At 43.0% G+C, this 57,671-nt stretch carries 53 protein-coding genes and 3 pseudogenes (1 of these 56 running past the window's edge); 52 read left to right on the top strand and 4 right to left on the bottom strand.

The features are described 5' to 3' along the window. The 3 genes in view from I2G42_RS11115 to I2G42_RS11105 are tightly spaced (at most 31 nt apart) and all read left to right on the top strand, a layout consistent with a single transcriptional unit that may run on beyond the window. Positions 1 to 347 carry the 3' portion of a PrgI family protein gene (locus tag I2G42_RS11115; protein ID WP_117638847.1) on the top strand. The gene continues 88 nt to the left of window position 1, outside the view, so only the last 347 of its 435 coding nucleotides appear in the window; the start codon falls outside the window, past its left edge; it ends in the stop codon at positions 345 to 347. Next, a complete protein-coding gene (locus tag I2G42_RS11110) occupies positions 340 to 2,670 on the top strand; it encodes a VirB4-like conjugal transfer ATPase, CD1110 family (RefSeq protein ID WP_330410726.1) in 2,331 nt (776 codons plus the stop codon). Before I2G42_RS11115 ends, I2G42_RS11110 begins: the two co-directional genes overlap by 8 nt. 31 nt (positions 2,671 to 2,701) lie before the next feature. Further along, positions 2,702 to 4,645, top strand: coding sequence for a lysozyme family protein (locus tag I2G42_RS11105; RefSeq protein WP_117638849.1), 1,944 nt, complete (start codon positions 2,702 to 2,704; stop codon positions 4,643 to 4,645). 163 nt (positions 4,646 to 4,808) lie between these two features. Here I2G42_RS11105 and I2G42_RS11100 read toward each other — a convergent pair whose 3' ends face one another. Next, positions 4,809 to 5,807: a helix-turn-helix transcriptional regulator gene (locus I2G42_RS11100; protein WP_117638850.1), complete on the bottom strand. Its 999-nt coding sequence runs from the start codon at positions 5,805 to 5,807 to the stop codon at positions 4,809 to 4,811. A gap of 294 nt (positions 5,808 to 6,101) precedes the next feature. Here I2G42_RS11100 and I2G42_RS11095 point away from each other — a divergent pair, with 294 nt between their 5' ends. The 11 genes and pseudogenes from I2G42_RS11095 to I2G42_RS11045 form a co-directional block, all read left to right on the top strand. Then, complete coding sequence (locus I2G42_RS11095) at positions 6,102 to 6,707, top strand: MptD family putative ECF transporter S component (RefSeq protein ID WP_015533385.1); 606 nt, start codon at positions 6,102 to 6,104, stop codon at positions 6,705 to 6,707. After that, positions 6,707 to 7,447, top strand: a complete 741-nt coding sequence (locus I2G42_RS11090) for an energy-coupling factor transporter transmembrane component T (protein WP_117638851.1) — start codon at positions 6,707 to 6,709, stop codon at positions 7,445 to 7,447. Before I2G42_RS11095 ends, I2G42_RS11090 begins: the two co-directional genes overlap by 1 nt. Continuing rightward, a complete protein-coding gene (locus I2G42_RS11085; protein WP_117638852.1) occupies positions 7,447 to 8,940 on the top strand; it encodes an ABC transporter ATP-binding protein in 1,494 nt (497 codons plus the stop codon). The genes I2G42_RS11090 and I2G42_RS11085 overlap by 1 nt, the downstream gene beginning before the upstream one ends. Beyond that, a complete protein-coding gene (locus I2G42_RS11080; protein WP_195531062.1) occupies positions 8,921 to 9,583 on the top strand; it encodes a hypothetical protein in 663 nt (220 codons plus the stop codon). The genes I2G42_RS11085 and I2G42_RS11080 overlap by 20 nt, the downstream gene beginning before the upstream one ends. After that, positions 9,576 to 11,315 carry an ABC transporter ATP-binding protein gene (locus I2G42_RS11075; protein WP_117638854.1) on the top strand — a complete coding sequence of 580 codons (1,740 nt, stop codon included), beginning with the start codon at positions 9,576 to 9,578 and terminating at the stop codon, positions 11,313 to 11,315. Before I2G42_RS11080 ends, I2G42_RS11075 begins: the two co-directional genes overlap by 8 nt. Continuing rightward, on the top strand, positions 11,288 to 13,048 hold the full coding sequence (locus I2G42_RS11070; RefSeq protein ID WP_117638855.1) for an ABC transporter ATP-binding protein: 1,761 nt from the start codon (positions 11,288 to 11,290) through the stop codon (positions 13,046 to 13,048). The genes I2G42_RS11075 and I2G42_RS11070 overlap by 28 nt, the downstream gene beginning before the upstream one ends. A gap of 145 nt (positions 13,049 to 13,193) precedes the next feature. Then, the gene (locus I2G42_RS11065; RefSeq protein ID WP_243000663.1) at positions 13,194 to 13,697 is read left to right on the top strand and encodes a response regulator; all 504 of its coding nucleotides are present in this window, start codon (positions 13,194 to 13,196) and stop codon (positions 13,695 to 13,697) included. A gap of 167 nt (positions 13,698 to 13,864) precedes the next feature. Beyond that, positions 13,865 to 14,227 (top strand): hypothetical protein, encoded by a 363-nt coding sequence (locus I2G42_RS11060; RefSeq protein ID WP_002584990.1) that lies wholly within the window; start codon positions 13,865 to 13,867, stop codon positions 14,225 to 14,227. A gap of 210 nt (positions 14,228 to 14,437) precedes the next feature. Further along, positions 14,438 to 15,343 carry a DUF6017 domain-containing protein gene (locus I2G42_RS11055; protein ID WP_055057439.1) on the top strand — a complete coding sequence of 302 codons (906 nt, stop codon included), beginning with the start codon at positions 14,438 to 14,440 and terminating at the stop codon, positions 15,341 to 15,343. 14 nt (positions 15,344 to 15,357) lie between these two features. Next, positions 15,358 to 15,582, top strand: coding sequence for a DUF5348 domain-containing protein (locus I2G42_RS11050; protein ID WP_002584988.1), 225 nt, complete (start codon positions 15,358 to 15,360; stop codon positions 15,580 to 15,582). A gap of 71 nt (positions 15,583 to 15,653) precedes the next feature. Then, a pseudogene (locus I2G42_RS11045) lies at positions 15,654 to 16,067 on the top strand (PcfB family protein); the annotation flags it as partial. Here I2G42_RS11045 and I2G42_RS17100 read toward each other — a convergent pair. Beyond that, positions 16,044 to 16,394: pseudogene (locus I2G42_RS17100) on the bottom strand (plasmid mobilization protein); the annotation flags it as partial. The pseudogenes I2G42_RS11045 and I2G42_RS17100 overlap by 24 nt on opposite strands. A gap of 253 nt (positions 16,395 to 16,647) precedes the next feature. Further along, on the bottom strand, positions 16,648 to 17,001 hold the full coding sequence (locus I2G42_RS11030) for a helix-turn-helix domain-containing protein (protein WP_055057438.1): 354 nt from the start codon (positions 16,999 to 17,001) through the stop codon (positions 16,648 to 16,650). Between the two features lie 160 nt (positions 17,002 to 17,161). Here I2G42_RS11030 and I2G42_RS11025 point away from each other — a divergent pair, with 160 nt between their 5' ends. The 26 genes and pseudogenes from I2G42_RS11025 to I2G42_RS10905 all read left to right on the top strand — a co-directional run bounded on the left by I2G42_RS11025 (position 17,162) and on the right by I2G42_RS10905 (position 40,919). After that, positions 17,162 to 17,341, top strand: a complete 180-nt coding sequence (locus I2G42_RS11025) for a MerR family transcriptional regulator (protein ID WP_015533991.1) — start codon at positions 17,162 to 17,164, stop codon at positions 17,339 to 17,341. Then, positions 17,334 to 17,999 carry a response regulator transcription factor gene (locus tag I2G42_RS11020; protein WP_014081151.1) on the top strand — a complete coding sequence of 222 codons (666 nt, stop codon included), beginning with the start codon at positions 17,334 to 17,336 and terminating at the stop codon, positions 17,997 to 17,999. The genes I2G42_RS11025 and I2G42_RS11020 overlap by 8 nt, the downstream gene beginning before the upstream one ends. A gap of 49 nt (positions 18,000 to 18,048) precedes the next feature. Next, a complete protein-coding gene (locus I2G42_RS11015; protein ID WP_243277173.1) occupies positions 18,049 to 18,744 on the top strand; it encodes an ABC transporter permease in 696 nt (231 codons plus the stop codon). A 14-nt stretch (positions 18,745 to 18,758) separates the two neighbouring features. After that, entirely contained in the window at positions 18,759 to 19,445 is a 687-nt protein-coding gene (locus tag I2G42_RS11010; protein ID WP_243277172.1) for a sensor histidine kinase, read from the top strand. A gap of 213 nt (positions 19,446 to 19,658) precedes the next feature. Beyond that, positions 19,659 to 20,099 (top strand): ECF-type sigma factor, encoded by a 441-nt coding sequence (locus tag I2G42_RS11005; RefSeq protein WP_055057436.1) that lies wholly within the window; start codon positions 19,659 to 19,661, stop codon positions 20,097 to 20,099. A gap of 56 nt (positions 20,100 to 20,155) precedes the next feature. Then, the gene (locus I2G42_RS11000; RefSeq protein ID WP_025577040.1) at positions 20,156 to 20,656 is read left to right on the top strand and encodes a DUF3846 domain-containing protein; all 501 of its coding nucleotides are present in this window, start codon (positions 20,156 to 20,158) and stop codon (positions 20,654 to 20,656) included. Between the two features lie 524 nt (positions 20,657 to 21,180). Continuing rightward, the gene (locus I2G42_RS10995; RefSeq protein ID WP_055057434.1) at positions 21,181 to 21,906 is read left to right on the top strand and encodes a DUF4240 domain-containing protein; all 726 of its coding nucleotides are present in this window, start codon (positions 21,181 to 21,183) and stop codon (positions 21,904 to 21,906) included. Between the two features lie 21 nt (positions 21,907 to 21,927). Then, on the top strand, positions 21,928 to 23,904 hold the full coding sequence (locus I2G42_RS10990) for an ATP-dependent DNA helicase (RefSeq protein WP_117638857.1): 1,977 nt from the start codon (positions 21,928 to 21,930) through the stop codon (positions 23,902 to 23,904). Between the two features lie 169 nt (positions 23,905 to 24,073). Next, positions 24,074 to 25,192: a tyrosine-type recombinase/integrase gene (locus tag I2G42_RS10985; protein ID WP_015533399.1), complete on the top strand. Its 1,119-nt coding sequence runs from the start codon at positions 24,074 to 24,076 to the stop codon at positions 25,190 to 25,192. A gap of 12 nt (positions 25,193 to 25,204) precedes the next feature. Beyond that, positions 25,205 to 26,956, top strand: a complete 1,752-nt coding sequence (locus I2G42_RS10980; protein ID WP_055153009.1) for a tyrosine-type recombinase/integrase — start codon at positions 25,205 to 25,207, stop codon at positions 26,954 to 26,956. Beyond that, positions 26,949 to 28,466: a tyrosine-type recombinase/integrase gene (locus I2G42_RS10975; RefSeq protein WP_117638859.1), complete on the top strand. Its 1,518-nt coding sequence runs from the start codon at positions 26,949 to 26,951 to the stop codon at positions 28,464 to 28,466. The genes I2G42_RS10980 and I2G42_RS10975 overlap by 8 nt, the downstream gene beginning before the upstream one ends. Then, positions 28,432 to 28,815 (top strand): DUF6262 family protein, encoded by a 384-nt coding sequence (locus I2G42_RS10970; protein ID WP_015533403.1) that lies wholly within the window; start codon positions 28,432 to 28,434, stop codon positions 28,813 to 28,815. The genes I2G42_RS10975 and I2G42_RS10970 overlap by 35 nt, the downstream gene beginning before the upstream one ends. 286 nt (positions 28,816 to 29,101) lie before the next feature. Then, positions 29,102 to 29,524 (top strand): cupin domain-containing protein, encoded by a 423-nt coding sequence (locus tag I2G42_RS10965; protein WP_008400007.1) that lies wholly within the window; start codon positions 29,102 to 29,104, stop codon positions 29,522 to 29,524. A 25-nt stretch (positions 29,525 to 29,549) separates the two neighbouring features. Next, on the top strand, positions 29,550 to 29,888 hold the full coding sequence (locus tag I2G42_RS10960; RefSeq protein WP_008400006.1) for a carboxymuconolactone decarboxylase family protein: 339 nt from the start codon (positions 29,550 to 29,552) through the stop codon (positions 29,886 to 29,888). Between the two features lie 128 nt (positions 29,889 to 30,016). Continuing rightward, positions 30,017 to 30,397 (top strand): ATP-binding cassette domain-containing protein, encoded by a 381-nt coding sequence (locus I2G42_RS10955; RefSeq protein WP_207741879.1) that lies wholly within the window; start codon positions 30,017 to 30,019, stop codon positions 30,395 to 30,397. Then, entirely contained in the window at positions 30,394 to 30,816 is a 423-nt protein-coding gene (locus tag I2G42_RS10950; protein ID WP_195531059.1) for an ABC-2 transporter permease, read from the top strand. Before I2G42_RS10955 ends, I2G42_RS10950 begins: the two co-directional genes overlap by 4 nt. A gap of 30 nt (positions 30,817 to 30,846) precedes the next feature. Next, entirely contained in the window at positions 30,847 to 31,056 is a 210-nt protein-coding gene (locus I2G42_RS10945; RefSeq protein ID WP_195531058.1) for a hypothetical protein, read from the top strand. A 151-nt stretch (positions 31,057 to 31,207) separates the two neighbouring features. Then, positions 31,208 to 31,660 (top strand): GtrA family protein, encoded by a 453-nt coding sequence (locus I2G42_RS10940; RefSeq protein ID WP_055221490.1) that lies wholly within the window; start codon positions 31,208 to 31,210, stop codon positions 31,658 to 31,660. Positions 31,661 to 31,749: 89 nt separating this feature from the next. Next, on the top strand, positions 31,750 to 32,052 hold the full coding sequence (locus tag I2G42_RS10935) for a DUF1294 domain-containing protein (RefSeq protein ID WP_055221488.1): 303 nt from the start codon (positions 31,750 to 31,752) through the stop codon (positions 32,050 to 32,052). Between the two features lie 28 nt (positions 32,053 to 32,080). Beyond that, positions 32,081 to 32,185: pseudogene (locus I2G42_RS16855) on the top strand (nucleotidyltransferase); the annotation flags it as partial. A 142-nt stretch (positions 32,186 to 32,327) separates the two neighbouring features. Then, positions 32,328 to 33,347 carry a helix-turn-helix transcriptional regulator gene (locus tag I2G42_RS10930; protein WP_055221486.1) on the top strand — a complete coding sequence of 340 codons (1,020 nt, stop codon included), beginning with the start codon at positions 32,328 to 32,330 and terminating at the stop codon, positions 33,345 to 33,347. 55 nt (positions 33,348 to 33,402) lie between these two features. Next, a complete protein-coding gene (locus I2G42_RS10925) occupies positions 33,403 to 35,637 on the top strand; it encodes a Piwi domain-containing protein (protein WP_195531057.1) in 2,235 nt (744 codons plus the stop codon). A gap of 112 nt (positions 35,638 to 35,749) precedes the next feature. Next, complete coding sequence (locus tag I2G42_RS10920; RefSeq protein ID WP_055221482.1) at positions 35,750 to 36,250, top strand: nitroreductase family protein; 501 nt, start codon at positions 35,750 to 35,752, stop codon at positions 36,248 to 36,250. After that, positions 36,243 to 37,505 carry a DNA polymerase Y family protein gene (locus I2G42_RS10915; RefSeq protein WP_195531056.1) on the top strand — a complete coding sequence of 421 codons (1,263 nt, stop codon included), beginning with the start codon at positions 36,243 to 36,245 and terminating at the stop codon, positions 37,503 to 37,505. Before I2G42_RS10920 ends, I2G42_RS10915 begins: the two co-directional genes overlap by 8 nt. A 160-nt stretch (positions 37,506 to 37,665) precedes the next feature. Further along, entirely contained in the window at positions 37,666 to 39,528 is a 1,863-nt protein-coding gene (locus I2G42_RS10910; RefSeq protein WP_195531055.1) for an AAA family ATPase, read from the top strand. Between the two features lie 32 nt (positions 39,529 to 39,560). Further along, positions 39,561 to 40,919 (top strand): MFS transporter, encoded by a 1,359-nt coding sequence (locus I2G42_RS10905; RefSeq protein WP_195531054.1) that lies wholly within the window; start codon positions 39,561 to 39,563, stop codon positions 40,917 to 40,919. 108 nt (positions 40,920 to 41,027) lie between these two features. On the opposite strand, the gene I2G42_RS10900 is transcribed toward I2G42_RS10905, so the two are convergent. Continuing rightward, positions 41,028 to 42,674, bottom strand: coding sequence for a SulP family inorganic anion transporter (locus I2G42_RS10900; protein WP_055221474.1), 1,647 nt, complete (start codon positions 42,672 to 42,674; stop codon positions 41,028 to 41,030). A 281-nt stretch (positions 42,675 to 42,955) separates the two neighbouring features. Between I2G42_RS10900 and yfcC the strand changes: the two genes are divergently transcribed. From yfcC to I2G42_RS10840, 12 genes are all read left to right on the top strand, one after another. Then, positions 42,956 to 44,476: a putative basic amino acid antiporter YfcC gene (yfcC, locus tag I2G42_RS10895; protein ID WP_055221472.1), complete on the top strand. Its 1,521-nt coding sequence runs from the start codon at positions 42,956 to 42,958 to the stop codon at positions 44,474 to 44,476. Positions 44,477 to 44,491: 15 nt separating this feature from the next. Then, positions 44,492 to 45,640 carry a beta-aspartyl-peptidase gene (iadA, locus tag I2G42_RS10890; RefSeq protein WP_118594929.1) on the top strand — a complete coding sequence of 383 codons (1,149 nt, stop codon included), beginning with the start codon at positions 44,492 to 44,494 and terminating at the stop codon, positions 45,638 to 45,640. A 152-nt stretch (positions 45,641 to 45,792) separates the two neighbouring features. Beyond that, positions 45,793 to 46,692 (top strand): endonuclease NucS domain-containing protein, encoded by a 900-nt coding sequence (locus I2G42_RS10885; protein WP_118700394.1) that lies wholly within the window; start codon positions 45,793 to 45,795, stop codon positions 46,690 to 46,692. A 90-nt stretch (positions 46,693 to 46,782) separates the two neighbouring features. After that, the gene (locus I2G42_RS10880; RefSeq protein WP_195531053.1) at positions 46,783 to 49,773 is read left to right on the top strand and encodes a DEAD/DEAH box helicase; all 2,991 of its coding nucleotides are present in this window, start codon (positions 46,783 to 46,785) and stop codon (positions 49,771 to 49,773) included. Position 49,774: 1 nt separating this feature from the next. Beyond that, the gene (locus tag I2G42_RS10875) at positions 49,775 to 50,176 is read left to right on the top strand and encodes a (deoxy)nucleoside triphosphate pyrophosphohydrolase (RefSeq protein WP_195531052.1); all 402 of its coding nucleotides are present in this window, start codon (positions 49,775 to 49,777) and stop codon (positions 50,174 to 50,176) included. Between the two features lie 72 nt (positions 50,177 to 50,248). Then, positions 50,249 to 50,881 (top strand): class I SAM-dependent methyltransferase, encoded by a 633-nt coding sequence (locus I2G42_RS10870; RefSeq protein ID WP_055221461.1) that lies wholly within the window; start codon positions 50,249 to 50,251, stop codon positions 50,879 to 50,881. Then, positions 50,842 to 52,023 carry an HNH endonuclease domain-containing protein gene (locus I2G42_RS10865; RefSeq protein ID WP_330611319.1) on the top strand — a complete coding sequence of 394 codons (1,182 nt, stop codon included), beginning with the start codon at positions 50,842 to 50,844 and terminating at the stop codon, positions 52,021 to 52,023. The genes I2G42_RS10870 and I2G42_RS10865 overlap by 40 nt, the downstream gene beginning before the upstream one ends. Further along, positions 52,024 to 54,156 carry a zinc-ribbon domain-containing protein gene (locus I2G42_RS10860; protein WP_195531051.1) on the top strand — a complete coding sequence of 711 codons (2,133 nt, stop codon included), beginning with the start codon at positions 52,024 to 52,026 and terminating at the stop codon, positions 54,154 to 54,156. A gap of 95 nt (positions 54,157 to 54,251) precedes the next feature. Beyond that, entirely contained in the window at positions 54,252 to 55,796 is a 1,545-nt protein-coding gene (locus I2G42_RS10855) for a hypothetical protein (RefSeq protein ID WP_195531050.1), read from the top strand. A 2-nt stretch (positions 55,797 to 55,798) separates the two neighbouring features. Beyond that, positions 55,799 to 56,431 (top strand): hypothetical protein, encoded by a 633-nt coding sequence (locus I2G42_RS10850; RefSeq protein WP_195531049.1) that lies wholly within the window; start codon positions 55,799 to 55,801, stop codon positions 56,429 to 56,431. After that, positions 56,428 to 56,694 (top strand): AAA family ATPase, encoded by a 267-nt coding sequence (locus tag I2G42_RS10845; protein WP_195531048.1) that lies wholly within the window; start codon positions 56,428 to 56,430, stop codon positions 56,692 to 56,694. Before I2G42_RS10850 ends, I2G42_RS10845 begins: the two co-directional genes overlap by 4 nt. A 15-nt stretch (positions 56,695 to 56,709) precedes the next feature. Further along, positions 56,710 to 57,522: a hypothetical protein gene (locus tag I2G42_RS10840; protein ID WP_195531047.1), complete on the top strand. Its 813-nt coding sequence runs from the start codon at positions 56,710 to 56,712 to the stop codon at positions 57,520 to 57,522. The last annotated feature ends 149 nt before the right edge of the window (positions 57,523 to 57,671 follow it).

The following is a 57,671-nucleotide window of genomic DNA, read 5'->3' as shown; positions in this document are numbered from 1 at the left end:
TGGCGATCCTGGCAGCCCTTGGAATCTATTTTGTCACCCGGAAATATGCCGGGGAACAGGTAACCGGATGGCTGTGCATCCTTGGGACGGCTCCCTTTGCAGCCTGCGGCTTTTTTCGTTACCACGGCATGACGGCAGAACAGTTTGCATGGGTAGTCATTAAATCCGAACTGCTGTACCCGAAGCGGCTGGTATTTAAGTCGGAGAACCTGTACTTTTCCTGCATGGAAGAGAGCCTGCGGCTGGGTGAGAAAATGATGGGAAACGGAGCGGAACTTCTGGAAAAGAAGCGGACGAAACAGAAGAAACCAAAGAAGCGAAGAGGAAGGGGTGATGCCTTTGATTAAAACCCTGAGTCAGACACTGAAACAGGACAAGGAAAAATTTAAAGTACCGAAGTCTGTCCAGCAGGCCATCCCGATTCGCAAGATCTGGCCAGATGGTATTTTTCAGGTGGAGAGCAAGTATTCTAGGACATTCCGGTTTACGGATATCAACTATTCCATTGCCAGTAAAGCGGACAAGACGGAAATGTTCCTGGACTACTCTGAACTTTTAAATGCACTGGATTCTGGCTGTACGGCGAAGATCACCCTGAACAATCGTAAGATCAACAAGGAAGAGTTTGAGCAGTCCCTGCTGATCCCGATGAAAGGGGACGGTCTGGACGAGTACCGGAAAGAGTACAATGACATGCTCCTTTCCAAGATCTCCGGTACCAACAACAGTATCTACCAAGAACGCTATCTGACCATCAGCGTCCACAAGAAAAACATCGATGAAGCCAGAACCTATTTCGCACGTGTGGGAACGGACATCATCACCCATCTGGCCAAGCTGTCCTCTATTGGGGAAGAGCTGGATGCAGAGCAGAGGCTACAGATCTTCCGGGACTTTTTCAAGGCAGACGTTCCACAGAGTTTTCCATTTGACATGAAAGCCTTTGCGAAAAAAGGACACAGCTTCAAAGACTGGATCTGCCCGGACACGATGGAATTCCATAACGACCATTTCAAGCTGGGCGAGCAGTACGGCAGAGTCCTTTTTATGGAAGATTACGCCAGCTATGTAAAGGATGAGATGATCTCCGAACTGTGCAGCCTTGGCAGGAACCTGATGCTGTCCATTGATATCATCCCCGTACCGACAGACGAAGCGGTGCGTGAGATCCAGAACCGACTGCTGGGCGTGGAGACAAACGTCACCAACTGGCAGAGACGCCAGAATGCCAACAATAACTTTTCAGCCGTAGTTCCCTATGACATGGAGCTGCAGAGAAAAGAGACCAAGGAAATGCTGGACGATCTGACCACCAGGGATCAGAGGATGATGTTCGGCATCCTGACAATGGTACATATGGCAGACAGCAAGAAACAACTGGACTCCGATACGGAAACCCTGTATTCCATTGCGAGAAAACACCTCTGCCAGATGGCAACTTTGAAGTGGCAACAGGTCGATGGACTGAATACCGTCCTGCCGTATGGCCTGCGGAAAATCGATGCAGTGCGTACCCTTACTACAGAATCCACCGCCGTCCTGATCCCGTTCCATACGCAGGAAATCATGCAGCCGGGAGGCATCTATTATGGGCAGAATGCCGTCAGCAAAAATATGCTGGTGGCAGACCGAAGGAAGCTGTTAAACGGCAACTCTTTCCGACTGGGTGTCAGCGGCTCCGGCAAGAGCTTCTCGGCAAAAGAGGAGATCGTAGACCTTGCCCTTTCCACGGAAGATGACATCCTCATCCTCGATCCGGAGTCGGAGTTTGCTTCTCTGGTGGAAGCCTTAAACGGAGAGGTCATCCGGATCTCGGCAACCTCGGATACCCATCTGAATGCACTGGATATGGATTCTGCCTATGGCAATGACCGAAATCCTCTGATTGAGAAGTCAGAATTTATCCTTTCCCTGTTTGAGCAGCTCGTAGGAGCCGGAAACCTTTCGGCAAAGGAGAAATCCATCCTTGACCGCTGCACCGCAGATGTGTACCGGGATTATATGAGGGGCGGTTACAAAGGGCAGGTGCCGACCTTAAAGGACCTGTACCGACAACTCATGCTCCAGCCGGAGGAAGAAGCCAGAGGGCTGGCTCTGTCTTCGGAACTGTTTATCAATGGCAGTCTGAACACCTTTGCCCAGGAAACCAATGTCAACACGAAGAGCCGTATCATCGACTATGACATCCGGGAGCTGGGCGAACAGCTGATGCCCCTTGGCATGCTGGTCACACTGGATTCGATTTTCAACCGTGTGATCCAGAACTGGAAGAAGGGAAAAACGACATGGATCTTTGCGGATGAGTTTTATCTGCTGTTCCGCTATGAATACAGTGCGGACTTTTTCTACCGCCTGTACAAGCGTATCCGTAAGTATTCCGGATTTGTAACCGGACTTACCCAGAACGTTGAGGAACTTCTGAAATCCGATACCGCCCGCCTGATGCTGGCGAACAGTGAGTTCCTGATCCTTTTGAATCAGGCTATCACCGACCGGGATGAGCTGGCGGCACTTCTGAATATTTCAGACAACCAGTTATCCTACATCACCAATGTGGGTGCCGGCCATGGTCTGATCCGCTGTTCCGGAAATCTGGTGCCGTTTGAAAATTCGTTTCCAAGAAATACAAAACTGTACCGCCTGATGACGACCAAGCCGGGCGAAGCGTAAGAGCGGGACAAGCCGGGACTGGAGGTGAGAGATGAAGGATATCAAAACCAAAGAAGTTACAACAAAACCAAAGACCAAAAATCCTGCCTCCAGAATCCCCAAGGAGCTGATGCGGACGGCCATACTGGAGAGCAAGGAAAAATCCCAGACCATCGCAAATGCCAGGGACAATGACATGGGAGAACAGTCCCCATCCGAATATGCCAGTGGGAAAGTCACATCCGCAGAGGAATGGGCTGCAAGAAAGACAGGCAGAACTGTAACCAGAGCCGGAAAGACAGCCGCACAGACTTCCTACGAGAAGATCAAACAGAGAGCCGCTGGCAAAAAAGAAGTAGAAAAAGAAGCGGAGAAAGAAACCGCCAGAGGAACAGGGGACACACAGACCGCCGATCCTGCTAGCCGGGAAGCACCCGAGCAGAAGAGCCGGGAAGTACAGATTCAGAATGCCCAGCGGCAAAAGGCGGTTTCAGATGCCGTCAAAACAAAAGAGCAGAAGATCCGGGCTGCCAGGGAGACACCAAGAATCCAGAATGGACAGGAAATGTCGGAAGGTGGATCGCTTTCCATCAAAAGACAAAACCAGAAAAGCAAGGCCGGAGATACCGCAAGGCAGAATGCCATCCGCCAGAAACAGCCGGAAACCATCCGGATCAAGGAAAAGCCACGGAAACAGTTGGAGCCGAAGACCATACAGCGGCGTACTATTAAGACCGCCCCTCCATCTGTGAAGATCAGCATCCAGCCAGAGCAGAAGCTCCGGGTGGCCAGTTCCAACGCCCTGACAGCCCGGATGCAGAAGCAGATGGAACGAAGGGCAGCGAAGCAGGCGGCGAAGAAAGCCGCCTTGCAGACTTCCGATGGAGTCCGCCGGATACAGAAAACGGCAAGGGCAGGAGAGAATACCTTCAAGGCAGCTAAGGCCGCTGTAGAAGCGGCAGCGAAAACGGTGCAGTCCATGATGGATGCACTGGGAGCCGCCGGAGCGGTCATGGTTCTGCTTCTGGTTATCATGGTCGGGATCATTGGCGGTGCGGCATTCTCTGGAAGCTCAGAGAGCAACGAAGCACTCAGCCAGGAAGTACTTTCCTATACGGCAACCATCCAGAAATACGCCAACCAGTATGGAATCCTCGAATACGTTTCCGTGATACAGGCAATCATGATGCAGGAATCTGGCGGCCGGGGGACCGATCCCATGCAGAGCAGTGAGTGCCCATACAACACCCGGTATTCCAACAGCCCGAATGCCATCCAGGATGCCGACTATTCCATACATGTAGGAATCCAGTATTATGCGGACTGCCTGAAGGAAGCCGGATGCACCAGCCCCCAGGACATGGATAAGCTGAAGCTGTCCCTGCAAGGGTATAACTACGGCAACGGATACATAACGTGGGCGCTCCGAAACTACGGGGGCTACAGTGCAGAAAATGCTCTGCAGTTTTCCAATGATCAGGCTGCTTCGCATGGCTGGAGTGCCTATGGCGATCCAGAATACGTCCCTCACGTCCTGAGGTATTATTCCAGCGGCGGATTGTTTGCCGGCCTGTTTGGAGGCAACGGCCAGATCGTATCCGTGGCACTTACCCAGCTTGGAAATGAAGGAGGCCAGAAGTTCTGGTCATGGTATGGATTTGACAGCCATGTGGCGTGGTGTGCCTGCTTTGCCAGCTGGTGTGGGGATCAGGCAGGACTGATCGAGAGCGGCAAGATGCCGAAGTTCTCCCTATGCGATGATGGGATCGCGTGGTTTCAGGGCAAGGGAAAATGGAAGAGCAGAGGATATTCGCCAGCACCCGGAACCCTGATCTTCTTTGACTGGAACGGGGACGGAACCTCAGACCATGTGGGAATCGTGGAGAAAATTGAGGGAAGTACCGTATATACGGTAGAGGGAAACTCCAGTGATGCCGTGAACAAGAGAAGCTATGATATCAATAACGGAACGATCATGGGATACGGCATACTTTGAAAATTAATATGTTGATTTTTAGAGCGTCTTCAATAGTTTAGATTACCTTAAAAAAACAAATTAGAGAATGAGTATGAATTTTACAATAAAAAGAGGTGCAAACTTAGCGCCTCTTTTTTGTGATAATATAATTAAAAAATTTCTAAAAAAATGGCAAGTGATTCTAATCTTTACGCATATTATAATTATTTTTTCGGTAAATTTCAGGCGATTGATTAAAATAGTTTTTAAAAGCGCTAGAAAATTTACTTGCGTTTTGATACCCTAAATGTTTGGCTATAGATGAAATTGATAATTCATTCTTTTTAAGTAACAGTGAAGCATATTTCATTTTGGATTGTCGAATGTATGTCCCAATAGGAACACCATACATTTTTTTGAATGATTCTCGAAGTTTAGTTTGTCCCATTGCTGCTATTTTGCAAAGCTGCGAGAGTTCTGGCGGGTTCAAAATATTCTGTTCAATAGCCAGACGTACAGATTCCAGCGCCTTTTTCTCTTGTTTGGAAAGAGACTGGTGTTTAGATGCTATCTCCTGTCGCTGTTTATGAAAGTTGCCTGCCACAATAGAAAGCAGTTCACCTACTTTGCTTTCGTAGTAAAGACGGGAGGTTTCGCCAGCAATCAGTTTATCCCGTATCTGCAAAAACAGGGTTCCAATTTCCGGGGTATTATAATCAAAAGCTTTCCAATCATAAACCTCTGCATAGTCAAAATCGTCCGGGGTAAAACGGTCTTGCAGATTTTTCTCTATGTAATCTTCAAACAGCAAAACTGACGCATAGCTGATTGGTATATTGGGTTGATATAATACTCGCCCCTGTGACGGCTTATTTAGATAAAGGTGGATTCCCTCTGTGATAGGTTGGGCTTTCCGCCCATTCTGGATCAGGGTAACACCGCCGGATTCCAAATAATAAATTTTCACCAGCTTTTGATTGATCTCATATTTGCGTTCCATTGAGGCGTATGGTATCCAGCTTCCGGTTGACAGGAATAATCCATCTGTCGGTTGAACCTGATAGATATTTCCATAGCCTTGTCTGTTTTGCGGCTGCAAGGTGCAGATTCCATTATGATTATCCTGTCGAAAATGATAATCATGCAGATAAAAAGAAGCATCCCCTAATTCGTGCGCGGCCTGTGTAGAATCGGTCTGCATCCTGCTCACCCCCGTTTCTTATGTAGTCGGAATAATCCGCAGTATCTTTTTTTATGCTCCAAAATGTCGCAAAGGCTGTCAGCAAAACCACAAAAAGCACTGATATATCCGGTTGTTTTTCCACTTTTAACTCCTGTTTTGACCTTTTTTGCCGGATTTGACACCAAAAAAATCACTGAGTAGAATGGCATTACTGGCTGGTTAGCTGACTCTAATCACAGCAATTCTATCACGATTTTGTGCGTAGGTCAATGAGGCTTCTGCCAGCAAATAATAAATAGGAGGACGTTGAAAATGTCTAATTCACAACAAATGAAAAAAGGGCTGTCTGTGCGTGATTTGATTACCACCGGCATCCTTGCTGCTTTGTACATGGTATGTGCCATGATTGGCGAGGCTATCTTTGGGTTCTTCCCTGTACTGACTTTCCTTTGCCCGCTGTCTATTGCGCTGCTGTGCGGCCCGGTTTATATGCTGATACTGGCGAAGGTGCCGAAGCATGGCCCAATCATTGTCACCGGTATTTTGGTAGGAGGTGTACTGTTCGTACTCGGTATGTACTGGTCTATGTGTTTGGCATATTGTATTCTCGGCGTTGTGGCCGATCTGCTGGCCGGTTCCGGGAACTTTAGAAACAAAGGGCGTAACCTGTTGTCCTACATGATTTTTGTTCTCAGCCCAGTTTTCTCCTACGGTATGCTTTGGTTTGACCGCGACGCCTATGTGCAATATTTGGTAGAAAAGGGAACAGAACAGACCTATATGGACACAATGGTTTCAACCGCGCAAAACTGGATGCTCCCGGCAATGATTATCGGCGTGTTGATCTGTGCTGCTATCAGCGGTCTTGTAGGCCAGAAACTATTGAAAAAGCATTTTGAAAAGGCCGGAGTAGTGTAATGGAGATGCAACTGCAAACAAAAGACACACTTGCCACATTATATTTAGATCCTCGCACAAAACTATATCTGTTGATCGTCGGAAATGTTGCGTTGTTCCTTGCGCCCTCTTTACTCTATGAGATTGCGCTGGTTGTATGCGTTGTGATTCTCGGCATCCTTGTAGGAGCAAAGCGGTTTACGGTAAGAATGGCTGCTGTCTATGCGGGAATGGTTGTTCTGCATATCATTGGAACAAATTATTTGACAGGGACTTTGCAGATTGCGATTGTAACATTTACCGTATTTATCCGTAAAATCTTTCCTTGTGCCATGCTCGGAGGTATTTTAGTCAGCACGACAAGGGTAAATGAATTTATGGCGGCCATGAACCGTATTCATATGCCAAAAGCAATGGTTATTCCTCTGACGGTCATGCTCCGCTATTTTCCTATGGTGCATGAGGATTGGGGCTATATCAGCGACGCCATGCGGATGCGCGATGTAGCTCCAACCGTCAAAAGTCTGCTGACCCATCCGGCCCGAACAGTGGAATGTATCTATGTTCCGATGATGATGTCAGCACTGAAAGTGGCGGATGAATTGTCGGCGGCGGCTGTTACAAGGGGGCTGGAAAATCCGAAGCCCCGAACCTGCTTGCAGGAAATCCACTTTAGTGTTGCGGATGCCGTATGTTTTATCCTGTTCACTTTGTTTATGTCGGTGTCAATCTGGCTGAAATTGAAAGGAGGTGCAGGCTAATGATCCGTTTTGACAAGGTTTCTTTTACCTATCAGGAATCATTACAAAATGGCGGACTGCGCGATGTTGATTTGACAATCAACAAAGGTGAGTGTGTGCTGTTGTGTGGGCGAAGCGGCTGTGGAAAAACTACATTGACCCGTCTTGTGAATGGCCTGATTCCATACTTTTATCCGGGAGAAGTCACCGGCACAACCTATGTTGACGGTAAAGATATACAGGATTATCCCATATACGAAGTGTCCGAGTATGTGGGGTCTGTATTCCAAAATCCACGCTCTCAATTTTTTAATGTAGATACAGACAGTGAAATCTCCTTTGGAATGGAAAATCTGACTTATCCAAGGGAAAAAATGAAAGAACGCATTTCAAAGACAGTTGCGGATTTAGATATAGCACATCTGACGGGGAGAAGCATATTTGAATTGTCTGGCGGTGAAAAACAAAAGGTGGCGTTTGCGTCCATCTATGCTATGTCTCCGAGTATTTACTTGTTAGATGAACCATCTTCCAATCTGGATATGGATGCTATTGAGGATTTGCGGCGTACACTTGAACTCCTAAAGAAACAAGGCAAGACCATTCTAATTGCAGAACATAGGATTTATTATCTGAGGGAATTAGTTGACCGCATTGTGTATATGGAAAACGGGGCTATATCTGCTGTGTTTTCTCCGAGCCAGTTTCTTTCTATTCCTGAGGAACAGCGGCACAGTATGGGACTTCGCGCTTTAGATTTGTCAAAGGTACAGCCAAGAGCCTTTGCTGAAAATTCTCAAAAGCCGATTTTGGAAGTCAGGAACTTATCCTTGTTCTATAAGAAAAAGCTGGTTCTGGACGATTTGAATTTGAATGCGGCACCGGGAGAAATCATAGGAATTATCGGCCATAACGGAGCCGGAAAATCTACATTTTCCAGAACACTATGCGGCCTACACACAAACTGTACGGGACAGATTCTTTGGGATGGTAAAGAACTGAACGCAAAGAGCCGATTAAAACACTCCTATATGGTGATGCAGGACGTAAGCTATCAGTTATTTGCCGATACGTTGGAAAAGGAATGTGTATTTGGAATTAAGCATCCTGATTTGGACGCAGCAAAACAGGCAATGGAACGGCTGGGTATTTATGAGTACCGTACTCACCATCCCAATACACTTTCCGGGGGCCAGAAGCAGCGTGCGGCCGTGGCAGTCAGTATGGTATGCCGTAAGGATGTTTTGATTTTTGATGAACCGACTAGCGGACTTGATTATGACAGCATGATTCAGGTTGCGGGGTTATTTCAAACGCTTTCTAAAATGGGAAAGGTGATTTTTGTTGTAACCCATGATTACGAATTTTTAGCGGCAGCCTGTACAAGAGTGATTCATTTAGATAACGGAAAACAGCAGGAAGATTACCCACTTTCCTACGACAATCTGCATCGACTACGCGATTTTTTCTTGCGGTCAGAAAGGAGGCAGAACCTTGAGGAGAATGGAAAATGACCTCCTGTTCTTCCATGAGCTGATCGGTAACTGTTCCGTTGAAAAGGATTCAAAGATATATACAATTTCTCCAAAATTTGGGAAAGGCACCATGCAGAGCTTTGAAGTGATGCCTGGTGCTGAAATTGTTTATAGCAATGTTCATATCACAACTCCAATTCAAAAGAACATCCAATGTAAGGATCGTTTTATTGAAGTCACCTATTGCTTTCATGGGCGAGTGAATATGCTGTTCAGCAACCAGCCGGAGATGGTTATGAGCGACCATTATATTTCTGTTTTCAATGGTGCAAGCCACCTGAAAAGCTGTGATTTTGGGAAAAACCCTTTTGTTGGTGTTTCAGTGGTGGCTTATCTGCCGCAGATTATAAACAGCCTGAATATCATGCTGGGGACAATCGCGTTTGACGAGGACATGGATTTTCAAGGGCTTTTTACAGCGGGCGGCTGTTTTATAGCACCAGCGACAAAAAGCGTGGAGCATATTTTTACCGAACTGCTCTTGCTGCCGGAACAGTACCGCAATTACCTTATGCGTATTAAAGTCATGGAACTATTGCTATACCTGGTTGGCAAAATGGAGTATCGGACAGATTTTGGAATTTCACTATTCCGCAAGGAGGAGATGAATTGTAATGAGTGATGTAAAAGCTCTGTTTGGACTAATTGATAAGAAAAATAAGCGTCGCCTGATCGGCGCGGTAATCTGCTGCGTCCTGTCTGTTTTGTGCGGCATCCTGCCCTATTTGGGCGTTTGGGGCATTGTGACCTGTTTTCTGAATGAACGGACAGAGAATCTTTTTCAATATGTGTGCCTGATTGCCGCAGCAATCATTTTGAAACATCTGCTGTTTGGAACCGGCACAAAAATCTCTCACAAGGTAGCCTACCAGACATTGGGGGAAACCCGTAAAAAGCTGTTCCGTAAAATTGCCCGTTTACCAATGGGCTATGTGAAAACAACGGCATCCGGGCAGGTCAAAACAATCATTATGGACAATATGGAGCAGTTGGAAACATTTTACGCCCATAACATTCCAGAGATTATTTCTGGTCTTGCTGTACCGCTATGTATGGAAATCCTGCTGGTGATATTGGACATCAGAGTAGCCGGTATCATGCTGATTCCGGTCGTTCTGTTTATTCTTGTCGGTATTCTTATGATTATCGTTCAGATGAAAAAAATGGACGAATTTAATCAGGCGTTTTCTGACGTCAGCGTTAAGACAGTGGAATATGTCAACGGCATGAAAGAACTGAAGATATTTGCCGCCGACGAATCCACTTATAGCCGCCTGTCGGAAAGCATCCGTACTTACAGCACCGTTGTAACAGAGTGGTTCCAAAGCTGCCTGAAATATGTTGCGTTCAATCATGCCGACTTAAACAGCAACCTTGTGTTCCTGTTTCCGCTTGCCGGTTTGATGTATCTCTCCGGCAGCGTGACAGCGGCCAGCTACATTATGTATCTGTTCATGGGGCTTGCCATGCTGATCCCGCTGGAAACCGTTTCTAATAACTTTGATTATATCGGTATGAACGCTTCTGTTGCGAAAAAGATAGACGAAATTCTGAAGCTGGATGAAATGGCGGATACGGCCTCGAAGGCAGAACTTGCCGACCACACGATTGCGTTTGAACACGTTACATTTTCCTATGGGGAAGAACAGCTGGTATTAAAAGATGTCTCATTTACTGTTCCTGACGGAAAAGTAACGGCGCTCGCCGGTGTTTCCGGCAGCGGCAAAAGTACAGCGGCCAGCCTGATCTGTCGGTTTTGGGATATAACCGAGGGACAGATTTGCCTGGGAGGCGTACCGCTGAACCAGATCCCGCTATCCGATCTGATGTCCCAGATTTCCTTTGTGACCCAGAATACGTTCCTGTTCAAAAAGAGCATCAGGGAAAACATTATGATGGGAAACCCAGAGGCCACGGAGAAAGAAATGATGCAGGCAGCCAAGGATGCCATATGTCACGACTTTATTATGCGACTTCCAAAGGGCTATGACACAGTGATAGACAAGGAAACCAAGTTGAGCGGCGGCGAAAAACAGAGAATCACATTGGCAAGGGCGATTCTGAAAAATGCGCCGGTTGTAATTCTTGACGAGGCAACGGCTTACATTGACGCCGATAATGAAGATTTACTGCAAAAGGCGCTGGCTAAATTATCTGAGGAAAAAACCGTACTCGTAATAGCGCACCGTCTTTCCAGTATCAAGGAAGCTGATTCGATTGTGGTTCTGGAACAGGGCGAAGTGATTGACTGCGGCACACATGATGAATTGATAAACCGTTGCTCCCCGTATCGGGATATGTGGGCGGCCTTTGAGCAATCCGATCAATGGAAAATGGGAGGTGTAAACGCATGATTGCTATGATACGGAAATTCTTAGACCTTGCAGGCGAGCGCAAAAAGCAGCTTTATCTTGCGTGGCTGTTTCAGGCGTTGACCTCAATTTGTGAGGGCGCGATATATTTCATGCTGTTCCTTGCGATAAAAGATATTTTGGACGGCTCGTTTACAAGGGAAAAACTGATACAGTATAGCCTTATGTTTCTGGTTTATACTGTCCTGCATTTTGTTTTTTATTACTTTACGATTGCAAAACAGCGTCCGGTATCTTATGCCATGATGCGGGATGAACGTCTTTCGATTGCGGCGAAAATCAAACAGTTTCCGCTCTACTACTTTACAAAAGACAAGATCAGCCAGCTTACATCTTTGTTTACAACTGATTTGAGTTTCGTGGAAATGAATATCATGGAGATTATTGCCGGTTTCGTTTCCAGCATGATAATGACGGTTGTATTTGCTCTGATGCTGCTTAGTGTGGACTGGCGTATGGCGCTTCTTCTGTTTGTGGGAATCATCCCCGGCTATATCCTCTACCAGCAGTTTCAAAAGGGCATGGTTCAACTGGGAGAGCATAAGAAAAATGCACAGGTGGCAATGATTGATTCCACGCTGGAATATGTACAGGGCATGGAAACGATCAAGGCATACCGGCTGGAGCAATCTGGTAAGCTCATGGAGAATCAGGTGGACGGATATTGCACGGCTTCTGACCGATATGAATCGACGCTGACGAATTGGAGTATGGGTTATAAGATTTGTCTGAATCTGGGACTGTTTTTGAGCTTGGGTGTTGGCATTACAATGATTCGTTCTGGTTCATTAGCCCCGGCAACCTATTTGTTTTTTGCAATCATGGGTATTATTTTTTACCGTCCGCTGGAAGCTCTGATGGGTTCCTTTGCCATGATGAATCTTGCAAACGCATCGTTGGATAACATAGCAGAAATCAACAACCTGCCGACTGAAAATGAAAAACAGGGAATTACACAGTTTACCGATACACAAGCCGATGTACGGTTTGAAAATGTATCGTTTAGCTATGATGGAAAGCGTGAAGCAGTTAGCCATGTAAGTTTTTCAGCTAAACCCGGAACGATCACCGCATTGGTTGGCCCTTCTGGAAGCGGCAAATCCACTCTGCTTAATTTAATTCCGGGATTTATAACGCCGAAAAACGGGCGGATTCTGTTGAATGGGAAAGATGCGGCAGCATTAAAGCATAGTGATCTGGTGCGTCATGTGAGTGTCGTTTTTCAGGAAGTATATCTTTTTCAGGATACCATGATGAATAATATCCGGATGGGAAACCAGAGCACAACGGATGAGCAGGTAATAGAGGCGGCAAAAAAGGCTCACTGTCACGAATTTATAGAAAAGCTCCCACAGGGCTATCAAACGGTTATCAGCGAGGGCGGCGCAAGTCTTTCTGGCGGTGAGCGTCAGCGCGTCGCTATTGCGAGGGCAATTTTGAAAGATTCTCCGATCATTCTTTTGGATGAGGCACTTTCCAGTCTGGATGCCGAAAATGCCGTAGCAATACAGAAGGGCATAGAAGAAATGATTAAGGGCAAGACGGTGTTCCTTGTATCACACACTTTGTCCTATATCCAAAATGCAGATCAGATACTTGTTTTATCTGACGGTTTTTTGCAGGGCTGCGGAAAACATGATGAATTATTACAATCAGTGCCTCTTTATAAAACTATGTGGGAAAAAGAAAAATCCATTAAAAGTTGGAAATTATAGGGCAATATGAATGCCCCACATTTGTACCTGATCACATGCGAATATCAGAGCATGCGGCAAGAAAGTGTGCTTTGCAAAAGATGACAATGCATTTGATGATTTTCCTGTGAAGAAATAGAAAGTGTTGCTTTTTTAAAATAGAAATATGAAAGACACAAAATACAAAATATTAGCATATTTTGACAATCAATCATATCAAAAACTATTCAATGAGGTAAACTCAGATTATGCAGAAAATCTACAAATTTTACTGCATAATTTGAGTTTATTTTCTTATGATGTGCTTATAATAGGAGTGATCCTTTATAAAGAGAACATAAGTAATATTATATCTGCTATTAGAAAAATAACGCAGATACCAATTATTATTTTGACGGATGCTTCCTCTTTATTGTGTATGTCATGGAAAAAAGAATTAATATACGCTGGTGCAGATTGTGTAATGGATATAAATAGCACTATAGAAGAAGTAGATCTGCAGATTTTTTCATTGGCACGACGAAATAATAAACAAAAAATAACTCAAAAGCAATCCGAAACGATGATTAATAAGGGAAAACTTGTAATGGATCATAAGAAACATAAAGTATTTTGGAATAATGTAGCGTTACATTTAACACGACAAGAATATAATTTTTTATTGATTTGATAGACGGAAATCTTCTTATAAGCCCGCGCAAGTGTTTATAAAACCTTGCAAAAATGGCTTAAAATCAAGGTTTTCCGCGTATTGTCATTTATCTTGCCGTATCTCCGCATAAGATGATTTTGTAAGACCGGGCACCATTTTGGCACCACAGATTATAGGAGGACGACATGAAAAACGTACTTTTAGACAAGGGTATTATACTCCCGTCCGGCGAAATCAGCAAGGATAAGGTAAACCTTGTAACCGGAGCAATCACGCAGCCATTCGCAGAAATGGTATGGGTAACGACAGGCGGCGACATGGAAACCGTAAACCGCTTGACCGACGTACTTGTTACCATGAACACCCCCGCCGACCGGGGAAAGCTGTTCAAAATCATAAAAATGCTCTATGGGCTTATGGGCTTGCCCTTTTCCGAGGAAGCCGAGCCTATGGACGCAGACCCCGCCGTTTTGGAATACTTCATTTTTTCCTTTACGGCAGACTTTGGCGAAGTCATACAAGACCTCATAGCCGAAGAAGCAGAATAACGCACCGCACAGGCGGCGTTTCTCACTTCCCACAAGGAAGAACAGGAACGCCGCTTTTTTCATGCCCTTTGTTACGCAGTAGGCAGGAAAAAGCCCTTGATTTATGCGGCTTTGCGGGCGCGGTTTTCAGCGGATAAGGGATTGATACCTAAACCCTCAAAATCGCGTTTCTATTGCGTAACAGGTATGCAGCAAAGGAGTGATGAAGCTATGGCAGTTTTCAGAGTGGAGCGCAACAAAGGCTATACGGTTATGAGCAACCACCACTTACGCAATAAGGAGCTATCCCTAAAGGCAAAAGGGCTGTTATCGCAAATGCTGTCCTTGCCGGAGGATTGGGACTACACCCTTGCGGGGCTGTCCTTTATCAACCGGGAGAAAATCGACGCTATCCGGGAAGCCATTAAGGAACTGGAACGCGCCGGGTATATCGTGCGTTCAAGGGAGCGCGACGAGAAAGGACGCTTGCGCGGCACAGACTATGTAATCTTTGAGCAGCCGCAGACCTCGCCTGTATCGGATTTACCTACATTGGATAATCCAACGTTGGAAAAACCTACGCAGGAAAAACCTACGTTGGAAAATCCAACGCAATTAAATAAAGATATACAAAAGACTGACTTACCAAAAAAAGAAAAATCAAATACGGATTTATCAAGTACCGATTCCATTCCTATCCATTCCCTAAATCCCTTGCCTTACGACGGGGAAGCGGCTACGCCGCCGGAACGGAAACGAAAGGAAGCGACAGACGCATACAGCGTTTATGAGGAAATCATCAAGGACAATATCGAGTACGACCATTTTGTACGCTACGGGCAGGTAGACAAAGACCGCTTAGACGAAATTGTTTCGATTATCCTTGAAACGGTATGCAGCAAGAGAAAGACAATCCGTATCGCCGGGGACGATTACCCGGCAGAGCTTGTCAAGGCAAAGTTTATGAAGCTCAACAGCAGCCACATTGAATTTGTCTTTGACTGCATGAAAGAGAATACCACCAAAATCCGCAACATTAAACAGTACCTTAAAGCGGTGCTGTTCAATGCGCCGAATACCATTGACAGCTACTATACCGCCCTTGTCGCACACGATATGGCGACAGGCAAAATCTAAAGGAGGATTACCACATGGCACAGAAAACAGGAGCTTTGATTTTTGACGAACAGACCGACCGCTACGACATTCGCTTTGACATTGCCGACTATTACGGCGGCTTGCATTGCGGGGAGTGTTTCGACGTATTCACAGGCGGCAAATGGAAGCCGACCCGTATTGAAATGAGCGCGGCGCAGGAATGGTACCTTGTGGGTATCCGCGCCGAGGATTTGAACGGCTTGCGCGTCCGTATCTAAAGCCTATGGGCGGCTACCGCAGCGGCGTACCACCCTAACATTATCAGACTACCGCGAAAGGAGGACGGTAAATGCAAGATGAAATCAACGAAAAGACCATAGCCCTTTACATCAAGACCGGGAAACTGACCGCGCAGACGCTTCAAAAGGCTATGAAAACGCTGCTTGCACAGATGAAGAAGCAGAAAGACAAAACGCCGCAGGGCAAACAGACTTTGAAGCAGCTTATGAAGCAGAACGCGGGCGTTTCCAACATTGAGATTACCGAGGGCAATATCAAAGCCTTTGAGAGTACGGCGAAAAAGTACGGTATCGACTTTGCGCTGAAAAAGGACACGACGGAAAGCCCGCCCCGCTACCTTGTGTTTTTCAAAGGGCGCGACGCTGACGTGCTGACCGCAGCTTTTAAGGAATTTTCCGCAAAGAAGCTGACGCAGGAGAAAAAGCCCTCTATCCGCAAGCTGCTTTCCTGTCTGCAAAATGCTGTCTATGTTCTGCTTGATAACGTCATATTCCCGGACTTTCTTTTTCAGCTTGCCATAATCGGCGTAAAGGGCTTCTTTCTGCGCTTGGAGTGCTTCATATTCCTTTTGCAGCGTGGCGGGATTGGGGAGCTTTGTAATGCCCGCCGTTTTGAGTGCCTTTGCCGCAGCTTCATGGTCTACTTGGATAATGTATCCGTCAATGGCAATCTTCCTAAGATATGCCGCCATGTTCCGGGTGGGGACGAGCTTCATTTTTTCAAGAATTAAATCCCGTTCCGCTTCTGTTACTCTAAATTTGATTTGTACCGTTCTTTTGCGTCCGTCCATGCTTTCGCTCCTTTCCATTCCGAGGGTTTGGGATACTTCCCAATAAGCCATTTTCAACCGACGCGTCGCAGCGCAGGAGGGCGAAAATACGGAAGTGGGTACCCGCTTCCTATGCTTGCTATGAAAGTTTTTTCTTACTCCCTATTACAACAGAAAGCCCCGTTTTGCCAAACTTACGCAAAAGAAAAACGCTGCAATCTCAAAAAAGATTACAACGCTTCCTAAATCCTATTCAGTTTTAGGCCGGACATTCCTATTCGCCCTCTTTTTCGACTTCGGAAATCTCTTTTGCCGTTGCGGTGACAATCCGTATGCCTGTATCGCTCATATCATCAAGAAGCGCGTCAAGCTGCCGCCGCTTTGTGTCTTTCTCCGGCTGCGTATCTAAAAGAAACTGGTCTACGGATATATGATAGCGCAGCATAAGCTCAAAGAAAATCTGTAAACTTGGGTGCTGCCCGTTGTTCTCAATGTTTGCAAGGTAACGCGGGGAAATATACATTTCGTCGCTTACTTTCTTGCGGCTCTCTTTGCGCTCTTTCCGCGCGTTCTTTATTGCTTGCCCAAAAGCCTTGAAGTCGTACTTTTCTACTGGTCTTTTTGCCATATTCATTCACCCAGTTACATTTTACTGTTCCCCTTTCTTCTTGGATATGTCTATATACTTCCTATAACGAACCTAAATAATGCCTATTTCCGCACTTGCTATTATTCGCCATACCGTATATAATTATACTGATAAACTTTGAAGAAAGGACGGGTGGCTTATGGAATATATGTCTTGTGCAGAAGCAGCGGGCAAATGGGGCATTTCAGAAAGACGGGTGCAGAAACTTTGTGAGGGGGAGCGCATACCGGGCGTTTCAAAATTTGGTAGTATGTGGCTGATACCAAAAGACGTGGAAAAGCCAACTGATAGACGCAGAAAGGAGTTTCAACATGAATAATGTTTTAATTATCGAAGATGATAAAGAAATTTGCGTTATGATAAAAGACCATCTGGAAAAGTACAATTATCAAGTCTTCTTCACACTTACTGGTGCAAATGCGATTGAACGTATAAAAGAATTATCCCCAGATTTAATTATTTTAGATTTAATGCTTCCTTTTATCAGTGGAGATGAGTTAATTAGAAATATCAGAAAATTTTCAGACGTACCTGTAATTGTTGTTTCTGCAAAAAGTTTAACATTCAACAAAGTCGAACTGCTACGCTTGGGTGCTGATGACTATTTAACAAAGCCGTTTGATTTGGACGAATTACTAGCGCGAATTGAACGCAATTTGCTAAGAAGTCAAAAAGATACTCCCAATCTTTGTTTGACCTTTGGAGAACTTTCCATTAATACATCTTCAAAAATAGTTACTGTTGCAGACGAAATTATTGTGCTTACAGCAAAAGAGTATCAACTTGTAGAACTACTGGCGAAATATCCTGATAAAGTTTTTTCTAAGCAAAATCTTTATGAAAGTATTTGGCAAGAACCATTTGCAAGGGATAATGATGTCATTAACACACATATAAGTAACTTACGAAAAAAATTAAAGGGCGAAGGCTGCCGAATTAAGACCATATGGGGCTTGGGTTACCGATTTGCAAAGTGAGCTTTAGATAATCTTTAGCTTTATAATGGTCTCTTTTGCACTTGGTGACATGACTTTTTTTGGAGCCGGAGATGGAACAGAAAGTGTAATCGGATTTCAAGCTAAGTGTTATCTATCTAGTGAAATACCAACGTTTCAAACTGTTGCCCGCTCATCTCTTGCATATACAGCCTTTTTCTGGATTATTGGCATTTTATTTGCAACCATATTTTTTACAAAAGAATATAATACGGGTACAATCAAATTATCTGTTGCATACGGCACTAAACGAACTATTCTCTACTACACCAAAGCGATTACAATATTGGTGGTGTCTCTGATAACGTATCTGATTTTTGTAGCTACATTTTTCGTTATTGAAATCATACAATCCGGTTACATTCCAACTGCGAGTGAAGTAATAAACCTTTTGGGATGGGCTCTTGCTTGCGGAACGGTTTTATTAGCATTAGAAAGCATTTCTATTTTTTTATGTGTCGTTATTCAAAATACAGGGATTGTAACAGGGATTTGCTGCTTATATGTATTCAGTGGAGCGTCTGTTTACTTAATGCTATGGAGTGATATGGAGACGGTTTCAATACCCTTAAAATTTTTTGTATATGGAAATCCTATGTACTATTGGATGAATTTCAGCTCTTGTCGCACAATGGGTATTATTGAGCATTTACCATTCTATTTCATAGGGTGCATTTCTCTTTTGATTGTTGGCGGTCTTATTATGATTAGAAAAGAAATCAAGTAAAAGGGAGGTAGAATATGGGTTGGGCGATTATGTTTCTTGTTCTGATAGCATTGGTCATTATCCTTTCAATTTCTTTAATTAACTGGAAAATACAGATATATAAAGTAATCGTCCAACTAAATGCTATTCTGAATAGAAAAACGAAAAAGTTAGTTACAGTGTCTTTATCTGATAGGCGGTTAGAGCATTTGGTTGAAATCATAAATCAGATTGTATCAAAAGATAATATTTATCTGGGCGAAATTCAAAAAAAGGAGAATGAATTAAAAGAGAATATTTCTTGCCTTTCTCATGATTTACGGACACCACTAACTTCCATTCGCGGATATTTGCAACTTCTATCAAGTGCGCCTGATGAAAAAAGAGCGGAATATATTTCAGCATTATCCGGAAAAGCATTGAGATTAGAACGTCTCATAGATGACTTTTATCAAATCTCTCTTTTAGAAGCAGGACAATATCCATTTTACTATGAAAAGGTTGAGCTATGCTCATTGCTTACTGAAATCCTGCTAGACAATTATTCGATTTTCAGCGTTAATGGAATTGAACCCCAAATAGAAATACCTAATATGGACATCTATCTTAATGCTGACAGAAAGGCGTGTATTCGCATTATACAAAATCTTATATTCAATGCGGTAACATCCACTACAAATAATGTTGTTCGTCTTATTTTATTTGTGCTGGAAAGAAGGTGATAAAAATTGACCGTCAATTGACAGGTTTCTGACCGTTAACTGACAGGTGCATCCGATACACTGTGCTTTTGTAAAGATATGATTACAAAGGAGATCCGTGTTTGCAGGGAAACAGCAGAGATGCCGGCCATTCCTGTGGACAGGAAGAACGAGCCAGATCACCGCCACACTCCGATTTGATTTCACAAAAATTCAGATCGGAGGAAAAGATAAGTGGCTTATAACAAAGCAAAAGAAGAATATAGATGGAACCAGTGGAAAGCAGAGGAAGAGAAGATCCTGCGTGAGCAGGGTGTGGATGAAGAGACGATCCAGAAGCTCCGGGAGTATGACTGGAACGATTTTAACGCAGAGCGGAGATTCCGGGAACATCAGACCTCACTTCTGGACTGTATGGAACTGCTTCTGGAAGAAAAAGAATCAGGAGAGTCTCAGCCAGAGAGTGTGGAAGCCCTGCTCGATACCGTGGAGAATGAGGAATTGCTCCAGATCCTGTTATCGACTGACAAGAAAACTCTTCAGATGGTTGTTCTGAAGATGATGGGATATGCACCAAAGGAGATCAGCCATCACATGGAACTGCCGGAGCAGACTGTTTATACAAGACTGCGGAGGTTACGGGAGAAAATCAAAAAGTCCATGAAATTTGAATAAAACAAAAGGCTCTCATCGGCTGATTATCAGAACGAATAGACAGGAGGATTGATACGATGGATGAGAAAGAAGTGTCCGAAATGCAGGAAGAAATGATGACGGTACTGGTAGTCGAGCCGATGAAAGCACCCTATGTCAAAAGCATCCCCAATGAGCTGGAAGATCTGCAGCAGGCAGTAGGCGGTGACATTGAGATGACTTATCCGTTTGAGGATGAGGTTGGAATTCTTTTAAACGGCAATGGAAAATTTGAGGGGTTGCCGTTAAATCGGGCATTGTACGATGACCGAGGACAGGTCTATGATGCCATTGCCGGAACATTCCTTGTGGTAGGACTGACAGAAGATGATTTTACTTCGCTGACACCGGAGCAGATTGAAAAGTTTAAAGAAAAATATCAGTCACCGGAAGTTTTCACCCTGTTTAACGGGGAACTTCATGTGATGAAGATGCCACCGCAGGAACAAAAAGAGCAGAAGGAAAGTCGGAAGAAGGATGCACAGCAGAAGAATCCGGCAAAAGGAAAAAAGAAAAACAGATCCGGGGAAGCACGATAAAAAATTTTTCTGTGAAGTGAATAAAAAAATACACTGCCATCGGCTAGTAAGCAGAGGGACATCCCTCGGCTGTTCTTTGGCAAGTGAATATCGGCACTACAGGTACGTTCCCAACCGTAGAAGCGTGACAGTATGAGCGCCATGATTAAGTATAGGGTAAAGATTCTTAGACTTGGAGCGAGAAAGCATAGCTGTGAATAAGGCGGTGGCAGCCTTTCGCCAGGATCACGGATGGGGGATAATGATACACGTTACCAGCCAGAGAGCGGAAGATGGACTCCGGGTTGTAATCAGAAAGACCCCCAGGACATCTGTGAGCGGCGGCAGGCCAGCCGCCCGCCTGTAGTGTCCCCTTTCCCAGAAGAAAAACAGGGATGGTTCCGGGGGTGCGAGGTCAAATGCGGAACAGCAAGATAAAAAGAAATCAATGAAGAAGTGTGTCGTTGATATCAGATACCATGCGGCTGTGGGAGACTACAGCCGTATTCTTGTGGTATTAACGTCACATCAAGGGGAGAGAACAGATGGAAGAAACAAAAAGAAGTGGAATGAGCAAGGATCAATTCTGGAATCTGATTGAAAAAGCAAAGGAAGTGTGCGGCACCGATCTGGATGCTTCGGCAGTGTGGATCAAGCAGCAGCTCTTCTATATGACACCGGAGGATGTCCTCCAATTCCACAATCTTGTTTACAGTTACCGGGATGCGGCTTATAAGTACGGCTTATGGACAGCGGCAGGTATTATGATGGAAGCAGGGTGCAGTGATGACAGTTTTTCCGATTTTCGGATGTGGCTGATCGCCCAGGGAAAAGAAGTTTATCTGAATGCCTTAAAAGATCCGGATTCCCTTTCCGGCGTGACTCCGTATGGGTACTGTAGTTTTGAAGCGTTGGGATACATCTCATCGCAGGTCTACAGTGCCATGAAAGGGAAAAATATCTATCAGGACAGTACGGCAAGAATGCAGATGGAATGTTATGAGCAGGTGATCCGGGATATTGTGTACCATCCCATGATCGAGTATCCGCTGGAATTACCGGAAGCAATGGTGGTATATCCGAAACTCTGTGAATGCCATTTGTCCGAGCAGGTAAGGAAAGCTCCTCAGAAAGTAAGGACATGGAATGTTTCCCGGACGGATATCCGAAGGATGATGGCAAGAGGGAATGCTGCCATAAAGAAAATGCAGGAACAGGGACAGAATACACCGGAAGCGACCAGACTCGTCCGTAAGGGTACGGTAAGATAAGCTTTCTGGCAAGGAGAAGTAATGTGTTATAAAAATGAATATCAGAAAAGGGCACATGGCGAAGTGGAACAGATCTTTCGGGAGCTTCTCCCGGAAGCCGGGCTTCATGTAAGGGAAGAACAGATCCGTCTCTGCCATGAAATGCTGGATGCCCTTATGAAAAACGAAATCACGCTCTGTGATGCAGGAGTCGGCATCGGAAAGACCTATGCCTATCTGACAGCCTGCATCCTGATGCGGAAATATAGTGTACTGCATTCCGGTTATTCGGGATGTGACAGGCGGTCTGTAGTGGTATCCACTTCCAGTATCGCCTTACAGAAAGCCATCATAGAGGAATATGTTCCTTTTTTATCGGATGTACTGTTAAAAGCAGATCTGCTTCAGGGAGAATTAAAGGCAGTTGTCCGCAAGGGAAAGGAACATTTTGTGTGCGATTACAGGCTGGCCCAAAGACTGGAGGCAGTCCGGGATAAGAATAAAAATCAGGCACAGATGGAGGCATTGAAGTCCCTCCGGCATAACTTTGATTTAGATTCCGTACATAACCTGAGCGGTTTTGACCGCAGGCTGGTGTGCGTACCGAAATTCTGCCCCAGGGAGTGTCCGGGGAAAGCAGGATGCCGTTATCAGAAATATTTGGATGTTTCCAAAAAAGAGGAAGTTTTTATACAGATATGCAATCACAATTATCTTCTGGCAGACGCCATGCACCGGATGAATGAATACCGGCCTCTGCTGGCAGATTACAGAGCATTGGTAGTAGATGAAGCACATAAGCTCCCAGAAGCTGCCAGCCAGATGGATGGGAGAAGTATTGGAAGAGAGGATGTGCAGGAAATCTCGTATTTCTTAAACAGGGAGCATAAAAGTTCGGAAGGTAAGAGACTACAGGATTGGTTTAATACACTTTCAATGGAAATCCGTAAGGATCAGGCCGGGATGGGAGATGACATAGCTGGAAAAGAAAATTTCTATTTTCCGGCAAAGTGCCGATCTTCTCTGGAGCAGGTAAGGGGGAATCTCAGTCTTATGCTTAAAAGACTTGCTGGAAATGTCCCTTACTGGATCTTCCGGCGGCTGGAAGAGATGGAAGAGCTGTTCGGCTGGTTTCTGAAGAAGGATACCAGATACGTTTTATTTCTTCAGCCAGACGGCAGGGGAGATCCTGTGTTTATGGCTGTTAGCAGAGAGATTCCAAGGTTTCTCCATGATTCCTTATGGGACAGGGGATTTCCCTCGATTCTCACCAGTGGAACTTTAAAAGCCGGAAATGGGTTTGTAAGGACCAGACAGATGACCGGGCTGGAAAAGAAAAGCAGAGTCCGGGAGTGTGTAGCAGAATCCCCATTTTGTTACAGAGAGAACTGTCTGCTTTATATTCCTGAGAATTTAAAAGCGACGCTCAAGGGAAGCCGGGAAGAGGCCGAGCAACTTGCAGGCCAGATCCGTGATCTGGTGTGTTCCACTTACGGGCATACACTGGTACTGTTTACATCTTATACCCTGATGGGAAATGTGCAGCAGCTCCTGCGGGATCAGATCCCGTTCCCGATGGTGCAGGTATGGAGAAACTCACAGGAAGAAATCGCACGGTTTAAGAAGATGGAAAATGCCGTTCTGTTTGCAGCCGGCTCCTGTTGGGAAGGTGTGGATTTTCCGGGGGATATGGTATCGTCCCTGATCATTGTAAAATTGCCGTTTGCTGTACCGGACCCCATCCATGAAGCACAAAGGGAACAATACCGATCACTGGAATCCTACATTCAAAATGTTGTTGTTCCAGATATGCAGAAGAAACTGCGCCAGGGATTCGGACGGGCGATCCGGACGGAGCAGGACACCTGTGTAGTGTCCATTTTAGACCACCGAGCGGCAAAGAAAGGAAAGTACCGGGGAGATGTTCTGGACGCCCTGCCAAAGTGCCAGATGGCAGAAAAAATCGATGAAGTAGAGGACTTTATCCGAAGCCGGAAAGTGGAGCGTTACTACAGCTGATAACATCCGTGGTGTTGTTGGTTCTGCCCAGATCTGGACAGAAAATAAGACAAAAAGTTTAGTGGTATTTCAGGAGCGGTTTTGACCGAATTGGTGGTATTTGTGATAGCTTTATCGGCATGAGTTGGGTATACTGTGTATAGCGTTAGAGGAAAGGAAGTGAGCAGGAATGAGACGATATGAACTGGAAAAAGAAAGAGAGGGTTCCACCGTTTATTTCTTTATCAGAGATGTGGAAACACTGGATATCGTCCTGCTTCCAACCAAATATCTGATGCACAAGATACGGAGTAAATGTTCACCGAATACGGTGCGGCGCTCCGCACTTGCAATCCTGTACTATCTGGAATACATCCATGAAAAGAAAAAGGAATTGACAGACGTATATCAAATGCCTTATGTTGAACAGACAAATCACTTTGTGGAATTTTTATACTGGCTGAAAGCCGGGAAGCATACCAGAGATAAAAATCACAGATCTCCAAACAATGGAACCTGCAACGCATACTTAAGAGATGTGTTCAGGTTCTATCTTTTTATAGAAGAAGAGTACCAGCAGTTCGGGGAGCTGAAAGTCCTGTCCTATAATTATTTTGTAGCCGTGGATGCAGTAGGCGTAAAGAAAAGCATACGATCAAAGAGTTTCAAAGGCTATTTAAAAGAGGAAGAGCATAAGGCGAGAGCAGCAAAGAAAGATGAAATTGTGGAAATCTTGAAAGCGTGTACCAATATAAGAGATCGGCTTCTCATGCTGCTTCTGGCAGAGACAGGCTACCGAATCGGTGAGATCTTAGGAATTGATTACAGTAAGGACATTGATTATCAGAACCACATAATCCGGGTATATTTCCGTGAGGACAATGAAAATGGAGCGAGAGCAAAGAATGCAGAATACCGAAGTGCGAAGATCAGCAAAGATACCTTCGGCTTTTTAAATCTGTATATCGCAGAGTACCGAAAACTACTTCAGCACCAGACAAGCCTGTTTGTGAATATTTCCGGGGATAATATCGGAAAACCAATGAACGTGGAAGCAGTATACTCCATGCTAAAAAGAATGGATAAGAAAACAGGGATTAAGATCACGCCTCATATGCTCCGGCATTACTTTGGAAATGAGCGGAGAAAAGCAGGATGGTCGCTGGAACTGATACAGCTGGCCTATGGACACCGCCACATCCAGACAACCATCAATTATCTGGACATTGTGGATGATGAACTGCTGGATGCCAGCCAGGAATTCTACGAGAAACACTCCTCCCTGTATGGGATTGAGGAATTGCTATAGGAGGTGGTTTTTATGCCTGCGTTTTTACAGTCTTTTATAGAGGCAGAACAAGAACGGAGCAGGCGGATTGAGCAGCTACGAAAAGAAATCCGGGAGTTTGCAAAAGAGGAAGCAGGAAGTTCCATTACAGAACAGATTCTGCTGTTTCTGGCAGATGAGATGGTAGAACATCTTTCGGAAATAGATTATGAACTGCGAATGAAATTTGAATTATACATAACACCGCTGATAAAGCGAAATTACATTTACCGATATACCGGAACGTTCGACCGGATACGGCAGGCGTACATCCGGGAACGGATGAAAACTCCGGCTGGACAGAGGGAATGTGAATGGAAATATAAAAATGAAATACTTTTTGTTCCATACCACTCAGATCCTGTAATCGTAAAGAGTGTGGAAACGGTACGGTGTCGGAGCAACATGGTCTGGAATTTTAAAGCGGCAGCCAGTGAGAAACTGAAACGTCAGATTTTTACCGTGCTGGAATATATTCTGAAGAATTATGAAATTTCCAGACTGAGGGAATATAAACTGACCGGGCTACAGCTTTTTTACGAATTTTGCATCCGGGAGCAGATTACAGATATCCAGCTTCTGGAGCTGGAACAGGAAACAGCATTTCAGGACTACCTGAAGCAGAAAGTCGAGAAAGAGCAACGGCGAAAACGACTGAAGAGCATTGTGGAAACTGCCCGTAAAGTGATTTTTATAGAAACTGATGAAACAAGATGGGATGCTACCATCTGGTATTTAGAGCGGTTTCGTATTGCCAAAGAAAGAATAAACCAGAGTGACAGTATAGAAAAAATATCATTTCAGGAAGTTCTACAGCCCAAGAATCGATTGCTGCTTCAGGAATATATGAAGTACGAAATTGGAATCGGAGAACTGGCGCTCAGCACGGTGTACGAAAGATTCCGAACCATTCGAAATTTTTTGCAGGAGATCAGCGAACTGGAAGTTACCAAGTGTGATGCCAGCCTGATTGATGTATATTTAAAGAATTTGCAGAATGGTGCTATGGGAGCAAAGACATTTAATACCAATGTTTCGGGAATACAGTTTTTTATGAAATTTCTGGAAGTAAAGGGGTATATAAAAAAGGTTCCGTTTTATGCATCGTATTACTTGGAAAAACAGATCCCAGTCCACCATGACAGAAGTGTGGAAGAGGATGTGTATATGGAAATTATCCAAAACCTCTCACAGTTTCCTGAACACCTGAGAATGATGTTTTTACATCTCTGGTGTGTGGGACTCCGGATCAGTGAGGTCTGCACCTTAAAAGGGGATGCGTATTATATCCAGAATGGTGACTGCTGGATGAAGGTCTACCAGGTGAAAATGAAAAATTATAAAAGGGTTCCCATTCCGGTAACATTGTATCGTCTGATGCAGGTTTATCTGAAAAAGCACCCTACCAAAAAAGAAGCATACATTTTTCGGAATCGGAAAGGTGGAGCATTTTCCAAAAGCACCTTCATGGGGCAGATGAAAAAATACTGCTCCCAGATAGGCATACAGAATGGAGAATATATTTTTAAGTCTCATGATTACCGACATACCGTAGCAACCAATTTTTATGAGCATGGCGTATCAATCCAAAGCATCCGGGACTATCTGGGACATACGTTTGAGGAAATGACCATGCAGTATATAGATTATATGCCAAGAAAAATTGCTAAAGAAAATGACGCATACTTTGAGGAAGAGGAAAACAGCCTGCTTGCCTGTATGCAGAAAGGAGAGAAGCATGGATAATAAACTGAAATTCCAACAACTGGAATGTTATAAGCTGGCTACCGATGAGCAAAAGGAAAAGCTGAATAAGGAACAATATTTTGATCTGGATAAACTGCCGGAAAACCAGCTTCAGACAGAATTTGTCGAATACATTTACTACCGTGGAACGCAGGTATCCATCCTGACCATAAAAAGGGAAAGGCATTATTTTAACAGCTTATGTGAATTTTTTCAGAAGTCATCCCATCAGGAAAACAGCCTGCTTGACAGAGAAAAAGACTTCTGGATAAAGCAGTTGAAAATGTGGATGATACAAAACGGTAGGGCTTTGACGAAGCATAAAGTGACGAACATTCAGACTGAATCGGTGGAAAAAGCTGCCCTGATCCGGTATTTTGAAAGCCTTCTGGAATTTACACTGGACCGATCAGAAACCAATGAGCTGGCAAAGGATATCTGGCATCTGGAAAGGCTTCCGCTTATCCTGCGGACAAATCCGATTGTCAACCATAAGACACTAAATTTCAGAGGAATCCGGCAACCAGATATTCGGGAAGAAGTAAAAAAAGCAATTTACCATCATCTGAAAACCGAAGCCCTTGGCAGTATAAAACGTGAACTGTCCGCAATGAATAAATTTTCAAAGTATTTGGATGAAAAGCATTCCAAGATCAGCACCTGCGAAGAGATTGACCGGGAGATCATAGAACAATTTTTAATCAACATCAAGGTAGAATCAAACGGAGGGAATGGCATCCGGGATGACCTGCTAAAGCTTCGAAATGTGCTGGAAACAATCGGAAAAATTTATGATTTTCCACATCTTACAAAACTGTTTTTAAAATCTGATTTTCCGCCAGAACGGAAAGCAGAATTCAAATCTTATTCGGACAGTGAGCTGAAAAGACTGAATGCCCAGATTGTAAAAATGGAAGAGCAGATAGCAAGGGCAATGATCATCCACCAGATGCTTGGAACCAGAATTTCCGACACGCTGACCTTGCGGAAAGACTGCCTTTATAAACATGACCGTCAGGATATGATTATCATATACCAGCCGAAAACAAGAAGATATGAAAAACCGATCAGCCGGGAGCTGGCACAGCTGATTGGAAAGGCAGTCAGTTATGCAAATGAGCATTATCCTGAAAGCATTTATATCTTTGCGGACGAGAACAAACCGGAGAGACCAATCAGTTACCAAACCTTGCAGGATAAAGTGCTTCGAATGATTTATGAAAAAGATATCCGGGATGACAGCGGAAACTTATTCGGATTTGGAACGCATATGTTCCGGCACTGCTATGGGGTAAAATTAACGGAACTCCATGTGGATGACTGGACGATAGCGAAGCTCCTGGGACATAAGGGAGTACGAAGTGTCCAATATTACCGAAAAATGAGCAATCAGCGGATGGCAGATGAAACAAGAGAAGTTAGAAATTCTATGTCACAGATTATACTGGCAAGTCTGGACGGATGGGGAGAAGAATATGAGCAAATACGACAAGATGCTGGAATTGAATAAAAGAAAGAGCGAAGAAAAAGTGGAACGGGCAGTCCTGACAATACGGACAATGGTGTTGGAGAGAGAAAAGGTGTCCGTACCAGCACTGATGCAAAAGACTGGTTTATCTAGAGGATTCTTTTACAAGAATCCGATTGTAAGAGGTGAGATTGATGCAGCAATGGAACAGCAGGCTGGTATGGTGGATCCAAGGAGAAACATTATCAGTCAGGCGATGGAAGCGGAAATGAATCTGCTCCGGCAACAGCTACAGAAACTGAAAAGCGAAAATGAGAATCTAATAAAGGAAAACCAGAAGTTAAAAAAAGCATTATCCAAGAAAGAGTTGAATCTTATCAAACAGATTTAAGCTATATCATAATGCAAAGTAGGTCTGCCAGAATACAGCAGATCTGTTTTGCATTGTGATATAGAAACAGATTATGCTTAAAAGGCATTAAGCAACCCATAATAATAGGTATTGGACATAGAAAGCAATATGGGAGTATGATGATACCGATAAGAAATAGAGTGTACCTGAAATGCAAACTGTCACAGAAAAATTATGAACTTTATGTAAAAAGTTGCAAAATCTATTGACCTAGAGCTTACTTCAGGTTGTATCATAAAATAAAAAGAGCAAGGAGGAATTTTTTATGGATATCGAACAGATGAAAAAAGACTTAGGTGGAGGTAACGTATTTCCAATCGGTGAAGAAAACGTAGCATTCGCAAAGTATTTTACAGGTGAATGCTATTTGAATATGCTTACAACAGAGAGAGTACCAGTTGGTCTGGTTACTTTCGCTCCGGGAACAATCAATGCATACCACATCCATCATAAAGGTGGACAGATCCTTCTGGTTACTGGTGGAAGAGGATGGTACCAGGAAGAAGGAAAACCAGCTCGTGAATTGAAAGCTGGAGATGTAGTAAATATTTCACCAGAAGTAAAACACTGGCACGGGGCAGCGAAAGACAGCTGGTTCCAGCATCTGGCTGTTGAAGTTCCAGCAGAGGGAGCTTCCAACGAATGGCTGGAGTTTTTACCGGAAGAAGAGTATAACAAATTACCATAAATAAGAAAGATGGAGGTTTGATATCATGGCAAAGATCACACAGATAGCAGGAAGAAATGCTCTGGGAACATTTGCACCAGATTTTGCACATTTTAACGATGACATTCTTTTCGGAGAGAACTGGAATAACGAAGATATTGATTTAAAAACAAGAAGTATCATCACAGTTGTAGCACTGATGGCACAGGGAATCACAGATTCCTCTTTGAAATTCCATTTACAGAATGCAAAGGATCATGGGGTAACACAGAAAGAGATCGCAGCAATCATCACTCACGTAGCATTCTATGCAGGCTGGCCAAAAGGCTGGGCAGTCTTTAATCTTGCAAAAGAGGTTTGGAATGAGGACGAAGCAGAGAAATAACCTGGCAGAAACTGCTCGTCATGAAAGGGTCGCACAAAACACAGACGTGTATGCCGTTAAAGCCCGTAACTATAAGGGATTGCGGAGGGGTAGTCCAGTTTTTTGCCGAGCCGACTGCAGGACTCGATGTGGAAGCGAGAAATGAGATTCTCGACCTGCTGCGCGAATACGCGGCCGAAGATGAGAGCCGGACGATCCTCATTACGTCCCACATCGCCTCCGATCTCGAGCATCTCTGCGATGACATTTATCTGATTCACGGGGGAAAACAGCTCCTGCACGAGGAGACGGATGTGATTCTCGAGCAATACGGTCTCATCAAGGCAGACGAGGCGCAGTATGCGACGCTCGACAAAGAATATCTGCTCGATACCCAGAAAGAACCGTATGGCTATGCATGCCTTACCAACGACAGAAAATATTACGAAGAAAATGTTCCCGACCTTGTAGTAGAGCGGGCCGGAATTGATGATGTAATTTTGATGATGACAGGAGGAGAAAAAAGATGAGTGGATTATTAGAGAAAGATATCTGTCTGCTGTTAAAAGGCCATCGCAACACGATGATCCTTTTCCTTATGATCTGTGTATTCCTCGGACTTAGCCAGACGGACACCTTTATTCTGGGCTATTTTCCGTTTCTGATGATCGTTCTGCTGATCGGAACGCTTTCCTGCGATGAAGCGGATAACGGACTGCCGTTCCTGTTCACACTCCCGATTGACCGGAAACTGTATATCCGCGAAAAATACCTGTTCTGCGTGGCCGGAACCGTAGTATCGTTTGTCCTCGCCTGGGCGTTATACCTGGTATCCCTGCTGGTGCACGGCGTTTCGAATGTATCTGGTGTTCTCTCGGAAAATGCGGGAATGATACCGGTCTTTCTGGCGGTATTTTTCATCACCATTTCCATCATGATTCCGGTGTAGATCAAATGCGGAGCAGAAAGCGCACGGGTCATGATGGCAGGAATCTGTTTTCTGTTTGCCGGTGTGATTCTGTTTGTGCAGAAAGTCGCAGGAGAAGCGACACTGGATCAAATCACGGAGCTGATTGGCACCATTACGGGCACAATTCCGGGCCAGGCAGGAATTTTTACTGCAGGCATCGTGGTTTTGCTGATTTCGTACCGGATCAGTGTAGGATTTATGGAGAAACAGGAATTTTAGAAAAAACGAAAGACGTCAGATTTCATTTTAAAACGTGAAATCTGGCGTTTTTGCTGTGATAAAATTTGCAGAAACTTGAAAAAAATGGCATTGTATGGTATTCTTTACAGGATGTTGCTTAAAAATTATATAAGAAGAAACAGAGGAAAAAATGAAAAAATTATTTGCACAGATTGTGAAATTCGGTATCGTCGGCTTCATCAGCTTTGGTATTGATTACGTGACCGGACTGATCGTTCTGAACCTTGTTATGGCGCTGACCTCCAGTTCATATTTTGAAATGGCATCGCTTGTCGGTTCTGTTGCCGGATTTACTGTGTCCGTCATCGCTAATTACATTTTAAGTTTCAAATTTGTCTTTGAGCGAAAAGAAGACCTGAACAAAAAAGTCGAATTCATTACCTTCGTCGTCCTTTCCCTGATCGGAATGCTGCTGAACAGCTTCCTGATCTGGATTGTAGTAGGACCCATCTACCGGGGGAGCACTGCACTGCAGCAGCACATCGGCTACAACCTGATTTACACCATTGCAAAAGTCTTTGCAACTGCGGTTGTCATGGTGTACAACTTTATTACCAGAAAAATCTTTCTGGAGAAGAAATGATTCTGAAAAAAATCTGAAAAGAAGGCAGCGGAGAAAAACGCTGCCTTCTTTTCAAAGAAAGATAAAAAGGAAAGGCTGGTGAAGAGAGAATGAACCTTCCCATTCAACTACAGGCAGGATTGTACCTGTATCTGATCTGTATTAATATGATCACCATAGCAGTCTATGGCATCGATAAACGAAACGCTGTGCATGGAAAATGGAGAATCCGTGTCTCGACGCTTCTTACCCTGGCCGCAGTCGGCGGTTCGGCAGGAGCACTGCTGGCGATGCACCTGTTCCATCACAAGACAAGAAAAAAGAAGTTTACCATCGGCGTTCCACTGATGCTGCTGGTGCAGATCGCGCTTTTTTTCTTTCTTGTGAAAGCAGATTTTTCGATCTCAATCTGAGAAAGAAAGGTGATGAAAATGGAAATGAGCCGTCCAGTCCTTCGGCGGCTATGCAGACGCACAGCTTAGCCGCCTGCAAAATGCGTTGGCGCGCGGTACTTTCTTGCAGAGTGAGAAAGAACAGCATATTTATGAAATGCTTTTAGATATGTAAAAACATCTGTCCAATAGGGCAGATGTTTTTACGTGTGCCATTATTGTGACAGATGATATAATATTATGATAAAAAGCGGCGAAAAGGTAAGATACATATAAAATGATCAAAAGGAGAAAGAATGGGAACTGATCATAAAGAAAAACTGATTCGAGTGTTACAGATTTTAGAGGAAACAGATGAAAAAAGTCCGATGAATGCGACACAGATTTTGAAATATCTGGAAGAGGAATATCAAATAGAACAGGTCGATCGCCGTTCTGTTTATCGTGATATTAAAATGCTGCAATTTTGTGGTTATGAAATATATCAGTGTGCGGATAAAAAGATGGGCTGGTATATGAAAAAACATATATTTTCGGACTGGGAAATTAAAATTATGTTGGATGCAGTACAGCAGGCAAGATGCATTTCTGCAAAGGAAGCAAAGGAATTGAAAGAACGACTATTGGATCTTACAAGTAAGAGAAGTCGAAGCAGATTTTGTCATATGATGACACCCAAGGCAGGAAACATGGATTCTGATAGGGAAACAGGATACTACATTGAAACAATGCTGGAAGCTATGTATCTCCATAAAAAAATTGAATTTCAATATACAGAAGTAAATGAGAAGTTGCAAAAGGTGCTTCGAAGAGAAGGAAAAAAATATTCGCTTAATCTTTATGAAATATATTGGTCTGATAATACCTATTATTTAATCGGGGCACATGATCATTATGATAGACTTACAAGTTATAGGCTTGATCGAATTGAAAATCTGGAGATATCACAGAGTGACGCGATTGACGCTGTAGAAAAAATAGGTCCAAATCCCGAACTTATTATTCGGAAATATATTGAAGAAAGTGTAAACCATTTCCTGGGGGAAACCGTAAGAATAGAAGTGGAATATAAACCAGAACCGGCGACAAATGCAATTCTCTATGATTTTGTTGGGAAAAATGTATCGGTCCAAAAACTGGAAAATGGAAATTGCAGAGCCGTTTTTTATAAAATGAACAGTGTAACTTTACTTGGATGGTTCATGAAATATATGGATAAGTTTATGGTTATAGAACCACAAATGCTGCGGGAAAATATAAAGACAAAATTGGAGAATACATTGGAAATAATGAATAATATAAATGGATCACAATAATACAGGACAAAAAAATATGATAAAACAAACTTTATGAAAACCAGGAGGAACTATATTGGAAAAAGATTTAAAAATGGAAGTATTTGCGTCAGTAGATACTGTAAAACCGGTAGAATTTCATGTTTATGAACTTCATGTACAAAAAATAGGAAATACATATTCTATTATCAGAGGGGCAGCCTGGAAATTACGAAACTGGAATCAGGCAGGCGTATTTGAAGATGGAAACAAAATCTATGCGACGGAAAAACTGCAAGAGAAAATCCCAAATGCTGATTTTACAGTCGAATATGAGGGATCACGAGAACTGCCTGTTTTAGAAAACAGAAGAATCTATCAGGAACTTATCAAATACTGGATCACACAAAAACTATCCCAAATTTTAATTTTTGGAAAATACAGAAAATATTCCTGTAAAAGTAATGTGACAAGTAAGTGGATTATGACAAATCAGGGATTTGAGACGTTTTCGTCAGGAAACAGAGAAATTAGTCTGGAACGGAAATATAATTTCTGGGTTACTATTATGGATGATGAAAAAGCATATCTGAGAATTGATACCAGCAGTCTTTTTTCATCGAATCAAACTGTAGCTGATTATCTGGAAAAAGGACTAAATCTAATTGGGCAGGAAGTAAAAAATGACTGGGCAAAGAATAATCAGACAGGCATTCTGACAGAAATCTGTGATTTGACCGTAACGGATAAACTGGATTTTGCAGATAGTCTAAAGGCGTATTATATCCAACGAAATGAAGCATACAGGGTAGAGAATATTTCTGATGATACCAGGATAGTTAAGGTGGCACTTCAGACGGGAATAGAATTACCTTATTATCCGCAGGCATTAAAACCAGTATTGACAAGAGAAACGGTAAGCCGTATGGATGCAGCTTTTTCTATGCGGACAGAGTCCTTGGTAAAACGGAATATGAAGACCAGAGTACTTTTAGACCAGGATTTTATACAGGATATTGGAACGATTGAGCCACTTGACGGAATGAAATTTGAAACAGATCCATGTACAGTAGAGAAAATTGGCTATAAGAAAGGTAAAGTTAAAGAACCGCTGTTAGTTTGTGGAAAAGATAAGGCTCTTAAATGCGGCGAAGAATTTAAAGTATTCAACTACGGTTTTTATCGAAAGACGGAAAAAGAAATAAAAATAGGATATTTGTATCCGAGAAATTCCTATGATTTGATGAAGGCAGTTGTAAATGGGATTTATACCTTTGCGAAACTTGGAAAGTATCACGGGGAAAAGGATTTATATACCATGGCGGGACTGCTGGATCTGGATGTAAAGGCAATGGTACGGGAAGAATATGAGTTGGGAGATATTACAGATTATAAAAGAGCTGCCAATAAATTGCAGAAGATAGAAGGAATCGATCTGGTCATTGCACTTGTACCAGATGGGATGGAGGAAGATGGACCGTACAATCCGTTTAAAACTATTTGGGCAAAGGCTAATATCCCGTCACAGATGATCAGTATGAAAACAGCAAAATTGTTCGCTGAGGAAGCAAAAGAAGGGAATAAGGCAAAAAATAATTCAAGATATTACCTTCACAATATAATTCTTGGAATTCTTGGAAAAACAGGCGGGATTCCATGGGTTGTAAAAGATATGCCTGGCAATGTGGATTGTTTTGTAGGTCTTGATGTTGCGACGATAGCAAAAGGAATTCATTATCCTGCCTGCTCGGTTGTATTTGACAAATATGGCCGTCTGCTTGGATTTTATAAACCGGCAGCACCACAGCAGGGAGAAAAAATTACTACCAGGATTCTTCAGGATATTTTTGATCAGGTGATTTTTGCATATGAAGACCGTTTTGGTGAAATGCCGAAGAACATTGTGATTCATCGAGATGGATTCAGCAATGAAGATGATGAATGGTATAAAAATTACTTTGCGGCCAAGGGAATTATGTATAATATTATTGAAGTAAGAAAAAATATCAGCAGTAAACTGATATTCTGGCAGAATGGGCAGATAGAGAATCCACCGATGGGATACTGTGTTTATAACGCAGACAAAGGATATCTTGTGACGACAAATATGAAAAATAAAAAAGGATCACAGAATCCCATTTTGATTGAGAAAAAATGTGGAAATCTTTCTATGGCTGATATTTTGACACAGGTGCTTTATCTTTCGCAGTTACACGTGGGGTCAACACAAAAAATGCGGCTTCCTATTACGACTGGATATGCGGACAAAATTTGTAAGAATAGAGAATTTGTTCCGGAAGGAAAGATGGACGATCGGCTATTCTTTTTGTGAAAAATAAAACATAGATAAAAATGAGACGACAGGGATTCTGGAGTTTTTTTAGGAAAAATGCTATAATAGTCTGCAAAGAGACATCCCATAAGAAACCAAGGAGGATTTTGAAATGAACAGTATTTTTCACAGAATCAGTGTTAGAAAATATGAAGACAAGCCGGTTGAAAAAGAAAAAATTATGCAGATCTTAAAAGCAGGCATGCAGGCTCCAAGCGCGTGCAATCAGCAGCCGTGGGAATTTTATGTGGTAACGGATAAGAAAAAAATTGAGGCGCTTTCTAAAATGACACCGTACACCGGCTGCGCGGCAAAAGCTCCGGTTGTGCTGGTATCGGCATATCGCCTGGAAGGTCTTGTCGCTCCAGCATTTGCGCAGATCGATATGTCGATTGCCCAGGAAAATATCTGGCTGGAAACGGATGCGCTTGGTCTTGGCGGCGTATGGTTCGGCATTGCACCAAATGAAGAAAATATGGAAAAAGTAAGAGTTCTGCTGGGACTGCCGGAAGAAGTTCATGTCTTTGCGCTGTTTGCTCTTGGCTATCCTGCCGAGCACAGAGAGCAGCAGGACCGCTTTAAACCAGAACGGATTCATTTTATCGATGAATAAAACAAAGAAGCCGGCAGACCGCCTGATTTTCCATGTAGATGTCAACAGCGCCTTTTTATCCTGGGAGTCCGCGCGGCGGATGAAAGAGGGGCTGCCGGATCTGCGGGACATTCCCGCCTGCATCGGCGGTGACCCGGCAAAAAGGACGGGTATCGTTGTAGCAAAGTCGATTCCGGCGAAAAAATGCGGTGTCCAGACCGGCGAGCCTGTGGCAATGGCACTGCGGAAATGCCCGAATATGGTTATTGTTCCCAGTGATTTCGATCTTTATGTCAAGTGCTCCCGGGCCTTCAAGAAAATCTGCGCATCCTACACTCCGGTCATGGAGTCTTTCTCGATTGACGAAGTGTTCCTTGATATGACGGGAACCTCTCTTTTGTACCCGGATCCGATCGCGGCAGCACATGAAATTAAAGACCGGATTTCCGACGAGCTGGGATTTACGGTAAATGTCGGCATTTCCACCAATAAACTCCTGGCCAAAATGGCGTCCGATTTCGAAAAACCGAACAAAGTGCATACCCTGTTTCCAGAAGAAATCCCTGCGAAGATGTGGCCTCTTCCGGTACGCGAGCTTTTGTTTCTCGGCAAAGCGTCCGAAAAGAAGCTGACCGAGGCCGGAATCCGCACGATCGGAGATCTGGCACATGCATGGGAAACTGATATTCAGACCCTGATTGGCAATAAAAACGGCCATCAGCTGTACCAGTACGCCCGCGGCATCGACGATTCCCCCGTAAAAGCACAGCCCGATGAGGCGAAAGGCTTCAGCGCAGAGACGACCTTTAACGAGGACATCGTCTCTATCGAACAGGTCGACCCGATTCTTCTCGCCCAGTGTGACATCGTGGCCGCCCGCATGCGTCGGAAAAAGAAAAAATGCACCTCCGTTTCCATAACCTTCCGCACCCTCGATTTCCGAAACCGCTCACACCAGACAAAACTTCCAAATGCGACCGATATCACAGATGAAATCTACCGCTGCGCCAAACAGCTCTTCCGCGAATCCTGGAAAGGAGAGCCCCTCCGCCTGATCGGTGTCTCCGTAACCGGCCTTACCGAAGACGATTTCGAACAGCTCTCCCTCTTCGAAGATCCCGAAAAGAAGGAGAAAAGCCGTAAACTCGATGCCGCCCTCGACGCAATCCGCCAGAAATACGGCAACGACAAAGTCACCCGCGCAAGCATCCTGAACGGAACACAGGGAATTGCAAGAAAAGCGAAGGCACAGATGAAAAATGATGCGGAAAACTGAAAAATAATCTTCAAAGAAGGCAGCGGAGAAAAACGCTGCCTTCTTTGAAAATAAAGCAAAACAACGATAATATTCGGAAAAATGAAAATACAACAATTGATATATTTCTGAAAATAAGATATAATAATCGGAAAGAAGCACACTGGAAAGGAGGAAACGAATGAAAACATGCAAGGAAATGGCAAAGCTATGGGGCGTTACGGAACGCACTGTAACAACTTTCTGCAAAACAGGTAAAATTCCAGGAGCCGTAAAAGAAGGAAAAAGCTGGCGCATTCCGGATGAGGCAGAAAAACCAGTGGATGGCAGAATACTGTCAGGAAAGTATGTAAAAAAAGAGGAAAAAGAAGCAAAAAAACCACTTCCGATAGGAATATCTGATTACGTACGGGCACAGTCGGAATATTATTATGTGGACAAGACAGGAATGATCAAAGAATTTCTGGATCGAAAACCACTGGTATCACTGTTTACGCGGCCGAGACGATTTGGAAAGACGTTGAATATGGATATGCTTCGCGTTTTCTTTGAAATTTCCGATACAGATACCAGCCAGTATTTCCGAGACAAAGAAATCTGGAAATGTGGAGAAGAATACCGAGAGCATCAGGGAAAATATCCGGTTATTTTTCTGACGTTTAAAGATATAAAATTTGCGTCCTGGGAACTGACTTTTGCAAAAATTGCAGAGCTGGTACAGGAAGAGTTCGGCAGACATAAGGAATTGGGGATGAGTGAGAAACTGGAACCATACGAGAAGGATTATTTTCGGAAAATACTGGCAGGTCAGGCGAATGAAGTAGAGCTCTCCTCGTCTCTGCAGAAACTTTCCAAAATGCTTCATGAACATTATGGAAAAGCACCGATCATTATGATCGATGAATATGATGCACCGATTCAGGAAGGCTATTCGAAAAAGTTTTATGAAGAAATTGTTGGATTTATGTGGAATTTCTTTTCCGGCGCATTCAAAGACAACCGGCATCTGTCGTACGGTTTTTTAACTGGAATTCTGCGGATTGCACAGGAAAGTATATTCAGTGGTCTGAATAATCCGACGGTAAATTCCATTCTGGATGAGACATACGATAAATACTTTGGATTTACCCGTGCAGAAGTCCATAAAATGCTGCGGGATTACGGTGCTCTCGAAAAAGAAGCAGAGCTTAAAACCTGGTATGACGGATATCTTTTTGGCGCAGAAGAAGTTTACAATCCCTGGTCCGTGGTCAACTATATTGCACAGGGGTGTATTCCAAAGGCATATTGGGTAAACACCGGAAAGAATGAAATTCTGGAAGAAGTTCTGAAGGCAGCGACAGAGGATGTCATAGAGAAATTGTATGCATTGCTGCAGGGAGAGCGAGTGGTTGCGAGAATCGATCAAAATGTAGTTTACCGGTCTCTGCTGGAAGAACCCTCCAGTATTTACAGTCTGCTTCTGGTTGCTGGATATCTGAAAACACCAAAAAAGGAGTTGCAGACAGACGGATCGTATCTGTGTGAGGTATCCATTCCCAACTGGGAGATTGCGGCAGTTTACAAAGCAGAGATTTTATCCCATCTGCTGCAGATTGGAGCAGTAACCAGAACGACAGCAGACCGGATTGCGGAAAGCCTGTATACGAATGATGTGAAAAAACTGCAGAGTGCGATTGCAGAGTATATGGACAAGTTGATCAGTTTTTACGATGCGGGCGCAGAAGGTTTTTACCATGGACTGGTACTGGGACTGATTGCATTGCTGGATCAACAGTATAAAATCACATCCAACCGGGAATTCGGAGAGGGACGGTACGATATCAGCCTGTTCCCGCGAGAACTCCGGTATCCTGGCATTCTGATGGAACTAAAATGGAAAAAGGGGATTACAGAAGACACACTGAAAAAATTAGCGAAAGAAGCATTAAACCAGATTGAAACACAGCGATACGATGCAGAAATGCGGCAGGAAGGGGTTACGGAAGTCATCAAACTTGGAATCGCCTTTTCTGGAAAAAATGTAAAAATTTGGACGGTATAAAAACAGGAGAAGACAAAACAGGGGGAAGCAAAATGAAAAAATTAACAACGGCAAAGATATGGCAGTTCGCAGCAGGCCAGTTTGGATGGGCGCTGCTGTCTGGTATCATATCGAACTGGCTGGTGTACTTTTATCAGCCGGATGAAACCGCAATCAGCCAGGGACAGACGGTATTCATTCCGCAGGGGCTGGTGATTTTCGGGGTTTTTACCATTATTGGAGGAATTACAGCTTTCGGAAGAATTTTCGATGCATTCACTGACCCGATGATTGCGTCCTGGTCAGACCGGTGTACTTCGAAAAATGGACGGCGGATCCCGTTTTTAAAAGGCGCGGCTCTGCCGCTGGCACTTTCCACGGTGCTGGTGTTCTGGTCACCGGCGAATGAAAACAGCTGGATCAATGCTGCGTTCTTATTTGTGATGATTCTGGCATACTATCTTTCGATCACGGCATATTGTACCCCATACAATGCTCTGATTCCGGAGCTTGGCCACACACAGCAGGAACGCCTGAACATATCCACCATCATTTCCTTTACCTTTATCGCAGGAACAGCCGTGGCCTATCTGGCACCGACGATCTGGGGTGCGTTGATTCCTTCCTTTGGAAGAGTAAATGCGATCCGGGTCACCTTCACAGCCATGGCGCTGGCAGCTTTCGTATGCATGCTCGTGCCGGTATTCTGTATTCGGGAAAAAGATTACGTAGATACCGTTCCTTCGAAGGATTCCGCCTTCCGTTCCCTTGCGGCAACCTTTCGAAACGGAGAATTCCGAAAATTCGTGGGATCCGATATCTTTTACTGGATCGCACTTACCATGTTCCAGACGGGCCTTCCGTTTTTCGTTACCAGCCTGCTGAAACTCCCGGAGACGATGACAACACTGTATTTTGTGGGAATGACCGCACTGTCGCTTGTCTTTTACGTTCCGGTCAACAAGCTGACACCGAAACTGGGCAAGAAAAAGATGATTCTGTTTGCCTTTGCTATTTTTAGCCTTGCATATTTTTACACAGGCTTTATGGGAAACATCCCGTTCATTCCGGAAGCCGTACAGGGTCTGATTCTGACAGTCGCGGCAGCACTTCCCATGGCGATTTTCGGTATTCTGCCGCAGGCGGTTGTCGCAGATATTGCACAGAGCGATGCGGTTACCTCGGGAAGCAGCCGCGAGGGAATGTTCTACGCAGCCAGAACTTTCGCCTTCAAGCTGGGGCAGAGCCTTTCCATGCTGATCTTTACGGCGGTCTCCACCATTGGAAACGGCAGTGGAGCCGGATACCGGATTGCGGCATTCGGTGCAGCTGTATTCTGCGGCGCAGGCGGACTGATACTGATGTTTTACGATGAGAAAAAGATTAACTGCGTGATGAACGGAAAAGCATAGGTCAGTACTCAGCACGGCGGCCTTTTTTATGTGTAGAAGCTATCTGGCATAAAGGAGAAAGGATCACAGGTGATACAGACCAGATGCTGCGGCAGCTGCAGTTTCACATTATCTCGAAATCAGCTCCTCCGCATGCTTTAATGCATCCGAAATATTTGAACAGAAATTTTCTTCCCCGACAAGCTCCACAAAGCCGGATTTTTTCATCACCTTCATCGGCTGCTCATTCACATGAGAGAAGACGAGGGTGATCCCTTTCGATTCGCAGAGCTTCGTCAGATTCTGGAGTGCATTCATGGCTGTACTGTCGATCGCCGGTACGCTCCGCATCCGGAGAACGAGACATTTTGTGAAATCCTTTACCACGATGTGCTCAATCGCATCCGCCGCGCCAAAGAAGAGCGGTCCTGTGATCTCGTATACACGGATTTCCAGCGGCAGCTTCTGCAGATGTTCATCCACCGCCGGGGAATCATCGTCTACATAGACCCAGCTGTCGGCGTGTGTTTCCTCGCTCATCCGCTTGATGAAAAGCAGGCAGGCCAGAACCATGCCGATCTCGATTGCGACAACGAGGTCAAACACAACGGTCAGCACAAACGTAGTAAAAAGAACGATAATATCACTCTTCGGAGCCGTGCGTACAAGATGCACGAAGGTTCTCCACTGGCACATATTGTAGGCAACAAGGAACAGAATCGCGGCAATCGTCGGCATCGGAATCATGCCCGCAAACGGCATCAGCACAACAAGAACGATGACGAGCGTAATGGAATGCACTATACCCGCAACCGGCGTGCGTCCGCCGTTTTTGATATTTGCCGCCGTTCTGGCAATCGCTCCCGTAGCCGGAATACCGCCGAAAAGCGCAGAAGCAATATTTCCGGCACCCTGTGCAATCAGCTCTGTATCCGAACGATGCTTGCTGTTGATCATGCCGTCCGCAACAACACAGGAGAGAAGCGACTCAATCGCCGCAAGCACCGCGATCGTAAACGCATTTGGAATCGCCGACTGAATCAGTTTCATGTCAAAAACCGGCAGATGAAGCGTCGGAAGCGCATTGCTGATTGTGTACAGATTTCCAATCGTAGAAACGTGCAGCGGCAGAAACTGAACCATCAGAATACCGACAATAACAGCAATCAGCGATCCTGGGATTCTCTTGAAAATAAGCGGAGACACGATCAGAATAGCAAGGCTGACCCCGCCGACAATCAGAGCATCCGGTGAAATCGTGGAAAAATTCTCCGCAAATGCCTTCAGTTTTTCCATCGTTTCAATCGGCTTTACCCCGTCAGGATACGTAACACCGCAGAAATCCTTTAACTGTCCGATCACGATTGTCACCGCAATACCGGAAGTAAAACCCGTTGTAATCGTATAAGGAATAAACTTGATCAGACTTCCAAAATGACAGAAGCCCATGATAATAAGGAAGACACCGGCAAGAATGGTCGCCGTCATCAGCCCCTCGAGGCCGTCCCGCGCGACAATACCGGCAACAATCGTGGCAAACGCGGCCGTCGGACCGGCAATCTGGACACAGCTTCCGCCGAGCGCGGAAATCACAAAGCCCGCCACAATCGCGGTGAAAATACCAGCCTCCGGTCCCACGCCGGAAGCAAGAGCCAGTGCAATAGAAAGAGGAAGTGCAATGATCGCAACGATGATACCGGCAGTCACATCTTTGGCAAACTGCGCGCGGTCATAGGACTTCAGAGAAGTGAGTAGCATTGGTTTGAACGAATTCATTTGAAAAGCTCGCTTTCTGTATTAGATTTGTATTACTGTTAGAACAACTTTCCAAGTATAGCATAAGAGACGGGGAGCAGGAAACCCAAAAAGGAATTGTTTGTCTTTCTATACAATCATGTTATGCATGACATTGCACACAGCCGGCAGAAAAATTCGAATGGAAAATTTTTCTGTCACTTTTTTGATTTTTTCAGTGACTTTCCTCTATGATCTATGGTACACTAATCCATGCGCGTTAAAAACGAGAATAGAATATCAAATGGAGGAAATCTCAAAATATGAGCAAAAAGAAAGGCGAAGGCCTGAAATCATTCAACAGGGGATTTAACGTGCCGGATACCTACATTATCATCTTTTTTGTGGTAGTTATCGCGGCCGTCATGACCTTCCTCGTCCCGAAAGGCTATTACGAGACGGAGGATGTCACATACCTGATGAACGGGGTAGAAAAGACCCGTACCGTCATCAAAGACGGAAGCTTCCAGTATCTGACCGATGCTGCAGGAAAACCGGTCACAGAAGGTGTTGCATTGTTCAGCGGCGACGGTGGAACCGGATTTTTCAATTATATGTATAACGGAATTATCAGCAGCTCCGCCATCGAAATCATCGCATTTCTGATGGTAGTCGGCGGCGCTTTCGGTATCATGATCCGCACCGGAGCCGTTGAAGCCGGTCTGATCGGCCTGATCCGTAAAGCAAAAGGAGCCGAAAAACTGCTGATCCCGGTCCTTTTCGTCCTGTTTTCCCTCGGCGGAGCCGTGTTCGGAATGGGAGAAGAGGCCCTTCCGTTCACCATGATCCTCTGCCCGCTGTTCGTCGCTGTCGGATACGACACCGTCATTGCCGTGCTTGTTACGTACGTGGCAACACAGATCGGCTTCGGATCTTCCTGGATGAACCCGTTTTCCGTCGGAATCGCACAGGGAATCGCCGGCGTTGACGTCTTCTCCGGCGCAGGTTTCCGTATGGTGATGTGGGTCGTATTCACCGCTCTTGGCTGCGGCATGACCATGTTCTATGCAGCAAAAGTCAAAAAGACCCCGGAAATTTCCGTTGCTTACGAAAGCGACCAGTATTTCCGTGATCAGAACGAAAAAACAGGCATCGACGAGGGCCATTCCTTCGGCGTCGGCCATATCTTAGTTCTGGTAACACTGGCCGTTACCGTTGTCTGGGTCATCTGGGGCGTTATGGCAAAAGGCTATTACATGGCCGAAATCGCAACCCAGTTCTTCATCATGGGAATTGTGGCAGGTGTCATTGGTGTCATTTTCCATCTGAACAATATGAAAGTAAATGACATTGCCGTTTCCTTCAAAGACGGCGCAAAAGACCTGATCGGCGCAGCACTCGTTGTTGCGATGGCACAGGGCATCATGCAGGTGCTCGGCGGTTCTGATCCGACCACCCCGACCGTTATCAACACCATTATGTACGGCATTTCACAGGCCCTGGCCGGTCTTTCCGGTGCAGCCGCAGCCGTGCTGATGTATGTGTTCCAGTCGGTCTTCAACTTTTTCGTCGTATCCGGCTCCGGCCAGGCGGCGATCACCATGCCGATCATGGCACCGCTCGCGGACCTTCTCGGCGTATCCCGCCAGACATCCGTCCTTGCGTTCCAGCTCGGTGATGCCTTCACAAACCTGATCGTCCCGACCTCCGGCTGCCTGATCGGCTCCCTGGCGATTGCAAAAATCGAGTGGTCGAACTGGATCAAATTCATGTGGAAATTCTTAGGGATACTGATGATTGGAGCAGTCATTACGATTCTGATTGCGGTTGCCATTGGATTTTAAGAGGAGTGAGAGAAAATGATATTATTTCAGAACATAGACGTCTATGCGCCGGAATACCTCGGAAGAAAAGACGTTCTTACTGTGTATGATAAAATTGTCAAGATCGCAGATGCCGGCACGATAACGGCAGACGGCCTGCTCTCTGGCGCGGAGACCGTAGACGGAACCGGACTTGTCCTGACACCTGGCTTTGTTGACTGCCATGTTCACGTGCTCGGCGGAGGCGGTGAGGGCGGCTTTGCCAACCGCACCCCGGAGGCGACGATGGAAGGCCTGAACAAGTTCGGTGTGACAACCGTTGTCGGCTGCCTCGGAACTGACGGCATTGGCCGTGACATGTGCGCGCTCGTGGCAAAAACAAAAGGCCTCCGGGAGCAGGGCATGTCCGCCTGGTGCTACACCGGCAGCTACCAGGTTCCGGTGCGCACACTGACGGATGGAATTACGAAAGATATCATGATGATCGAAGAAATCATCGGAACCGGCGAAATCGCGATTTCGGACCACCGATCCTCACAGCCGACCTTCGAAGAATTCGCCCGACTGGCAGCAGACACGCGCCTCGGCGGCGTTCTTTCCGGGAAAGCGGGAGTGATCAATGTCCACCTTGGCGACGGTGCAAGATGTATGGAGCTGATCGAACGCGTCATCAGCGAAACCGAAATCCCGGCCAGCCAGTTCCTCCCGACCCATGTCAACCGGAACGAGAAGCTGTTCCAGAAGGCAATTGAATACGCCGTAAAGGGCGGTGCGGTCGATTTCACCGGAAATGAAGAGATCGATTACTGGGAAACTGTCTGTGATGAAGTCCGCGTGTGCAAAGGAATCCGCCGCATGCTGGATGCAGGCGTGAACCCGAAACACATCACCATCTCATCCGACGGTCAGGGCAGTCTGCCGATCTTTAATGAAAAGGGAGAATTCCTGCGGATGGGCATGGGCCAGTCGAGCTGTTTGCTGAAAGAAGTAAAAGAATGCGTGGAGAAAGCGGGAATTCCGCTGGAAACCGCAATTTCGACGATTACGGCAAACCCGGCAGAGATCCTGTCACTGAAAGGAAAAGGCAAGGTCCGGGAAGGATATGATGCGGATCTTTGCGTACTGGATCAGGGACTAGAGATTCAGGAAGTCGTTGCACGGGGGAAGACGGTGTATCGGAAATAGCATATTGGTAATATTGGGAAAAGGTCACAGCTTTGCGGAGCTGCGGCCTTTTTTGATGGGAATGCCTGCGGAAAGAATGTTTTACAATAGTATTTTGTAAGAAGGTACGATATAATGAACATATATCTTGCGACAGGGAAGGAGAAACTGCAGTGTCGGAAATAAAACTTTTTGAGGTCGGAACGGTTGTGAAAGAGCGCACCTCTTCCACGGTAGTATTGGAGAAACAACTGCAAACAACGATAGAGCAGAACATGGAGACATTTTTCGGCGTTCGTTTTCTGAAAAGTGAATATATGATCACATCCGGAAGAATGGACAGCATCGGAATTGATGAAAATAATAGCCCAGTGATTTTTGAGTATAAGAGAAGCTCGAGCGAGAACGTAATTAATCAGGGATTATTCTATCTGGATTGGCTTTTGGATCACAAAGCGGATTTCAAACTGCTTGTGATTGAAAAACTGGGTATGGAAGTAGCAGACCAGATTGATTGGTCGGTGCCTTGTGTGATTTGTATTGCAAATGATTTTACGAAATACGACGTGCATGCAGTGAATCAGATGCAGAGGAATATCAAGTTGGTGAAATATCGGAAATATGGGGAAGATCTGTTGCTGTTTGAACATCTGAACACACCGGTGGCAAAGCCAGTAACGGAAACATCAACCATTTCAACAACAAGTAGTACATACACACAGAAAACACATTTAGAGAAGCTGTCATCAGCAAGCAGCCATTTCAAAACATTATATACGGCGCTTTGTGACTACATCGAATCGCTGGGAGACGATCTTGTTCCAAACCAATTGAAGCTGTATTTGGCCTATAAGAAAGTGCAGAACATTTTCTGCATTGAAATTTATAACAAACAGATCCTGCTCCGAATGAAACTCGACCCGGACACTGTTGAACTGGAAGAAGGATTCACAAGAGATACCCGCGGGATTGGACATTACGGAACGGGGGAGCTAGAAGTGTCAATCAAGACGGCAGAAAACTTTCAGAAGGCAAAGAAGCTGATTGATCGGGCGTATCAGGAGACGTTATAAAGCATGGTAAAAACTGGAAAATGATGAAAAAATTTGAATTGTAAAGTCAAATACGTTACAATTTAAAGTTAGAACAGAGAGGATGAAACGGTGAAAGAAGAAATAATACAAAACATAAATCAAGGGGTGGAAGCAGCCTATATCAATGGAAATCTTGCTTCAAATCTGGAATATAAACCGAGTTTTATATCAAACAATCCAGAAGAGGGTAAAAAAGTTATTTCTTCTATTGAAGAAGAGCTACTTCGCTGTGAACAATTCCAGATTAGTGTGGCATTTATCACAATGGGAGGAATTACGCCCCTCCTGCAGACGTTAAAAGAACTCGAGCGAAAGAGAATCCCGGGGCAAATTCTTACAACGAACTACTTAGATTTTAGTGAGCCAAGAGCGTTGGCAAAACTGAATGAATTGAAAAATATTACGCTAAAAATGTATGATGTGGAAGCTGCCAATAATGGATTTCATACCAAAGGATACATTTTCAAAAAAGAAGAGGTTTATAGAATTATCCTTGGCAGTTCCAATATGACAAGTGCAGCGCTTACCAGCAACATAGAGTGGAATACAAAGATTATATCGACCGTGCAGGGTGAAGTAGCAAGTGAGATTGTAAAAGAATTCAATTCGTTTTGGAATTCGGAGTATGCTTTGGATTTTGAAACCTTTTATGAAATTTACAAAGCACGCTACGAGATCATCAAACATCAACGAGAAGAGGCTAAAAAAGACAGGATTCCGTCTTTTGAAAAATATAAATTAAAGCCGAATTCCATGCAGGAAGAATTCATTGTTAATCTTCGAAAAATCATTGAAAAGGGTGAGAAAAGAGCATTATTGATTTCGGCTACGGGAACTGGAAAAACATATGCATCAGCATTTGCAATGCGTGAATTAGGTTTCAAGAGAGTATTATTTCTTGTTCACCGGGCGCAGTTAGCCAAACAAGCCAAGAAGTCTTTTGAGCGGGTGTTTAATAATTCCGTTTCCATGGGCATCGTAGGCGATGGAAAACACGAATATGACTGCGATTTTGTATTTGCTATGGTAGAGACGCTAAATAGAGATCAACATTTGTTCCAATATGAAAAAGATGCATTTGATTGTATCATTCTCGATGAAGCACACCATAGTCCAGCGAATACCTATCAGAGAGTAATGAACTATTTTGAACCACAGTTATTTTTAGGTATGACAGCTACGCCGGATAAACGGGATGATCATATAGAAGGGCGAAATGTCTATGAACTTTTCCATCATCAAATAGCACATGAAATTCGATTACAGAAAGCAATGGAAGAGCACTTGCTGTGTCCATTTCATTATTTTGGAATCAGTGATATTGCATTGATAGATGATAAAACATCTAAAGGAAAGAACCTTACAGAAAAAGATTTTAATCTTCTTACAAGTGAAGAACGCGTAGACCACATCATTGAACAGGCACAGTATTACGGCTATAGCGGAGAACGCGTGAAGGGACTGATTTTCTGCAGTAGAAATAAAGAATGCGAAACCTTGTCAAACATGTTCAATGAGCGTGGTTATAGAACACTTGCACTTAGTAATGAAACGCCGCAAAAGCTTCGAGAAACAGCATTTGAACGTTTGGCTATGAAAGAAGAGGATGCAACGGAGGAATTACAGCCCTTGGACTACATTTTCTCTGTAGATATTTTGAACGAGGGAATTGATATTGTTGAAGTCAATCAAGTCATTATGCTTCGTCCAACACAGTCACCCATTGTTTTTATCCAGCAATTGGGAAGAGGCTTGCGTAAGGCGGAAGGAAAAGAATATGTAGTGATTCTGGATTTTATCGGAAATTACAATAATAATTTTATGATTCCCGTCGCTTTATCTGGGGACAATACCTACAATGCGGATGTGATTCGGAAATATGTGATCAGTGGAAATAGTACCATTCCGGGAGCATCTACTATTCATTTTGATGAAATAGCAAAAGAAAAGATTTTTCATGCGATTGATTGCATCAAACCAAGCACCTTGAAAGAATTGATGAAAGAAGGATACGTTAATTTGAAAAACCGTCTCGGAAGACGTCCAATGCTTTTGGATTTTTATGAAAATGCGGAGATGGATCCTCTTGTAATTGTTAAGGAATACAAAACTTATTATTCTTTTGCAGAACAAATGGAGAAAAAGGAGCAGCTGTTTCGGCTGTCAGAACAGGAAAAGACAACACTGGAATATTTGTCAAAGACGATATTAAGCGGTGTAAGACCAGATGAATTGGAGATTTTGCGATTATTTTTAGAAAAAAATCAAATTACATATTCTGAAGTTATCGATAGCTGCAAAGAGCGATATGGTTATGAGATAACAACGCAAAAGATTGATCTTGCATGTGATGTTCTGAAAGGAAAATTTGTCACAAACAGCACGGAAAGAGAGAAGTTTTACCAGATTGATATTCTGGAAGCAGATGGAGAGAATCGTTTAAAGAGAATTTTAAGTTATACAGAACGCCTGGCACATAAGGATTTTTATGATCAGGTCCAGGACATTGTGGCTGTTGGTTTAGCCAGATATCAAGATAAGTACGCAAAACCATATAGAAATGGAGTGCCATTTGTACTTTATGAAAAATACTCAAGAAGAGATGTTAGTTTGCTTATGAATGCAGGCAAAGATTTGTCGTCAACAATGTATGGAATGTCGCAACTAGGAGACGATGTTTTCATTTTTGTCACGTATCATAAAGAAGAAAACACAGATGAAGAAAAAGAATATGTTGATGGAAAGCCTGATTATGCGGATGAATTCGTAGACAACGTAATTTTTAGATGGGATTCCCAAATTGATAAAAAGTTAGATGGTGCATATATGGATAAGGTTTTAAATACACCAAGAAAACATCTTTTTGTTCAAAAGACGGATGCAGAAAACAATTTTTTCTATATGGGAGAATTTGATGTCTTGGAGGCTCATGAAGCGGAAAAGAAAAATAATAGAGGCGTATTAAAACCGATTTGTAAATTAAAATTTAAAATGCAAACAGCAGTAAGAGAAGACTTATTGAGATATTTGCAGAGTGGAAAAACAATGGAGGAAAAGTAAAATGAAAACAATCAGAGTTGTTGCAGCAGTAATAAAAGCAGTAAATAAAACAGGAGAATCCATCATTTTTGTAACCCAGAGAGGTTATGGAGAATTTAAAGGCGGCTGGGAATTTCCGGGAGGAAAAATCGAAAAAGGTGAGACACCGCAGGAAGCTTTGAAAAGAGAAATTATGGAAGAGTTGGATACGGAAATAGAAGTGGGAGAATATATTGATACGATTGAGTATGACTATCCGGCGTTTCACCTTTCTATGGATTGCTTTTGGTGTGAAGTTTTAAATGGAGATCTTGTATTGAAAGAACACGAAGCGGCAAAGTGGTTGACGAAAGAAAAACTGAACGAAGTAGAATGGTTACCTGCAGATATTACATTGATAGAGGAAATTAGAAAAGGAATGTAGGAACAGAAAATTAGGATATATTTCACGAAAAGTGCTGTCGAGTAGAAAAATGAGTGAGGGTGGAAAGAAACTATGACCTTGGAGCAAACAAAAAAATTTACAGAGCAGGACGAAAATACACTGCAATATTATAATCAAAATGCGACTAAATTTATTGAAAATACAAAGAGTGTTGAGTTTCATTCCGTACAGGATAAGTTTCTTTCCTACCTTTCGGCCGGCTCTTATATTTTGGATTTTGGCTGTGGATCCGGACGCGATAGTAAATATTTTCTGGAAAAAGGTTATCGTGTCGATGCGGTAGATGGATCGGAAGAAATTTGTAAAATTACCAGAGAATATGTCAAAATTGAAGTGAAAAAAATGTTATTTTCGGAACTTTCGTTCGTAAATAAGTATGAGGGGATATGGGCGTGTTCTTCTATCTTACATCTTTCGAAAGACGAATTACAAGATGTTCTATATAAAATGATGCGTGCCCTAAAGAAAGAAGGATATATTTATACTTCCTTCAAGTATGGAGAATATGAGGGATATCGTGAAGAACGATATTATACCGATTTTACAGAAAATTCTTTTGCGGCATTTATAAAAGACTTTTCAGAAATAAAGATAGTAGAATGCTGGATATCGAAAGATGTCCGTCCGGGTAGGAGTGAGGAAAAGTGGTTGAATTTGATACTTCAAAAATCGGATATAGTTTGAAACTGGATGGGAAATATTACAATACATTAGATATTGAAGGGTTTTCACACATGATGAAAGATCCGTCCTATTGTTACAAGTTTTATTGGTTGGAAGCGATTGTCCAGCTTATTGCGGAAGGCATAAAAGAAACCACTTTTGATGCGGTGATCGATGAAATGATTTGCAATGCATGGTACTCGGTCCGCGAGTTTCACATCCATCTGAGCGGAATGCCAATCGATGGACAAGTAAAAGATGGATTGGAGAGAGCTGTAAGTAAATTATCAGAACTCAGCAATCTGCCTGCAAATGCATCCAAGGTAGAAATTAAAAATGCGATTAAAAAGTATGCACTGGAATTGAAAACATCAAAAGAGCAGCTCACCAATATGGTTCCGTACAGAGCTCTTGCAGGATTTTTTGATAGAGCGGAAGAACCAGCAGATTGGGGAAGCGTACGGCGAATGACGGAATATATTGAGAGAATTAATGAGCACGTTGTGATATTACCGTATACACTGGGAACAGGGAGTAAGCTCAAAAAAGAAATATATTTTCAGCCATCTTGGACAAAGATGATTCAGGATAACACGGTATCGATTCTCGGATGGATTCAATATGAAAAGGTCAAATGGTTGCAAAACAATAATCCAGAAGTTCCAGGTCTTGTATATAAACTGGCGCCGATGGATGAGAAAATGCGGAAATTGAATCATGTGCGGAAACTATGGGAGGGTATTCTGGAACTGACGGAAGTCAGAGACGTGTTTACCGGAGAAGTTGTCGCGCCAAAAGCATATGATGTAGATCACTTTATTCCATGGTCGTTTGTCATGAACGATGAACTTTGGAATTTGATGCCGATGGATTCTTCCTTGAATTCGGCGAAAAGTAATAAGCTTCCGAAATGGGATCCGTTTTTTGAAAGATTTGCTGAGAATCAGTATTTGCTGTATGGGTTTATTCATGAAAAGCCGGGAATACATAAATTGTTTGAAGGATGCTATCGAGATAATTTACATTCTATCTGGGCTGGAAGAGAACTGTATTGCAAGGGAAATTCACGGGAGCAGTTTTATAATATTTTACAGAAGAATATGCAGCCGGTGTATGATTCGGCGAGACGGCAGGGGTATGAGGTTTGGAATAGAGGGACGTGAATGGGAAAATCCTTAAAAGAATGGTGTATGGAACATGAGCGACAAGATATTTTGGCACGATGGGATAAAGAGAATATAGAAGAGCCAGAAAAATTGTCTTATGGTAGTGAAAAAAAGGTAAGCTGGATTTGTGAGTTTGGCCATCGGTGGGAGGCATCGCCTAATAAAATAACATCTAAAAAAACAAGCGGGTGTCCTTATTGCGCGAATCAGAAGGTGTGGAAAGGCTTTAATGATTTAAGCACTTTTCGACCGGAAGTTGCTCAAGAATGGAATTTTGAAAAAAATAAGAATTTGACACCAGATCAAGTGACCGTTTGCTCGAATAAAAAAGTATGGTGGAAGTGCAAAAATGGGCATGAATATGAAGCGTCAATTAATCAGCGAACAAGAAAAGAACGGGGAGAAGGTTGCCCATATTGTGCAAATAAAAAATTATTGCCGGGCTTTAATGATTTGAAAACAGTATGTCCGGAGGTAGCAGTAGAATGGCATCCATTTCGAAATGGTAATTTTAGGCCAGAGGATGTTTTTGCATCTTGTGGAAAGAAGGTTTGGTGGATTTGTTCGAAGGGACATGAGTATCAGCAAAGCTTAAATGCGCGTGTAAAAAAAGGTGAAAGAAAAAGTGGTTGTCCAGTTTGTGCTGGAAAGAGGAGAGAAAAAGGAGTTAATGATCTTGAAAGTTTGTATCCAGAGATTGCCGTAGAGTGGGATGTAAAGAAGAATGGAGGGATTACACCGGATCAGATAGGGCCAGGAGCACACAAAAAATACTGGTGGATCTGTCCTGTAGGTCATTCTTATCAGGCAGCTCCGGAAAATAGAACAAAAATAAGAGGAACTAGTTGTCCAATTTGCGCGAAGGAAAGGCAAACCTCTTTTCCTGAGCAGTGTATTTATTTTTATTTCAAAAAACAATATCCTCAGACAGAAAATAGATACCAATTGGAAGGAAAAGAATTAGATATTTATATTCCGGAACTTAAAGCAGGAATTGAATATGATGGAAAGCGATTTCATACAAATAGAGAAAAAGAGCGAAAAAAGGATCTTTTCTTTCAGAAAAAAGGAATTCGTGTTATTAGAATCAAAGAATATGAGGGAGAAAAACCGCAGGAAGAAAAAGATATTATTTGGATTCGAGAAAAGGATAATTTGTTTAATAATCTTTCTTTCGCAATAAGACAAGTTTGCTATTTGCTGACAGGAGATTTGAATGTAGAAATAATTGATTTTGAAGAAAAAAGAACAGAAATATGGAATCTCTATTGTTTTTCAATAAAAGAAAATTCTATTGCGGCGCGTCATCCGGAATTTTTGAAAGAATGGAATTGTGAAAAGAATGGTAAATTGAAACCGGAACAAATATCATATGGGAGTGGAAAGAAAGTCTGGTGGGTTTGCAAGAAGGGGCATGAATATCAGATGGCACCATGTGCACGAGCTAAGGGAGCTGGATGTCCGATTTGCGCTGGCCAGAGGCTATTGAGTGGATATAATGATTTGCAAACACGATATCCAGAAATTGCAAAGGAATGGGATGAAGAAAAGAATGGAGGACTGCAACCTAGCCAAGTGATGCCCGGAACTGTAAAACGCGTTTGGTGGAAATGCGAAAGGAATCATAGTTATATGACAACTGTTGCGAGTAGAACCAATGCAAAGAGTGGATGTCCGTATTGTTCAGGAAGAAAGGCTATTTGCGGGGAAAATGATTTGTTTACAATATTTCCTAAATTGGAAAGAGAATGGGATGTAGAGAAGAATAAGGATGTTGATCCAAGAGGAATGAGCCCATATACCCATCGAAAGGTCTGGTGGATTTGCCCTAAGGGACATTCTTATTTATCCGCGGTCAGTAATCGTACCAAAAATATGGCAAAGACCAATGGAAATGGTTGTCCCTACTGCAGTGGACAGAAAGTTTTGTCAGGATTTAATGATTTGCAAACGAGATATCCAATGATTGCAGCTATGTGGCATCCAGCTAAAAATGGCGAAATACAATCAAATATGGTTGCTCCATATAGTACCCAAAAAGCATGGTGGATTGACTGGAATGGGAGAGAAGTTTATCGTAGAATTGATTCAATGGTGGCGATGGCGAAAAAGAGAATTTATTTAGAGTAATTATGAAAATGTGAATGCGCTTATGATATGATTTTTATTTGAAAAGAGCAAATTTTATGATTAAAGAAACTACTGGATATGAGGAGGTCTAGCATTTGTGTACATTGTCGAAGGATGAAATAGATAAAATATCAGTCATGTACGAGGGGGATAAAAAACGCGATGCGACAAGTAAAATAAGGGGGTTTATATTTCAAGACTACATTACTATTATGTGTCTTCTTCGAGACAAAGTAGAATATGTTTGTTCTGAATATTTGGAGGATGTGGATGTTTTCTATAAAAATGGAAAATTTGAGTTTATTCAGGTAAAGTATTATCCCAATACTTCACCCCAAAGGGAAGAAATATTTACCGATCTTTATTATCAATATCTTCGCCTTAAGATGCTTGGAAGTACCTTGGATGCTATACCGAGTCTTTATATTCATAGAGTACCTGAGATTAATAAGCCAACTCTACAAGAGATGAAAGATTATTTAAAAATTAAAATTCCTAAGAAAATTGATTATTCAACGGTAGAAGATTCGAAGAAATGGCTTAGAAGTAATATATATACTATTTCTAAGAAAAAGGAACAGAAAGCAAAATTTTTTAAAACTATGGCATCAGAGGATTCATTAAAGGATTTTATAAATCAATTCAAAATTTCTTCACAAAAGAATATCGTTGAGTATAGGGAAGAATTGATGGAAAAATTGGAAAAAGAATTCCCTAATTATGTTAAGGGGAGTAACGAGGATAATTGGCCGGTTATTTTATTGGGATTAGCTATATCCTATATTCAAAAAAGATATTCGCTGGTCGATCCGGATTTTGCTAGTCTGAAATTTGAAAAAAAAGACTTTACAAGATATATGCTCGAATCGAGCCAGACTAAGACAGAGAATATTATTGTTAGTTATTTGGTTGGCATTGCATCTGAGGTATATGGGGATATTATCGGTGACAATGGTTTGTCTGAGCTACAGATGGCCTTATTAGATTTGATTTATCGAAATACTGTTTGTTGGATTGAAGATGTTGCAAATACAGTTGATGGACAGTATAAGCTATTGAATACTTTTAGCTTAGAAGAGGAAAGAAAAGTCTCTGAGTATAAGACTTTATCAATGGATACACGTGTAATCAAAATTGCTGAATGCAAACTTTCATATATATTATTTTTAGAATATATGTGGAAGATTATTTTGAATCTTTGCCAGGAAAAAATTCTACAAGTAGAGGACATTACAATTAATATAGAGTTGTTGAGACCAGATCATTATATCGATGGAAGGGTCATGGAATACGTCTGCTTCAATTTTCCAGATGATAAGTATGTGAGTCATTGTGTAATACTTCCTAACCCAGGGGGGAATTTTAGACGGATAACACGAAAAATAGCCGGGCGTATGATAAAGCTATCACAAAAACCTGAAAAATGGTTTTATGAAAATAATAAAATTCTTATGGGAAAAAATTATTATAGCTATAGTCAAGCAGATATAATTGAAAATCCTACGGTAGCTGATTTAGGGGAAGATAGCTTTTATATAGAATGCATGGATTGCATTGGAATAGATGAAAAGGAATGGAGTATTCCGGAGATATGTAGAGATTGTATTTTCTCTGAAAAATGTGTTAATGGGGAGGAGTAGTTTTGATTTTACAAGATGAATTTAAGTCAAATGGGTATTTAAATCTTTTGGATAGCGCGAATATTATTGACGATGAAATAAACCTTGAGGATTTATTTGATATTGATGATAAACCTGTGGAACTATTAGGAATTTATATTAGTCAAAATCGTGATGAGCTGTTTTTTGTATTAGATGGTAATATAATGGATATTAATGAGTTGTGTGACACATGGGATGATCGTATCCGTGTGTTTGCAATCATTAATGGTAAAAACACGGATATTCATAGGCTTAAATACAATATCGTTCAACTGATAATTTGTTCAGACGATAATCCGGATAAAAATCGAGAAGGAAATTTACTTGTTTCGCGAAAAATCATTCTTAAGGGAAATATGAGTGATAGAAATAAAATAATACTTGATGATGATGAAGCAATTGAATTACCTTTTCATATGATTCCCATAAAAGATTTTTTGCCTGATGAAGAACAGATAGGTTTATTAAGAAGACTATTGCCAGAAGATGAAAGCGTTTTTTCGTTATTAAAAAGGCAACATAAGAAAGCAAAAAGAAAAGAACATGAAGGTATAATTGATAAGTCGTTTAGTGTTCAGGATTTTGAAAAAATTAAGGAGTGGCTTGAAACGTGATTATTCGTAAACTAAGAATGGTAAATTTCAGAGGATTTCGTGACAAGACAATTGATTTTAATGATAAATCCGTTGTTTTGTTATCTGCTGCAAATGGAATAGGAAAGACGACCACCATAGATGCAATTGAATGGTGTTTAACAGGTGAAATAGGACGTTTAAAAACAGCGTTTAATAATAGGAGTACAAATGAATCTGATCGAAAACAAAATACAAATGGGATATTGAAGCATAGAGATTCTAGTAATACATCAAAAGTGTAGGTCTATCTTTGGATAATGGATGACGAAAATGAAAATATTCTCTGTAGAGAGCAAAAAAAAGATGAATTAAACCCGGATGTCTCTAAGGTTACGCTTAATGGAAATGAAAATGAGGCTAATGCATTTATTAATCAATATGTTGGACGTAGTTTTTATAATTTCCATTTTTGCGATGTTCAAAAATCATTTAGCGTTCAAAGTACCAAAAGAGGAGATCTTGAAGCATTATTCAGTGAATTCATTACAAATTATGATGAGCAAAAACAGATAGCCGAAAATATAGAGATATTTGCCGATGATGTGGAGCGCTACATAGAAGATAAGAAAAAGCAAAAAGTGCCACAAGAGCTAATCACTAACCAAGTGGATCAGTTAGAAAAGGGGCAGAGAGAATCTAGTCAGGTTTCATATCCTGATACAATATTTTATCTTGGAGAGAATTTAGAAGTTGAAAATTTAAATAGGGATGCACTTTTAGAGCAAAAAATTGAACTGAAAAACTGTGGATACATAATAGCTAAAAATGAAATTCGAAAGCTGATTAGTAATAATTCATTAAAAAATCAGATAGCTACAGTTGAAAAAATAATGGTTTTACTTACAACTAAGGAGGATTCTATTCGCGAGGCAGTGTCGGCAGGATTATTTAATAATGATGATGCTATTACAGCTCTTGAATTGAATTATGAAAAGTTAAACAAATTAAAACTTACAAGAAAAACAATTCTTCAGGATTTTGAAATTGTGGTTACTTATGATGAAGGAAAATTTTATAAGAAAGACTTTGAGAATTTAAAAAAAATATTAAAGAAAAAGAAAAAAGAGTGACGAATCTTTCTGCGGAGATTGATTTATTAACAAATAATAATAAAATCCTAAAAGTGTTATCGACTCTTTCCATAAATGAAAAGTCTAATCCCCCAGCTATGCTGGGGAGAATAGAGTAGTCGGAAGTGGTGAGGATAACAAAATAAAGC

Source organism: Fusicatenibacter saccharivorans, from assembly GCF_015557635.1.
Classification (GTDB): Bacteria; Bacillota; Clostridia; order Lachnospirales; family Lachnospiraceae; genus Fusicatenibacter; species Fusicatenibacter saccharivorans.
The sequence above is the reverse complement of the archived record's forward strand: the minus strand, read 5'-3'. Positions and strand labels throughout refer to the sequence as shown.

Excerpts from the sequence above, each read along its gene's own strand:
- I2G42_RS10970 (WP_015533403.1), top strand. The coding sequence starts at position 28,432 with ATGAGCAAATACGACAAGATGCTGGAATTGAATAAAAGAAAGAGCGAA.
- I2G42_RS10995 (WP_055057434.1), top strand. The coding sequence starts at position 21,181 with ATGGAAGAAACAAAAAGAAGTGGAATGAGCAAGGATCAATTCTGGAAT.
- I2G42_RS10940 (WP_055221490.1), top strand. The coding sequence starts at position 31,208 with ATGAAAAAATTATTTGCACAGATTGTGAAATTCGGTATCGTCGGCTTC.
- I2G42_RS11050 (WP_002584988.1), top strand. The coding sequence starts at position 15,358 with ATGGCACAGAAAACAGGAGCTTTGATTTTTGACGAACAGACCGACCGC.
- iadA (WP_118594929.1), top strand. The coding sequence starts at position 44,492 with ATGATATTATTTCAGAACATAGACGTCTATGCGCCGGAATACCTCGGA.
- I2G42_RS10910 (WP_195531055.1), top strand. The coding sequence starts at position 37,666 with ATGAAAACATGCAAGGAAATGGCAAAGCTATGGGGCGTTACGGAACGC.
- I2G42_RS10935 (WP_055221488.1), top strand. The coding sequence starts at position 31,750 with ATGAACCTTCCCATTCAACTACAGGCAGGATTGTACCTGTATCTGATC.
- I2G42_RS10900 (WP_055221474.1), bottom strand. The coding sequence starts at position 42,674 with ATGAATTCGTTCAAACCAATGCTACTCACTTCTCTGAAGTCCTATGAC.
- I2G42_RS11030 (WP_055057438.1), bottom strand. The coding sequence starts at position 17,001 with ATGGCAAAAAGACCAGTAGAAAAGTACGACTTCAAGGCTTTTGGGCAA.
- I2G42_RS11025 (WP_015533991.1), top strand. The coding sequence starts at position 17,162 with ATGGAATATATGTCTTGTGCAGAAGCAGCGGGCAAATGGGGCATTTCA.
- I2G42_RS11075 (WP_117638854.1), top strand. The coding sequence starts at position 9,576 with ATGAGTGATGTAAAAGCTCTGTTTGGACTAATTGATAAGAAAAATAAG.
- I2G42_RS11095 (WP_015533385.1), top strand. The coding sequence starts at position 6,102 with ATGTCTAATTCACAACAAATGAAAAAAGGGCTGTCTGTGCGTGATTTG.
- I2G42_RS11065 (WP_243000663.1), top strand. The coding sequence starts at position 13,194 with ATGAAAGACACAAAATACAAAATATTAGCATATTTTGACAATCAATCA.
- I2G42_RS10915 (WP_195531056.1), top strand. The coding sequence starts at position 36,243 with ATGAATAAAACAAAGAAGCCGGCAGACCGCCTGATTTTCCATGTAGAT.
- I2G42_RS10975 (WP_117638859.1), top strand. The coding sequence starts at position 26,949 with ATGGATAATAAACTGAAATTCCAACAACTGGAATGTTATAAGCTGGCT.
- I2G42_RS11070 (WP_117638855.1), top strand. The coding sequence starts at position 11,288 with ATGGAAAATGGGAGGTGTAAACGCATGATTGCTATGATACGGAAATTC.
- I2G42_RS11000 (WP_025577040.1), top strand. The coding sequence starts at position 20,156 with ATGGATGAGAAAGAAGTGTCCGAAATGCAGGAAGAAATGATGACGGTA.
- I2G42_RS10950 (WP_195531059.1), top strand. The coding sequence starts at position 30,394 with ATGAGTGGATTATTAGAGAAAGATATCTGTCTGCTGTTAAAAGGCCAT.
- I2G42_RS10840 (WP_195531047.1), top strand. The coding sequence starts at position 56,710 with ATGGATGACGAAAATGAAAATATTCTCTGTAGAGAGCAAAAAAAAGAT.
- I2G42_RS11055 (WP_055057439.1), top strand. The coding sequence starts at position 14,438 with ATGGCAGTTTTCAGAGTGGAGCGCAACAAAGGCTATACGGTTATGAGC.
- I2G42_RS11105 (WP_117638849.1), top strand. The coding sequence starts at position 2,702 with ATGAAGGATATCAAAACCAAAGAAGTTACAACAAAACCAAAGACCAAA.
- I2G42_RS10985 (WP_015533399.1), top strand. The coding sequence starts at position 24,074 with ATGAGACGATATGAACTGGAAAAAGAAAGAGAGGGTTCCACCGTTTAT.
- yfcC (WP_055221472.1), top strand. The coding sequence starts at position 42,956 with ATGAGCAAAAAGAAAGGCGAAGGCCTGAAATCATTCAACAGGGGATTT.
- I2G42_RS10945 (WP_195531058.1), top strand. The coding sequence starts at position 30,847 with ATGATGGCAGGAATCTGTTTTCTGTTTGCCGGTGTGATTCTGTTTGTG.
- I2G42_RS11015 (WP_243277173.1), top strand. The coding sequence starts at position 18,049 with ATGACTTTTTTTGGAGCCGGAGATGGAACAGAAAGTGTAATCGGATTT.
- I2G42_RS10905 (WP_195531054.1), top strand. The coding sequence starts at position 39,561 with ATGAAAAAATTAACAACGGCAAAGATATGGCAGTTCGCAGCAGGCCAG.
- I2G42_RS10920 (WP_055221482.1), top strand. The coding sequence starts at position 35,750 with ATGAACAGTATTTTTCACAGAATCAGTGTTAGAAAATATGAAGACAAG.
- I2G42_RS10870 (WP_055221461.1), top strand. The coding sequence starts at position 50,249 with ATGACCTTGGAGCAAACAAAAAAATTTACAGAGCAGGACGAAAATACA.
- I2G42_RS11100 (WP_117638850.1), bottom strand. The coding sequence starts at position 5,807 with ATGCAGACCGATTCTACACAGGCCGCGCACGAATTAGGGGATGCTTCT.
- I2G42_RS11090 (WP_117638851.1), top strand. The coding sequence starts at position 6,707 with ATGGAGATGCAACTGCAAACAAAAGACACACTTGCCACATTATATTTA.
- I2G42_RS10960 (WP_008400006.1), top strand. The coding sequence starts at position 29,550 with ATGGCAAAGATCACACAGATAGCAGGAAGAAATGCTCTGGGAACATTT.
- I2G42_RS10930 (WP_055221486.1), top strand. The coding sequence starts at position 32,328 with ATGGGAACTGATCATAAAGAAAAACTGATTCGAGTGTTACAGATTTTA.
- I2G42_RS11020 (WP_014081151.1), top strand. The coding sequence starts at position 17,334 with ATGAATAATGTTTTAATTATCGAAGATGATAAAGAAATTTGCGTTATG.
- I2G42_RS11060 (WP_002584990.1), top strand. The coding sequence starts at position 13,865 with ATGAAAAACGTACTTTTAGACAAGGGTATTATACTCCCGTCCGGCGAA.
- I2G42_RS10990 (WP_117638857.1), top strand. The coding sequence starts at position 21,928 with ATGTGTTATAAAAATGAATATCAGAAAAGGGCACATGGCGAAGTGGAA.
- I2G42_RS10860 (WP_195531051.1), top strand. The coding sequence starts at position 52,024 with ATGGGAAAATCCTTAAAAGAATGGTGTATGGAACATGAGCGACAAGAT.
- I2G42_RS11010 (WP_243277172.1), top strand. The coding sequence starts at position 18,759 with ATGGGTTGGGCGATTATGTTTCTTGTTCTGATAGCATTGGTCATTATC.
- I2G42_RS10965 (WP_008400007.1), top strand. The coding sequence starts at position 29,102 with ATGGATATCGAACAGATGAAAAAAGACTTAGGTGGAGGTAACGTATTT.
- I2G42_RS11085 (WP_117638852.1), top strand. The coding sequence starts at position 7,447 with ATGATCCGTTTTGACAAGGTTTCTTTTACCTATCAGGAATCATTACAA.
- I2G42_RS10875 (WP_195531052.1), top strand. The coding sequence starts at position 49,775 with ATGAAAACAATCAGAGTTGTTGCAGCAGTAATAAAAGCAGTAAATAAA.
- I2G42_RS10980 (WP_055153009.1), top strand. The coding sequence starts at position 25,205 with ATGCCTGCGTTTTTACAGTCTTTTATAGAGGCAGAACAAGAACGGAGC.